Genomic DNA, 57671 nt, shown 5'->3' on the forward strand with positions numbered 1-57671 from the left:
CTGGAACTGAGCACCCGAAGATCCGGTTGCCGACAGCATACGGAAGATGTTGCCGTTCTGGATGCGGCCATAGTAGATGCCGTATCCACCATGCAGTATGGTCTTGTTCGTGCCGAACATATCCCACGCAAAGCCGATGCGAGGAGCGAAGTTGTCCTTATCGCTGGGCTTGTACGCTGTCTGCGCTGCCGCACTGGGGATCTTCGGGTTGGGAAGCTGCTCGAAGTCGTAACGCACGCCGAGGTTCAGGGTCAGGCGGGGAAAGATCTTCCAGTCATCCTGAGCGTAACCTGCGTATTCATTGGTGTGGTACACAAACTGCGCGCGACCGAATGCCTGCTGGATGGTAGTGAAGCAGGGCAGGCCGCCGCCAGCTGCCGAGTTGAAGCTGCTGTTACAGGTAGCAGCGGTGTTGCCGAGGTAGTGAGCGTAGTCGGTGAAGAAATCGGCAACGCGAGTGTAGTTGAACTGACCGTACTTGTAGTCAACGTCGATGATGTTGTCCTGTACGTAGTGGAAGTTCGCGCCCATGGTGAGCGTGTGCTGTCCCTTGGACCAGGTGACGTTGTCGGTGGCTTCGATGACGCGCTCGTCAGGATAGTTTGTACGCGGGATGTAATAGGGGGTGCCGATGACAAAGCCCGAGTTGCTGGAGATGCTTGCGCCGGGAGGCAGGCCGCCGTTGCCGATGGGCTCGACCGACAGCGCAGTGTTCTGGTTTTCGGTATCGTACTCACGACCGTAACCAACACGGATTTCGTTGGAGAGCTTCGGTGTGAGCATGGTCGTGACCTTGCCGATGACCGAGTCGACCTTGTCGTAGTCGTTGCCGAGCGAGGTGATGCCGCGGCGGACGACGGGATTGGTCTGGATGCCGTTGGGCGAGTCCCAACGCATACGGTCATAGGAGATCGACGCCTGGTTGTTGTCGTTGATCTTGTAGTCGAGCTTCAGGAAGTTGATGATCTGATTGCCCTGACGAGGAGCGATGCCCGACTGCGCAGCGAGGAAGTTCTCGGCAGCGGTGACCTGGGCAGCGGTTGCGCCACGGCTCTCGGCGCAGGTGACTGCGTCGACGGTACCGCCAGCAGCGGTAGCGCAGTTGTTGTAGCTGGCGTTAGTGTAGGCGGTGAACTGCGGCGTGGGCACGGCAACGATGGGGAAGTTACGCTTCTGCTGATCGAAGGCGAAGAGGAAGAAGAGCTTGTCCTTCTTGATCGGACCGCTGAAGCTGCCGCCGTACTGGTGGCGCTTGTCCTTCGGCTTCACGTACTGCACGGTCGGAATCGTCTGCAGAATGTTGAAGGGATTGGTTGCGCCGAAGTCGTTGTCGCGGTAGTACTCGAAGGCATCGCCGTGGAAGGTGTTTGAGCCCGAGCGGGTAACAGCGTTGACACCGCCGCCGAGTGCGCGGCCGTACTGCGCGGAGAAGTTCGAGGTAAGCACCTGGAACTCGAGGATGGCGTCTTCTGCGGTGGAGTAGCCGACGCGCGTGTAGCCGCGTTCCACCGACTGAAAGGCATCGTTATCGTCCACGCCGTCGACGAGGAAGTTGTTCTGCAGGTTGCTGGTGCCGCGGAAGCTGACGAGGCCGAAGGCGCTGTTGCCCAGCGTGACGCCGGGGCTCAGGAGCGCGAAGCTCGTCCAGTGGCGACCGTTGATCGGCAACGTGCTGAGCGCAGTGGGATTAAAGTCGCTCGTGTAGTCAGAGGACTCGGTGTTGATGACAGGGACTTCGCTGGAGACCTGTACGGTGGTCTGCGAAGCACCAAGCGTGAGCTTTGGCGTGACCTCAGTAAACTTACCGACCTGCACGGTTACGTGCTGCGCGATGAAGGAGGCAAAGCCTTCCGAGCTAATGGTTACGGTGTAGTCGCCGGGGGTGAGGCGCGTTGCGCGGAAGTAGCCTGCGCCGTCGGCCTTCATGGTGGACTCTGCGTTCGTAGCATTGCTGTGAACGAGAACTTTTGCGTTGGGGATCGCAGCGCCGGTGGTATCCACCACGGTGCCACCCACGGCACCGTCAACCGCGGTCTGAGCTCCAGCAAAACCAGAACCGAGAGCAAGGAATAAGAGGGTTGCACTGGCGGAAAACTTCTTCCGCTTGAAGAGAGAAAGCAACTGAGTCATGAACACATCCTCCAGAAAATGCAGCACGCCACGGGAAACATAGACACTGGAAGTACAAAAACTGATTTTGAAAAACACTCATCCGTCAGACCGTTGAATCCGGCCTGATGACAGAACAACCTAACCCTCGGATAAAACCACGACATCAAAGAATGCCTGGGAAGTTCGTGAGCAGTGTTGCGGTATCAAAAACTTCCGTCCGCATAGGTTTTCTTTTTGCTTTGTTGCAGGGTGGTAAGCCACAAGACTGACATAGGCTCTATGTCCTGTCAACGGGAGATGAAACGTTCCAAGAGAAAAATGCTGAGCAAGCTCATCCGGACCGGAACCAAGAGATGGAAGCGCAAGGCACAAAAAACGAAGCGGCTCAGCAGGATGCGGAGCCACTTCGTTTTCTATAGAGAGCTATGTGAAATGTTGGTGACTAGGAGTCTGACCAGGTGCGGAGCAGATTGTGATACACGCCAGTTAGAGTCACGATGCTGGGATTGCCTGCGGCCGTTTCATTGAGTTGCTGGATGGCGACGTCAAGGTCGAAGAGCAGAGAGCGTTGGTCTCCCTGACGGATAAAGCTCTGCAGCCAGAAGAAGGAGGAGACACGTGCGCCGCGCGTTACCGGCGTGACCTGATGCAGACTCGTCGAGGGATAAAGGATGAGATGGCCGGCGGGTAGCTTTACTTCCTTCGTGCCGTAGGTGTCGCGGACGATAAGCTCGCCACCGTCGTACTCGTCAGGCTCGCTGAGGAAGAGCGTAACGGAGAGGTCGGTGCGAACGTACTCCTTCGTCCCGGCGATGCGGCGGATGGAGCCGTCGATGTGGTCGCCGAAGGACTGGCCGCCTTCGTAGCGGTTGAAGAGCGGCGGATAGATCTTGAGTGGGAGCGCAGCGGAGACGAAGAGTGGGTGGCTTTCGACCGCCTGCACGATGCGATCACCGAGCGCACGACCGACAGGATGCGACTCGGGAAGCTGCATGTTGTTCTTCACGCGCGCACCCTGATGACCAGCCGTAGCCTTGCCGTCGACCCATTCGGTCTGGTCGAGAATGCGGCGGAACTCTTTGACCTCTTCTTTGGAAAGAACGTCCGGCACTTCGATCAACATAATGCGTCTCCTTGGTCTGTCGACTTACTGCGCTGTGAGCACCTGGGCCAGCGAGCGCATAGACTCACCGGGTGCGGAGAGGAAGAACTCCCGTGCCTTGGCGAGGAAGGCTGGCGTTGAGGTTTGGGGAACGAGTCGAAGCCATTCCACGGCAGCGTCGTACTCACCGGCCAAAGCGAGGCAGCGAGCGTAGTTGAATTGTCCACGGAAGTCGCCGAGTTCAGCAGACTTTTTGTAGAGCTCGATGGCTTTGCGGGTGTTCTGCTCCACGACCCAGCCGTCTTCATAAAAGCCCGCGAGCAGGGTGATGGACTTAGCGTGGTTCAGCTCTGCGGCTTTCTGCAACCAGATGTAGCCAGCTGTCTTATCTTCCTTGACGCCACGACCGAGGATAAGCGCGGTGGCGAGGTTATACATGCCCCAGTCCAGGCCAGCCTCCGCTGCGCGGCGAAACCATGGGTAGGCCATCGTCGGGCTTTGTGGAGCACCCCACCCCTGATCGAGGCAGCGTCCGACCATGTTCATCGCCATGATGTTGCCGCTTTTTGCGGCACGCTCGAACCAGTGCAGCGCCCACGTCGGGTTGCGCTCGAGGAGCTTTCCGTCGAGCAGTATCTGCCCAAACATGACCTGGGCCTGGTGCACGCCGCTCAAAGCAGCTTCGCGCACCAGGTCCAGGGATTGTTGATCAGTTGGAGTTTGCATACAGAGTTAGAACTTCACGTTGAGGCCAACCAGTACCGTGCGTCCTGCTGCAAGGATGGCGTAGTGGGTGGCGTAGGCCTGCTGGTAGTAGACCTTGTCGCCCACATTGAGGGCGCTGCCCTGAATGCTGAGGTGATGATTCACATCGTATGAGCTGAAAAGATCGACGCGCGTATAGCCGCGTACCCACTTATTCGTTGACTGGTTGCCCCAGACCATCGAGTTGGCATACACACCACCACCGACGCGGAGACGCGGCATGATCTTGTAGTTGCTCGTTGCGCTGAAGCTGCTCCACGGAGTATTCGGCATGAACTGACCGTTGGTAGCACCAAGACCAGCGGCAGCGGTATATGCGGTGTTCGTCAGACGAGCATCGATGAAGCTGTAGCCCCCGGTGAAGTCCCACTTGCGCGTGATGTTGCCGCTAACGCCAGCTTCCAGACCGATGGTGCGGTCAGATCCAGCGTTGGTGTAGGTGGTGGGGTCAATCTGGATGCGAACGTTCTGGATGTCTTCACGGTAAACCGCGAGATGAGCCAGAGCATGACCGTGGCCGAGTTCACGCTTTACACCGAACTCTTCCTGACGAATGGTTTCGGGCAGCAGCAGGTTATTGTTAATCGTGCTGAGTGCCGAAGTATCCGTTCCCTGTGCCAACGCATTGCCCGTCGGGATTGCTGCCGTGCTGATCGTGCCGTAGATGCTGGTCTTCGTATCGGGCTTGTAGGTCAGACCTGCGATGTACGTACCAATATTGTTTACGACGGTCTGAGGAGCAATGGCGGTAGCAGAAACTGCCGGGCGATAGGTGGACTCGAAGTGATCGTAACGGCCGCCGATGGTTGCCATGAAGTGCTTGCTCAGGGTGATGGTATCGAAGCCATAAGCTGACTTCGTTACTGCAACCGAGTGAGACGGATTATGGGCCTGGATAATGTTGTTGACCTGTCCAGCAGCGGTGGAGTAAGCCGACTGCTTTACGCCGTACCAAGGATCACGATCGTTCGGGGCAAAGAGCGAGGTGCAGTTATATGCCGATGCAGCGCCAGCACCCAGCGGGCAAGCTTCGGCAGTAGCTGCCGCAATCGTAGTGGTCGTCCCCGTCGGACTCATTTGAGCTGAGTTCTGCGAGGTGTTTGTGAACGTGTCGATGTTGCCGCGTTCCTTCGAGAACTCCATACCGGTCGCGTACGAATGCTTGATCGAACCAGTCTTGAACGAACCTGAAAGATCGGTCTGATTGTCCATTGCGAAGACGGAGTTCAGACGCTGGTTAATACGGCGGAAGAGCAGACCATAGTAGAGATTGCCCTGGCTGTCATCCGGCAGAGTCCAGAGATAGTCCTGGTTCGTGCGGTCATAACGAAAGCTGTTGCGCAGAAGCGACTTGCCGTGGAAAAGATCCTGCTCAACGCGGCCGGTTGCAATCTTGGCGTACTCGCGGTCCTTATCGCGGTTGATCAAACCGTAGTAGATGGTGCGGTAAGGCAGATTGATGGGAGTACCATCACCGGTCTGCAGAACTCGCGGAATGCCAGCAGCTGTCATCTTGAGGTACACGTTGCCCGTGGTCGACAGTGTCGGGTTGTTGTACGGGATGCCTGAGTCAGGAATGTTGTTTGTGACCAGGTGATAGTAGTCGAGGAAGAGACGGGTCGGATGCCCCAGGCCGACGGCGAGGCTCGGTGCAAAGCCCCAACGGTTGTTGTTGACACCGTCGCGACCAGCAACGCCTGCGTCGTACCACATCGCAGTGAGTCGACCGTACATGTAGTTGTTCAGCTTGCTGTTCGCGTCAATCGTTGCTCGTTTGTAGCTCGACGTGCCTGGCGTGAAGCTACCGGCGATAAACGTGTCCTTGCGAGCGATCTTGCTGTTCATGTTGATGCTGCCGCCACCGGTACCGCGGCCACCGTAAGCGCCACCGGGGCCTTCCTGCACTTCGATCGAGTCGATATCGAAGGTCTCACGGGACTGCGCCGCGATATCGCGAATGCCGTCGATGTACGTGCTGGACTGCGAGTCGAGGCCACGTATAAAGGGACGGTCACCAAGCGGGTTGCCGCCCTCGCCTGCGCCGAAGGTAATGCCCGGAACAGCGCGCAGTGCTTCCACCAGCGTCGTTGCTGCCATCTGCTGCATCGTCTGCTCGCCGATGACGTTGACCGTCTGCGGAAGATCGAGCAACGGTGCCGTGTACTTCAGGTTCGTCGGCTGATTGTCTGCCGTGACGACGACCGATTCGTTCGCCGAGCGAACGTCGATGAGGATCGAGTCTGCGGTGTCGAAGCGAGCGGCGAGGCCGGTGCTCTCAAGCGCCTTGGCAAGCGCGCCCTTCAGCGACAGGACGCCATGAACACCCTGCGAAGGGACGCTCGACATACTGTCGTTCTGAACAAACGCAATGCGCACGCCAGCCTGCTTGCGGATGGCAGCGATGACTTCGCCGAGCGTACCTGCAGGAATATCAAACTTGTGAACCTGGTGGTTTTCTTCGCCATGCTGCCCCGCGCCCGGAGTGGCCGCGTGGTTCGCGCCTGCATCTTCACCGAGGTCGTTGTTCTTGGCCGATGCAGCCGTCGTTGCCGCCACGGCGCTCGTCGTTGCCAGACCAGCAACCGTCAAAGCGAGCATTGCAGTCCACGACTTTTTGCGACCTGCCGTACGCTCGACTTCCGAAGCTGACGACGTTCCATAGAGCCCTACAGCAAGGCTCGTTTTCAAATGGATGTTCTTACTCAAGTTCTTTCTCCTGCCTCATGAATGTGGTGAATCTGCCCTGAAGGCCTGCCGATAACGAGCGAAGCGCTCTTTCGACAACGACCCTGGGGTGACGGAAGCACTTTCCTGCGCTTCTCGGCTCACCAATATCCGGCCAAAATAGTCGGATATTGCAGCACAGAACTCCCTCTATTCGTGAGACTTCGGGCGGTTCCAGCGCAGGAAATGTCCTGCTATTACTGGCGCCCTCGTTCCTACTACAGCTCTGGCTTGTTCTCAGACTAGAGTGGTCGCATATCTGCTGTCAAGGGTTTTGGCGCCAAGATGATGCGATAGTCGGTACGGGAAACCACCTACTCAGAGGCGTTCAAGCGGAGCAGGGCTCTTGCAGGATGGCCCTAAAAGCAAAGGCGGCCACCTTGGCCGCTATTGCTTCCTGGCAGCACCGTTGACGCCTTCCGGAGTCAGCAATGTGGCCGGAGCGCCAGGGGAGATGGCTACGGCGAAGTCGTTCGATACTTCAGCCAGCGCGTAGACGTCCGGCGTTGCAGCCATACTGCCGCTTGCTGCAACTGCATCGACTACCGGATACGCCATACCAGCCCACAAATTGTCTGCGCCATCGATTGCAGCGCCACGCGTGGCGAGTACACGCTGCCAGCGGTGCCGATGGAGAGTCCTAGACCGATGCCCAGCGATCCGCCGTAGCAGGCTGCGGGAGCACCGTTCGTTCCCATTTCCACGTCTATGTTCGCAACGACGGGCTCTAGGTAAGTGCCCGGTCGAGATGCGTGTAGCCGCCATCGACGATGAGATGCTGACCTGTCGTATGACCTGACTTGGTGTTGGAGAGCAGAAAGGCAACAGCAGCCGCGATCTCCGAGCCTTCCGTCATTCTGTGGCCCAACGGAATTTTGTCAGTGATCTTCTGCAGTGAGGCTGCGGGGTCTTCTGTGGAAGCGATCCAACGCGCGTAAAGCGGCGTCATCACCTCTGCCGGGAGCACACTGTTGACACGAATGCCGAACGGCAAAAGCTCCGCGGCCCACTCCCGTGTAAGAGCAAGCTGTGCGCCTTTGGCAGCAGCGTAAGCAGAGGTACCTCCCTGCCCGGTCAACGCAACTTTGGAGCTGATGTTCACGATTGAGCCGCAACTTTCCTTCAGAAGCGGAAGTGCGTGATGCGCCATCGCGTAGTAATGCACCAGATTCCGCTTCAGGCTGAGCAGAAAACGGTCGGCGTCACCTTCGCTAAGGCTGATGCCATCGTTCGCGCCCGCATTGTTGACCAGACCATCGAGCCTGCCGTAGCTCTCGCGGACGAAGCTGATGGCTTGCTCACATACGCTCGCCTCTTCGAGGTCGGCTTCGAAGAAGTCGCAGCTGGCATGAGAGGTCCTCTCGAGAAACGCCTGCACGTTTGCCGAACGGCGGCTGACCACCACCACCCTGGCGCCCTCCTGCAGGCACGCCAGAGAGATCGCTTCACCGATGCCTGCGCCACCGCCGGTAACGACGATCACTTTATCTTTGAGTCCAAGATCCACGATGTGCTCCTAGCGGAGATTGAAGAAGCCGCCGTCCAGAGGATAATCCGCACCGGTAAGGAACGAGCCGAGATCGGAGCAGAGAAACAATGCCAGCTCTGCTACCTCCTGCGGAGTGCCCATGCGGCCGATGGGTTGCGATGCTGCCAGCTCTTTCATCTTTTCGGCTTCGCGACCGGGGTAGTTGCGTGTGACGAAGCCGTCCACGAAGGGCGTATGAATTCTGGCGGGAGAGATGCAGTTCACCCGAATATTTTCTCCGAGGTAATCCTTTGCGGCCGAGAGCGTCATCGCAAGAACGGCGCCCTTGGTCATGGAGTAGGCAAAGCGGTCGCTGATGCCACGCGTGGCAGCGATCGAGGCGAGGTTCAGAATGACGCCGCCTCCGGCACGACGCATGAGCGGGAGCGAAGCCTTCATGCAGAGGAACGAGCCCAGTACATTGACCCGGAAGAGCCGCTCCATATCTGCGGCTTCCGTGCCCTCGAGATTGCCAACGTGAGCGATGCCTGCACAGTTGACCAGGATATCGAGTGGAGCGTTATGAGCCGCAAATGCCGCCGCGACGGACGACTCGCTGGCAACGTCGCAGCCCAGGCCGCGCGCGTTGGCGAAACCAGCGGCGGCCCCGCTTGCTTTCTCTGCGTCCAGATCAAGGAAGGTTACCGACGCGCCAGCCTCGCTGAAGAGCTTGGCAATAGCGAATCCGATGCCACTTGCAGCGCCAGTGACGAGAGCGTGTTTGTTACGGAGGTCGGGCAAAAGAAGCTCCTCTGGAAACAGGCTAGAGTTCTACGCGTGGAGAATTGCGTTTGTCAAATACGCAATTCAATTTTCTCTGGCGAAATACATACGGCACGGGTTGAACAATTATTTCCGCTTGCGCAATATAAATTTCATTGACGAAAATCTTTCAGGCTGCCTACAATTCCCGCTGAAAGGCACACAAGCAAAATAGTGTGCTACGGCCGCAAGCCTTCACGAGGAAAGATGAAGCCTGTAACCATTACCGACGTACGTGTCATCGACCTGCGCTTTCCTACGTCGCGTCACCACATCGGCTCTGATGCTGTGAACAAAGATCCCGACTACTCGGCTGCCTATTGCATTCTTGAGACCGATAGCGGAGTCGCGGGACACGGCCTCACCTTCACGCTGGGACGTGGCACGGAGCTTTGCGTTCATGCCCTCGAGTACCTTTCGCGGTTTGCGCGTGGGCGTCGTCTCGATGAAATTACGGACAACCTGAACGGCTTCTTTCTGCAGATCACAGGCGACACGCAGTTCCGCTGGCTTGGACCGGAGAAGGGCGTGATCCACCTGGCTTGCGCGGCGCTGATCAATGCGGTGTGGGACCTCTATGCCAAGGTCGAAGGCAAACCAGTGTGGAAGCTGCTGGCCGATATGTCCCCGGAACAGATTGTGCGCGCGATTGATTTTCGCTACATCGCCGACGCGATCACCCCGGAGGAAGCTCTCGAGTTGCTGCACAAGGGGAAGGCAGGACAGGCCGAACGCCTGCAGCTACTCGAAGAGCAGGGCTATCCGGCGTACACCACTTCGGCAGGATGGTTCGGCTTCAGCGATGAGAAGATCCGTCGCCTGTGTCGCGAAGGCCTTGCCGATGGGTGGACGCGGTTCAAGCTGAAGGTTGGCGGCGAAGCGGCCGATGATCTGCGCCGCGGACACATCGTGCGCGAAGAAATTGGCTGGGACAACAAGATGATGGTGGATGCCAACCAGCGCTGGGGTGTGGACGAAGCGATTGCACGTACGCGATCACTCAGCGAGTTGGAACCCTGGTGGATGGAAGAGCCGACGAGCCCCGATGACATTCTGGGACATGCGCGCATTCGCCGCGAGGCCGCGCCGGTGCGAATCGCGACCGGAGAGCATTGCCAGAACAGCGTGATGTTCAAGCAACTGCTGCAGGCTGGAGCGATTGATGTTTGCCAGATCGATAGCTGCCGCGTAGCCGGCGTGAATGAGAACCTGGCCATCCTGCTGATGGCGGCGAAGTTCGGCGTTCCGGTGTGTCCCCATGCGGGTGGAGTTGGGCTTTGTGAGTATGTGCAGCACCTGTCGATCTTCGATTACCTCAGCGTCTCCTGCTCGCTGGAAGACAAGGTGATCGAGTATGTCGACCACCTCCACGAACACTTTGTGGACCCTGTTCGCATTCGCCGTGGAAGCTATCTTGTTCCACAAAAACCCGGTTACAGTGCCGAGATTCATGCAGAGTCGCTTGAAGAGTATGCTTTTCCCCGCGGCGCCGCATGGTCCAACGAAACACACGAAACAGAGAAGGAAGCCGTTCGATGAAGCTTGTTCGATTTGTCCATGAAGATGGCCGCGTAGAAGCGGGAGTTGTAGAAGCAGCTCAGATTCGCGTGCTGCAGGATGCAGGCGACGATGGTGTGCTCGCACACATCAAGTCAGGCTCAGCACCGGTGTTTACAGATCGCACTGTAGCTCTTGATGCGGTGAAGATTCTCGCCCCGATGCAGCAACCACCGAACGTATTTGGCATTGGCCTGAACTATCGCGAGCATGCGGCAGAGTCAAAGATGGCAGTGCAGGCTGTGCCGACGGTGTTCCTCAAGCTGACGTCGTCGATCACCGGCCCGGACACCGATGTACTGTTGCCGCCAAATGCGACGCAGCCGGATTATGAAGCCGAGCTTGCCGTGGTCATCGGCAAGGGAGGACACAGGATCGCGGCTGAAGACTGGGAGCAGCACGTCTTTGGCTACACCATTTTGAACGATGTCAGCGCGCGTGGCGTTCAGCTAGCCACGTCGCAGTGGAACCTGGGCAAGAGCTTTCCTACCTTTACGCCGATGGGACCGTGGATCGTAACGGCGGACGAGATCGGCGATCCGCATGAGCTTGGCATCAAGCTCACCCTGAGCGGAGAGGTGATGCAGAAGGCCAATACGCGCGACCTGATCTTCCGCATACCGGAGCTCATCGCTTACCTTTCGAGCATTGTTCCGCTGCAGCCCGGAGACGTGATCAGCACGGGAACGCCTCCGGGCGTAGGCCTTGGACGCACTCCACAACGCTGGCTGAAGCCAGACGAAGAGATGGTCATCGAGATCGAGAAGATTGGCACGCTTCGCAATACGACGCGCGCCATCGCATAACGCAGGAGGAATTTTATGCTGCGTAGCGGAATCCTCAACCCTCAGATCAATTCGCTGATTAGTCGTGTTCGCCACACGAATACGCTCGTCATCGCCGACCGCGGCTTCCCTTTCTGGCCGGGCATCGAGACGGTCGACATCGCGCTGGTGGACGATCAACCAAGAGTCGAAGATGTGTTGCGTGCGCTGGTTGAGGTTTTCGTCGTGGGCAAGGCGTGGATGGCGAAGGAGTTTCCGCTGCACAACGAGGCGGCCGTAGTGGAGCGGTACAGGCAGCTTGTTCCTTCTGTCCACTTTGAACCGCATATCGAACTCAAGCGTCGCGTGCCTGCTGCTATCGGATTGATTCGTACAGCAGGAACTGCGCCTTACTCCAACATCGTTCTTGAATCGGCCTGATCAATGCCAACACCACGCATCGACGCACATCATCATCTCTGGCGATACAGCCAGAAGGAGTACCCGTGGATTGATGAGACGATGCAGGTTCTACGGCAGGACTTTACACCTGCACAGCTTGGCGAAGAGTTGTGCAGGCTCCAAATAGAGGGCGCGATTGCGGTGCAGGCTCGCGAGTCCATCGAAGAGACCGAGATGCTGCTGACTGCGGCCCACACATCTGCCTGGATCTATGGCGTGGTGGGTTGGCTGCCGCTGGGATCGTCAGAGTTTGACGCTGCACTCGAACGGTTTCGCGCAGACGAGCTTTTTGTTGGAGTTCGCGAGATGACACAGAGCAAGGCACAAGGATTTCTCGATCAGAGCAGTATCGATCATGGGATCGCGGCATTGACAGAGGCTTCGTTGAGCTTTGACCTGATTCTGCGAGCTGACCAGATGCAGGAAGCAGCACGTCTGGCAGATCGACATCCGCAACAGCGTTTCGTACTGGACCACGCAGGCAAGCCGAGGATACGCAGCGGAGAATTTGAACCGTGGGCTACAGATCTTCGCGAGCTTGCAAAGCGCAGCAACGTTGCCTGCAAGATCTCGGGACTTGCGACCGAGGCTCCGTGGACGAGCTGGACGGAGGATCAGTTGCGACCGTACCTCGACGTGTGCGTGGAAGCGTTCGGTCCGCAAAGATTGATCGCTGGCTCTGACTGGCCGGTGTGCCTGCTGGCCTCTTCATACGAGCGATGGTGGCAAACGCTAGAAAGCTACTTCTCAACTTTCAGCGCAGAGGAAAAATCCGTCATCTTTGGCAGAACCGCTATCGAGATCTATGGATTGTCTCAGGTGCTGAGCGGCAAGACCGAGGTGGTCGCGTGAATACTGCGATGTTGCCTCAAAAGGACCACAGACCAGCGGCCAGCGACGAAGCCATCTTCCCTCGGGGATATGCCGTAGCCTTCGGGCTGGTAATTCTTCTGTTCTTTCTGTGGGGCATGTCCAACAACCTGACCGATATTCTGGTGCAGCAGTTTCGCAAGGCGTTTGAACTTTCTCCCTTCGAAGCGCAGTTGGTGCAGACCTCGGTCTACCTCGGATACTTCTGTATGGCGCTGCCGATGGCGATCGCCATGCAGCGCTGGGGATATAAGCGCGGCATGCTGCTGGGGCTCGTGCTCTTCGGCGTTGGTACATTGCTTTTCTGGCCAGCGGCGATTGCGAGTCGCTATTCGCTGATGCTTACGGCGTTGTTCTTCGTCGGCTGCGGATCTGCGACGCTCGAAACAGCCTCCAACCCGTTTATCGCGGGAGCAGGACCTGCGTCTACAGCAGAACGCCGTTTGAACTTTGCGCAGGCGTTCAATCCAGCGGGCTCCATTACAGGCATTCTGCTGGGAACGTTTGTTATCTTCTCCGACATCAAGCTGAGTCCTGCTGCCGTAGTGGAGATGACGCACAGAGGCACGTACGCTGCGTATCTGCATACGGAGCTAATGCGCGTCGTGCCGGTGTACGCGACGCTCGGATGCGTTGTGCTGTTGCTGGCGGCGGTGCTTTGGAAGATACAGCTGCCAGCCTCTCGCGGCGATGAACAGAGCGCAGGGATGCAGAACATTCTGCCGATGCTGCTTGAACTGCTGCAACGCAAACAGATACGCTCCGCGATGGTGGCGCAGTTCTGCTACTGCGGCGCACAGATCGCCACGTGGTCAGCGTTCATCCCCTATGTAACGGAGTACACACGCCTGAGCGAGCGGCAAGCCGGGCTGCTGCTGACCGGCAATCTCATCGCGCTAACGCTGGGTCGATTCATCTCAACGGGCCTCATGCGCTGGATTGGCGCGACGTCGATGATGGGCGTTTATGCGTTGCTGAACACGCTGCTCGTACTGGTGGCGTGCATGATGCCAGGGCCAGTAGGGGTCGGGGCGCTTATTCTTACAAGCTTCTTCATGTCGATCATGTACCCAACGATCTTTTGCGACGGGGATACGCGGGCTGGGGGAGCAGACCAAGCTGGCCAGTTCCTTGCTCGTGATGTCCGTTGTCGGAGGAGCGATTGTGCCGCCGCTCTTCGGCTGGATTGCGCACCGGATGGGCCACTACGCCGCAGGCTATGCCGTGGTGTTTGCCTGCTATATCGCGATCGCCATTTACAGCTTCGGAGCTCTTCGCAAATCGAAGTCCATGGCTTTAGGAACAGAAAGAGAGTAGTGACTATGAAGGCTTTCGCCATCGCATTCACGTTGCTGGCTACGGCAGCGACAGCCCAGACAGGGAGCACCACGACGCCAGCACCTGTTGCTGCAAGCACTGTCGATCCTGCACCCACAGCACTGACACCGAAGCAGATCGAGCGCATGCAGGCCAAGCTGCAGGACTGGCCACAGCTCGGGCGGTATCGTGCGGAGAACGCGTCCCTACCCGCTGCTGCAGCGGGAGAAAAACGCGTGGTCTTCCTGGGTGATTCCATTACAGACGCCTGGGGACGACGGCATGGAAAGTTCTTTCCGGAGAAGCACTACATCAACCGCGGCATCAGCGGCCAGACCACCGGACAGATGCTCGTACGCTTCGAAGAAGACGTGCTGGCACTGCATCCTGCGGTCGTCGTTCTTCTCGCCGGGACGAATGATTTCGCGCAGAATAATGGCCCCGAGCTGCCCTCCGAAATGCAGGACAACTTTCGCGCGATCGTAGCTCTGGCAAAAGCCGCGCACGTTCGCGTGGTGCTGTGTTCCGTCCTGCCAGCGACACGCTTTGGCTGGCACCCAGGGATCAACGCTTCGGCGGACATCCGCACGTTCAATGTGTGGCTGAAGCAGTTTGCGAAAGACGAAGGCGCTGTTTATGTCGATTACTACTCACCGCTGGTAAACCCCGAGGGCGGCATGAAGGCGGAGCTGACGACCGATGGCGCCGTGCACCCGAACGATGCAGGCTACGCCGTGATGGAACCACTTGCCGAAGCAGGCATTGAAAAAGCGCTTACTCAGTAAGCACCGTTACAGAGATAAACAGCCAGATTCCCGAAGGGACAAATTCGTGCGTTCAACATCTATCGTTTCCATCGCTTTACTCGCCAGCGTTGCCTCTGCTGCAAGTGCTCAGATCTTCGTTGCACCCAACGGCAAAGACAGCGCCAGCGGAACACGCACGGCACCGTTAAAGACGCTCGATGCCGCGGTTCGGAAGTCTCGCCATGCAGGCAAGCATGAGGTACATCTACAACCCGGCACGTACAGGCTCACCCAGCCTGTAGTGCTTACAGCAGAGGATTCCGGGCTGAAGCTCATCGGCTCCGGCATGGCCGCGGTGACGATCAGTGGAGGCGTCCAGGTGACAGGATGGAAGGCCGATGCGGTTGCCGGTCGCTGGAGCGCGACGCTGCCCGCCGGTGTTGCTTTGCCCAGGCAGATCTACGTGAACGGTGTTCGCGCCACGCGCACTCGCGGCCGCCTCCCAGTTACGCTGACGATGACCGCCACAGGATACGAAGCGTCCTCAGACGTACTCTCGACGTGGCATAATCCCTCCGCGCTGGAGATGGTGTATACCGGCGGCAATGCGGTGTGGGGAGAGTCCAGCGTTGGACTGGGAGCATGGACGGAGCCGCGCTGCCCGGTCGCCAGCATTGAAGGCAAGAAAATCACCATGGCAGAGCCGTGCTGGACGAACTCCACCAAGCGCGTGATGCTGCCCAACGGAAAGCGCTCCGCCAATCTTGTAGGGCCAGCCAGCGTAGGCAAGCATCCCGTGACGATCGAGAATGCGTACGAGCTGCTGGGCCGTCCCGGAGAGTTTTATGCCGATCCCTCGAGCCGGAAGATTTACTACACGCCGCGAAAGGGCGAAGAGCTTGCCCATGCTGACGTAGAGGTTCCTGCTCTCGACACACTGCTGAGTCTTGATGGAACCGCTGCTGCACCGGTCGAGAACGTTACGGTTCGCGGCATCACGTTTGCCTATGCAAACTGGCAGAGCCCCAACACACCAGAGGGCTTCTCGGAGATTCAGGCAAACTTCCGCGTTACGGGCGCTGACGGAGCCGCCAAACAAGCTCTTTGCACACTTGTCCCCGGCGGCACGTGCCCGTTTGCCGCGTGGACGCCAGAGCCCGCCAACGTGCGTGCCACCTACGCTCACGCCGTTCACTTTGAGCGCGACAGCTTTACGCACCTGGGTGCAGCCGGACTTTCGCTGATGCGCGGATCCCATGACAACCTGGTCGAAGGCTGTCGCTTTACCGATATCTCCGGCAACGGCGTCGCGCTGGGAGATGTCGACACACCCGAAGCTACGGATGCAGAGTTCGCGATTCGCAACCGTATCGAGAACAACCTGTTCACGAACGTCGGCGCTGAGTTCCGCGGCGGTATACCGATCGTTGTAGGCTATGCCCGCTACACGCGCATTGCGCACAACCATATCGAACGCGTCCCCTACGCCGCCATCTCAATCGGTTGGGGAGGATGGGGAGACAAGATCGAGCTGCCAGGAGTGGCTAACCGCTCCACCGGAAATGTAATCGAGTACAACCGCATCTCGCAGCTAATGATGCAGTTGGCGGATGGCGGTGGCATTTACACGCAGGGACGCACGGGCGAAACGCTGGCCGATGGCGAGCGCGTGACCGGTAACGTGATCGACGAGCAGGTGTCGACCGGGCATGCCATGTACTCCGATAATGGCTCCGCGATGATTACCTACAGCGGCAACGTGGTCTTTCATACGAACTTCGATAACTGGGGCTCGCGACACAAGGATTATTACGATGGGCAAAAGGGTGAGATGTTTGACCCCATCGCGGTGCTCGATAACTGGTGGGAGCAGGGCGACCACGACAACGATACGAAGAACGTTGTTGAACGCGGCAATCACCTGATCACTTCGCTCACACAGGTGCCTGCTGCTGTGTTGGCGAAGGCAGGGCTTGAGGCTCCGTTTCGTGATCTGTTGAAGTCGCCCATGCCGCTGCGGCCAGCAGTACCACCGTCGTCGGTGACAGGATTTATTGCAGGCGACACCGCCTATGTAAGCTGGCGGCCGCCGGTGGATGATGGCGGAAGCCGCATCCTGAGCTATCGCGTGAGTGCGGATGACGGCAGCTCGACAGAGCTGACGGCAAGAGAGTTCACGACACTGGCTTATGCGAAACTTCCTTTGCACACACCAGGGGCACCGCACACCTTCACCGTCACGGCGATCAACGCTGCCGGAGCGAGCGTTCCCTCGTTGCCTTCAAGGCGGATTGAGCGGGCTGCCAAGGCATCTGCTCTCCCGGGGCCGATGCAGCATCTGCGCGTACTGACCGAAGGCAGCCGTGCGAGCATACATTTTGGAATGCCGACCGAGAATGGCGAAGAGCTACTTGGCGTCGTAGTCGCAGTGGATGACGCCGAGCACAAGCATGTCCTTACCGGCCATAGAATCGTCTCGCTCGAAGGCCGCCACGTCACCTTCATGACGCTGGACAACATTCCCGCAGGCAAGCATCGTTTTGGCATCGCCGCCCTGACGGCTTACGGCGAAGGCAAGATGCAGTGGGTCGAGGCCAATGAGCCAGAAGAAAAAGAGAAGTAGCCCGTACTAAGCAGGGTCCAGACGTCCACCCATAGCGGCCGTGATCTCTCCGGCCGCTTTTCGCAGGCGTTCGATTATCTGGGGAAGCTCCATGGGCGACTCGCTGTGTTGGATGTACGGAACAGTCAGTGCACCGAGCGCGACGCCACGATCGTCGAGAACGGGGTAGCTGATGTTGATGATGCCCTTCACGGTGTAACTGGCACGCTTCTCATAACCCGCCTTCCGAATGCGGTCGAGGTGGCTGTTCAGGTCTGCAGGGGCGCGTTTGCCTGAACGCTGCGTCCACTCCTCGATCATGCTGGCGCGCACTTCGGGGCTTTGGCGAGCAAGGATGACATAGCCGCTGGCCGCTTCCATCATGTCCACCTGCGAACCGAGCTTCACATAGAAGCCCGTGTTCGTTGGCGCGTTGGTCTGCGCCACAATGACGACCTGGCCACCTTCCAGCACGCCGAGATGGCAGCTCTGCCGTGTGTCGATCGCCAACCGGTTCATGATCGGCAGCGCATCAACAATCAGACGCTCGGTAGGAGGATGCTGCTGCACCAGCTTGAAGAGCTTGAGGGTAAGGGTGTACCGCTCCTCATCGACCGCCGCGATGTACCCGCGTCGCTCCAGGCATACGAGCATACGAAAGATCTCAGAGACCGTGCGGTTCAGTTCGCGCGCAAGCTGGCTCTTGGTAAGCCCCTCTGATTGACGTGCCAGAAGCTCCAGCACATCAAGCCCTTTTTCAAGGGCAGGAACGGCGTAGTTCTGCTCGGGCTTGGTCTTGCTCGCCACGCGCGCGACAGTTTTTCGGGAACCGGAACGAACAGCACTCATAAGACCAACAGAGTACAGCACGGGCTGAGATAGATTCCAAATCGCGGCACAAATTCATTGCCAAAACAAGTTTTTCTCATGTAAAAGTATCTGCCCGCGATTCTTTTGCGGCGCAGAACACGAGGTAGAACTATGCCATTTCCCGTCAGCCGTCGCGGCTTTTGCTCGGGTCTGGGTGCGCTTTCGACGTTGATGCTTACCGGTGGGCTCGAAGCCGCCGTAGGTACAGGACGCAAGCCGAACATCCTCTACATCCTCACCGACGATCTTGGGTGGGGAGACATTGACGTCTATAACGAACACTCCGCCATCCCGACACCGAACCTGAACCGCCTGGCGACGCAGGGCATGCGCTTTACCGATATGCACGCCTCTTCAGCGGTCTGCACGCCGAGCCGTTACAGCATTTTGACCGGGCGTTACTGCTGGCGCTCGCGACTAAAGAAGGGCGTCCTGAACGGCGACTCCCCCATGCTGATTGAGGACGGCCGCATGACCGTACCTTCGATGCTGAAGGACTCCGGCTACTACACCATGGGTGTCGGGAAGTGGCATCTGGGGCTGGGCAATGAAGCCAAGACCGATTACAGCAAACCGCTTACTCCAGGGCCTTCGACCTGCGGCTTCGACTACTACTTCGGCATCCCCGCATCACTCGACATGGCGCCTTATGTCTACTTCGAGAACGATCACGTCGTCGAGCCTGCAACCGTTGCAGAGCCAGGCAGCCGCGAGCCGCGCGGAGCGTTCTGGCGCGCCGGTATGCGGGCCGAACACTTTGAGATTCCGCAGGTGCTGCCGACGCTGACCGCCAAGGCCTGCACGCTGGTCGAGCAGCGGGCAAAGCAGCCTGAGCCGTTCTTTTTGTACTTCGCACTACCGTCGCCGCATACTCCATGGGTTCCTCTGCCGGAGTACAAGGGCAAGAGCCGCGCGGGCGACTATGGCGACTATGTAGTGGAGGTCGACGCCATGATCGGCAAGCTGCTAAAGACGCTCGACGATGCCGGATTGACGGAGAACACGCTCGTCATGATGACCAGCGATAACGGAGCCGACTGGAAGCCAGCCGACATCGACCGCTACCCGCACCGAGCAAACGGCGAATGGCGAGGCGAGAAGGCGGACATCTGGGAGGCCGGGCATCGCATCCCGTTTCTTGCACGCTGGCCCCAGCACATCCCTGCAAATACTGTCTGCAACGAAACGGGATCGCTCACCGACTTGATGGGCACGCTGGCGGCGCTGCTGCAGAAGAAGCTGCCTGAGAACGCGGGCGAAGACAGCTTCAACCTGATGCCGGCGTTACTGCACAAGCCGCACGCCACCATACGGAGAACGATCGTCGACCACTCGATCTCCGGCATGTTCACTATCCGTGAAGGCGACTGGAAGCTGGAGCTTGGGCTTGGCAGTGGTGGCTTCACCGAGCCTCGCCTGGTGGAGCCCGTCGTAGGTGGAGTGCAGGGGCAGCTCTATAACCTGCGGACCGACCCACGCGAGCAGTGGAACGTGTGGGACAAACATCCGGAGATCGTGGCCCACCTGACTGCGTTACTCAAGACATATCAGGACTCCGGACGTACTCGTCCTTAGACTGTCCGGCAATAAAAAGCTACAGATAAAAAACGGAGGCAGTGCACCGCTGCACTGCCTCCAGTCAGACCAGATGAAAACGCTGTGTTAGAAGAACAACCGGCCACCAACCTGGATCACTCGCATCGCAGAAGCCGAGTTGATGACACCAACCGTGGGCGAGTTGAGCGTGGCAGTGGGGTTGCTGAGGTTGACGAAGTTGAAGACGTTCGTGGCATCGCCGCGCAGTTGGAACTTGAGCGTGCGATAGACCGGGAAGTCACGGATGATTGCCATGTCGACATTCTTCGATCCCGGGCCCCAGAAACCGTTACGCTGCACCGTACCGTCAGACCCACTGGGGCCTACGCCAGGGCAGGCCGTCGGGGTGGTGGTACTGTAGCTGCAGAACGCGGCACTGTTGAAGTACTTGATAGTTCCCGTGTGGCTTCCGCTCAGGGTTGTTGGGTCGTAGGGCAGGCCGATCAGGTTCGGACGATCCGTTGTGACGCCGTCCTGATTGTTGTCGAGGCCCGTCGTGATGGTGAAGGGTGTTCCGCTGGCGAGCTTGATGATCGGGGAGACGGTCCAGCCGTTGAAGACAAGCCGTGCGATCTTATTCCCGGTCACGTAGTTCGGCTTCCAGATAACAGCGGCGACGAAGACACTGCGCTGGTCGTTGGAAGATGGCCCCTTCTCGAGTGACATGAAGTTGGGGTCCTGAACGGAGATGGTGCTGTTGTCCAGGTTTGCGCTGGCCATCGTCTTCGACCAGGTGTAGTAGCCGTTGACGCTGATGCCCGCCTTCATGCGCTGCGAGAAAGAGATCTGCATGCCGTTGTAGTTGGAGGTGGCCCTCATTGGCTGATTGTTCACGGCACCGCCCATCTCGTTGATCACGCCGAGGCCCGCGATGGGGCGCCGAGTATTCACGTTCGCTGTCGTATTTGCCGTCGGAGTTGCCGTGTTGAAGATGGGATAGTTCATGTCCGTCCCATACGAGAGTGCGCGGTTCAGCGAGCCGATGTAAGCAATGGTGATCGCCGTCGTGTTGCTCAACTGCTGCTGAACGGAGGCGGTGAGTTGGTACGTAAACGGCCAGCGGAAGTTAGTGGCAATACCCTGCAGACTCGTTCCGGCAGGTGCCGCCGAGATCTGCCCAGGCGTGTAGCTGAAGGGGAACGGCGAGGGTGTGTTGAGGTAAGGGTTCGTCAACGTGCCGGGGACACCGAAGGTATAGCGGAGCGTGTAGGGATAGTAGTTCGAGGTTGCGTTCCACTGGTTGCCGGAAACGCCTCCCCAGAAGAGACCGCCAGCCGCGCGAATAGCGGTTTTGCCGTTGCCAAAGGGGTCCCAGGCAAGGCCGAGGCGCGGAGAAAAGTGCTGGAAAGCAATGGGCACGATGCCGCGCGTGATGCCTGGGTCACCGGGGAACAGCAAGCCTTTCGGCGCGACAGGGTTGACCACAGACTGCGGGCCACCGGAGATGTATGTGGTTTCCTTGTTCTGCGGATCGGTAGGCGGAGTCTGTACGTCCCAGCGCAGGCCTGCGTTGATGGTTAGACGACGCGTGGCACGCCAGTCATCCTGAAGGAAGAGAGCATAGTAGAACGAGTTATCGATCGCGGTAACAGGGGCGTCCTGAGTTTGCGCGTTCGCTCGACCGAGTAAAAAGTCAGCCATCGCATTACCCGTACGCGCCGAAGTGCTGGAGGTGAACGTGAACGTGCCGTAATTGTTCAGGTCCGTCTGTTGCACGTCCTTATTCAGAGACGCCTCACCACCAATAGAGAGCGAGTGCGAACCCTTATTCCAGATGAACAGGTTCCGCAGCGAGTAAAAATTTGTACCGGCTGTAGGCCCGTCGATTGCGTTCGTCAGCGTGAAGTAGCCGGTGACGCCGATGTTGGGCAGGCTGGGACGTCCCTGAATGGCGAAGGACGATCCGAAAGAGCTAAGGTCCTTGGACGGATTGTTGATACGGCCGCCGATGCTGCGCGTGTACGAGACCCAGGTCTGATCGACCTTGTTCGACGAGAGCGTGTAGGTGTGGCTCAGGTTGATGACATGTACCGTGTAGTCCTGCGCCTGCGTCGACCACGGAATCGAGCCGGAGCCAGCCTGAATGTTATTCAAACCCTTGAGGTAGAACCACGAACCGCGGATGGTCTGCTTGTCCGTAAGCCGATGGTCGATCTTCCCCATGTACTCGTTGTAGTGCGAAGCGTAGCTCTGGCTGCCGACATAGCGAGGAGCCAGCGGGTCGGCCAGATTGGTAGCTGCCGGAAGTGCCGCCACGATGTTCTTTGCCACCTGATCGAGTGGATCCGTAATCCGGTTGTTCGCGTAGGGCAGGCGCGTTGTCGGATTGCAGAGGATGAACTTGCCCGCAGCCTTGTCCGCAGCAGAGACAGTCTGGGCGCACGAGGTGATCGTCCCAGTAGGCAAATATGCACTGAAGTCGCCCCCTAATTGAGCTGCGGTAGGAAGAATGCCGCTGCTGAAGTTTGTCGGTGAGACGCTCCGCAAACCTGAGTAGTCAAAGAAGAAGAACGTACGGTTGCGAATGACAGGGCCGCCCAGCACACCGCCGAAGATGTTGCGATGCAGTGGGCTGCGCGTCGTGCTGCGCCATGGGTTGGCTGCAAAGTTAGTCTCGCGATGGAACTCGTAGACCGAACCATGAAATACGTTTGTTCCAGACTTCGTCACAGCGTTCACAACGCCGCTCGACATACGGCCGTATGACGCACTGTAGTTGCTGGTCTCAACGTTGACCTCGGCCAGCGCTTCCATGTTCGGCAGAGGGTTGCCCGTCATGCGCAGCGAGGTCATATTCAGGCCGCCGTCTAGGTAGTAGCTGACGTTGCCCGTATTGTTCTGAATGGTGCTTCCGTTGATCTGGACCACTTGCTGCGGAAAGCCGAGCGTATTGCCAAAGGTGTTGCTCTGAACGCCTGGAACCAGCGTCAACAGGCTGTAGCCGCTTCGATCCACGACAGGGAGAGATTCAATTTCCGTGGTCCCTATGGTCCTGCTCACAGTCGCATTCTCAAGCGTGATCTGCGGCGGAGAATCCGTCACCGTAACCATCTCGGAGTTCGATCCGGGCTTTAGAGAAACATCGAGTGTCGCCTGCTGATTCACCGATACGGACAGGTTCTTCTGCTCATACTTCTGAAATCCCTGCGCCTCAAAGTGAACCGTATAGTTGCCAATCTGCAACAGTTCGACGCGATACTCACCACCTGCGCTGGACTGAACGACACGCGCGATACCTGTGTCCTGATTCGTCACGGTCACGTTGGCATTGGGGATCACAGCGCCGGTCGTATCCGTCACCGTCCCAATGAGCGTTCCAGTAATTCGCTGCGCCCATGCAGAACCGCAGGTGAGGAACAGAACGAAGAGGAGAGCAAGGGGGAAAGCCGTAAAGCGAGCAGTCACTTTATTTTTAACTGTGAACATATTGGTTGACCTGTGAAATACAGTTTTTATCGCGAGCGGAACTGTATATGCGCGTCGCAACAGGCGTCAACCCAAATTGGGAATATTTTTCTGCTCGGAGAAAGAAGCAGGAAAACTCGTGATCCGAGCTGACAGCCACGAGCTATCTTCCGCTCGCTCAGAATCTCCACCTTGACCGGCCGCCGCGTCTCCGGGCTCGCAGATTCATTGGCCTCAAATAAAAACCCGCAGCGCTCCATCGTGATGACGGAGCGCTGCGGGTTTTTACTTCGGTTGTTGTTACTGGATAGTGAGCGTGAGTGTTGTCGATGCCGTGTTGCTCGCAGTCGTCGTATCTACGCCATTTACCGTTAGGGTGTAGGTTCCTGCAATGGACTTCGTACCTGAGCCGGAGTCCGAGCAGCCGGTGATGGAAGCCAAGCCTGCGAGCAGCATCAGCGCGCATGCCAGACCAGCCAGGTTGCGATTACGGCGGAACATCAAACCCGCAGCGCAGACCGCTAACAGCGTGAGGACGATGCCCACTCCGCTATGTGTTGTGCCGAAGCCTGCGACCCGAATGCTCTTCGCGTTGGTGTGCGAAGTGCAGCTCGTACCGGTGTAGATGTTGACCGTAGCCGTTGCCGAAGAAGCTGCAGAGACCGAAGGATTGCTGCCGATGGCATAGCAAACTCCGCTCGGCACCGAGCCCGTGACCGTCAACCCAACCGTTCCGGCGTAGGTGCTTACAGAGGTAACGTTGACCGTCGAAGCCGCTTGCGTGTTGGAGCCCAGCGTGACGTTGGTCGCGCTAAGGGTGAAGGCAGACGCTGTGGAAACGACGTTCGTGCTGATGGAGGAGCTGGACGAGCCGAAGGCTGCGTCTCCCGAATAGGTGGCCATAATGGTGTGTGTTCCTGCGGTGAGAGTGCTGAGGGATGCAGCAGCCGATCCGTTCACAACAGCCGCAGCAGCGCCTACAGCGGTGCCATCGACAGAGAACTGAACCGTGCCGGTTGCCGTAGCGGCGAGAACTGCCGTCGCGGTGACCTTGCTGGCAGTAGTCGGGGCGGTGGGATTGATGCTGAGCGCAATCGTGCTTGCGCTGCCGTCCGATACCGTAAAGGCAAGGTATCCGCTGGAGGCTGCGAGCGAGGTATTGCCAGCGAACGTGCTGAGGATAATGTGCTTGCCTGCAGCGAGCTGCCCGAGCGCAACCGTCGCTACACCGTTGGTGATGGTGGTGGGAGTGCTGAGGGCCGTGCCGTCTACGGTGAACTGCACCGTGCCGCTGACTGCGCTCGCCGTTGTTGCGTTAACGGTCGCGCTGACCGAAACGTTGGTTGTGGTGTTCGGGTTCGCAGAGAGCAGCGTGACGATGGTGTTGCTCGCCGCCGGTGCCTGCACCGTGATTGCCGCCGCGCCAGTGGAGGCCGCGATGCCGGTCGTGCCGCTGTAGACGGCGGTGACGTTATGAACACCAGCGACCAGGGTGAGTCCCGCCGAGGTTGCCGTGCCGTTGGCGATGGTGACCGGCGTTCCGCTCACAGTTCCATCGACGTAGAACTGCACCGTACCCGCAATAGCCGTGGAGGTCGAGGCCACGGTTGCAGTGAAGGTGACGCTCTGCGTCGGGTACGGGCTGGCGATGGACGCAGTGATCGTCGTGGTGGAGATGACGGGCTGGCTACCTGTGCCGTACTTCGGCAAAGCGGTTGCCAGCACGTAGGCATCGATGGAACCGAGGCCAGTGGCGAGGTCATAGCCTGTGGTGGCGCTATAGCCAATGCTCGTGGTGCCTGCCGGGCAATTGGTGCTACCGGAAGTGCAGGGGCTGTTGTTGTTGCCTACCGTGATGTCGTGGAAGGCCGAAGGCGTCGTGCCGTACAGCGGGTACAGCGTGGTGTTGAAGTTGCCCTGGCCTGCCGCACCGGTGGCCTGGTTATAAATGGTGAGGATGCCTGCAAAGATCGGCGCTGCAAACGAAGTGCCGCCTGCATAGTATGTGGAACCCGCAGCGCAGGAAGTCGACGCGCTGTACGCGCTGGTGCAGTAGAAGTACGGATCATGCGCGCTGGCCGAGTCCAGCGAGATGTCCGGTGTGTCGCGCTTGCCATCGGCAGGAACACCTGTCGCCACCTGCCATGAGGGCTTGGTGTAGACGGTGCTTGCACCACCGCCACCAGCGGCGAGCCCGCCGGAGGCCACGGTATCGTTCCACACCATTTCGGGGATGTACGAGAGTGCTGAACCGTAGGCCGAGTTATTGGTGCTGTTCCAGTAGGTTGCAGAGCCTTCATTGAACTCCGTTCCACCAATGGCGGTTACGTAGGACGAAGCGCCCGGGAACTGGAGCTCCAGACCTTTCGTAGCTGATGTGTTCGAGGAGGCATCGCAGCCCGTTGCGCCGGAGTCTCCGGAGGCAACAACGATCGTCTGTCCCTGTGCATTGGCCTGCTGGTACAGCGTGTCGTAGCTGGCGCGCGTTGTGGTGGAAAGGCTGGTCTCGCAGGTGCCATAGCTCACACTGATGACCGGTGCGAGGTCGTTGACGATGGCATACTGGATCGCCGTGAAGACGTTCGAACTCGTGCCGGTGTATACGAAGTTAATCGTTGCGTCCTTCGCGATGGCGCCTGAGTATTCGATGTCTAGATCAGACTCGCCTTCATCACCCGAGATGAAGGTAGCGGTACCTGTGCTCGGCACGAGCGTCAACTGCAGATTCGTATTGCCGCCGAAGAGCTTGCGGAAGTCGCTGATATCGCTGGCGACGACCTCGCTCTGGCCGACGACCACGATGGTTTGCCCTGCACCGGTGTAGCCAGCGGTGTAGAGCGGAGCGACGTTATAGATGGTGCGAACATCGTCCGGCGTCATGTAGTGATTGCCCGAACCAGCAGTGTAGTTGGGCGACATCTGCGTGCTTTTCGGTGTCGTCGAGCCACCATACTTGATGTGATTGCCGTGCGGACGCAGCGAGTTCAGACCGTTGACATCGCTGACCACACCGTTCAACGCTGCAGGCAGCGAGATCTCGGTGGAGTTTGCGAAGTAGGTGGTGTCGGCGGTGGTGTACTGGTGCAGCTGGGTGTTAAAGGCCGCTTCCACCTGCGACGACGTGCCGGAGAACTGCACGCGCATCGGACTTGCCTCTACGATCGAGAAGCCCTGCGACTGCAGCCACGCCGTGACACGTGCGAGGTCCGCATCGGAGATGCCGAAGCGTTCGTTGAACTGCGTAGGCGTCAACCACTGGTGGTACTGAGCTGACTTCGGATCATGCTGGCTGAGGAGCAGTTGATCGAGATCAGCCTGCTGCGTGGAGGAGAGCGAGAACTGCAGCATGAGCGAGGTAAGTTGCGTGCTGCCGGGCAGGCGTCCTGCGTCGGCTGCGCCCGCGAGCATGCGCGCGGTGCTGCCGCTCAGGGGCAATTTCGTGGTGCTATTGATGGCTGCGACACGCGAGGGGCGGGCCGTTTGCGCCTGGCTGCCAGCCACGGCGCTGAAGAAGATCAGCGCGCTGGCGGCGGTCGTCCGAAGCAGGCGACGTACGTTGTATGGAGTCGACATAGAGGTCCTCATCAAGCGTTAGGCAGTGCCTGCACCGCAGGCACTGGCATGAAGATCGGTACGCGGTTTACTGCACCGTCATCGTGATCGTGGTCGTCGCTGTTTGTGTGCCAGCGGTGGCCGTCACCGTTACGGTGCTGGAGCCAGTAGGCGTTCCATAGGTTGTGGTCTTCGCGGGGGAGTCCGAGCATCCGCTGAGTCCGAAGCCCATACCGAGCAGCAGCACCGCCAGAGCAGAGCTACGTACGAGCATTGAGCGGCGACGGAACGCCAGCAGGATTGCAAGCGTTCCCGGGAAGGCGAAGGCCAGCATCAGACCGTTGCTCTGCGTTTTCACGAGAGCGAGGCTGCGTTGCGTTGTGATCGACAGCGGAAGCGTGTTCGAACCAACACTGCCGGCGACCGTTCCCGGTGTGCAGACCGACCCTGCAGGCAAGCCTGCGCAGGTGATGGTGAACGCGCTGCTGGTGAAGTTCGACAGCGCCAGCATCGCGTTGGCCGACTGACCTGCAGTCAGCGTGAACGAGGAAGGCGTGCCCACGACCGTCGGAGTAGCTGCGGTGACCGTCAGCGTGAGCGGGAAGCTGAACGTTGCAGGCGATGTTTCGCTGTCTCCGACAGTCACCGTGAAGCTATAGGTTCCAGCGAGCGTAGGTGTGCCGGAGATCGCGCCGTTGGAGGAGTTCACCGTGAGGCCCGGAGGCAGAGCACCCGCCGAAACCGACCAGGTGAGCGGGCTCAGGCCATTGCTGGTGGTGAACGATGCGCTATAGGCCGAGCCTACGGTAGCGTTCGACAGCGTGGGTGCGGTTGCGGTCATTGCAGGGACAGTCAGCGTAGCGAAGCCGGACTCTGTACCGCCGCAGGTGAGCGCGTAGGTGAAGGTGCCGGACTGCGTCGGAACGATCGTCGACTGGCCCTGCCACAGCGTGCCGGCAACGACGCCCGTCTGCACACCGGTCCAGGTACCACCACCGACGGCGTTGTTCTGCACGAATGCGGCGCACATACGCATGGTGTCGGAGAAGGCGTTCGTCACCGTCCAGTTGAGGGTCGCCGAGCCGCCGAGCGTTACGGTGCTTGCCGAAAGAGCAAGCTGAACAGGCGCTGCAACCGAAGGCGTCAGCACCGCCTTATAAATCAGGCCCACGCCGTTGGCGCCACCGCCGGCGACACCGTAGAGGTTGCCGTCTGCACCGAAGATCGGAGCAGCGAGCGGGTCCGTTCCATCGGTTGCCGAGGTCGTCATCGTTTTCAGGATCGTCTTGGTTCCGGTCGGCGTGATCTGGTAGACCGTCGAGGGCGATTCCGTCGTTGTGCCGTAGAAGTTGCCGTCCGTGCCCAGCGTCAACTGACCTTCCGGGCGTCCGCTATCGCCGTTTGCGCCGGTGAAGAGATGCAGCACAGTCAGCGTGCCGTCCTTGGCCACCTTGTAGACACTGCCCTGGCCCGTTTCGTCGTCGCCATTCAGAAAGAGGCCGTAGTTGTGGTTCGCACCATAGAAGCTGCCATCCGGTCCTTCGACGAGCGCACCATCGGATCCGCCACCATCTACCGTCAGAAAGTGGTGGAGGGTTGTGAAGGTCTGACCGTCGGCCGTCATGGAGAAGACAGAACCGTTGAAGTAGTTCGTGTCGCCGGTTTCGTTCGTGTTGGTGGTGCCATAGAAAAGGCCGTCATCACCTTGAATCATGCCGACATACGGATTGCTTTCGTCAGCGTTCATGCCGGTAAAGGTGTGCAGCGTGGTGAAGTTGCCGTCCTTTGTCATCTTGAAGACGGTGCCAAAGCTCAGGCTGCCGCCGCCGGAGGCCGTGCCATAGAGAGCGCCGTCGGTTCCTTCCACCAGCGTGGCAAAGACGCCCGAGCCGTCGGTCGCCTTGGTGAAGCTATGCAACACGGTGTAGACGCCGCTTGGGGTCAGCTTGAAGATCACGCCGCCCGCAGGATTGCCACCGAGATAAGTTGTGCCGTAGAAGTTGCCGTCCGTACCCTGGATCAGACTGTCTTCCGGGTAGTAGCCGCTCGCGCCATTCGAGAACGAATAGACAGGAGTGAACACGCCGGCCGTAGTGATCTTGAAGATCACGCCATACCCGCCGGTGCCAGCCCGCCAGGACATACCCCAGAGATTGCCGTCGGCTGCCTGGATCAGGTGGCCGTAAAGGCTTTGGCCGTCGGTGGCCGAGTTCAGGCTGTAGAGCGCTGAGTATTGGGCCGTGGTCTGCCCGAAGGCAAGGCTGGCTGACAGGGTGGTCAGCACAAACAGAGCGATGAAGCGGTAGAGGCGTCTCAAGAGCTGTCTCCTCAAAGCAGGAAGATGGGGCCAAGACATCTGGCAGGTACACGGGATCCGTCGCCTGCGAAGCAGCAAATCGTTCGCAGCGGAGCCAGTTGGAAAGAAAGACCCTCCGCGAAGCTCGACCTGGTGCGGAGGGTTTTGGAGGCAGTGGATCGTGATATCGCTGACTATGAAAGCTCTTGAGCGCCGTAGCAAGACTCATTTTTGAATGATCTTTTTACCTGGATGCCTCAGGCTATCTCTTTTCATATGAATGAAATATATGACGGGGCGATGAACGGCATCATCCGCGTCAACCTGTCATGCCGATTGTCTCGCTCGCCACAAATTGCGAGAATGCGGCATGGAGACATCTCAGCGAACGGTTTTCACCTTCGCCACCTTCGTATTCGATCCGGTTACCGGAGAGCTTACGAACCGTGGCCGACGTGTGCCGATCAATCAGCAGATCGCCGACTTGCTGACTCTCCTGCTGGAGAACGCCGGGACGCTGGTAACGCGTGAGCAGATCAAACACGCACTCTGGCCCGACCAGAACTATCTGAACCACGACAAGATTCTGACCAACGCGGTCAGCCGTCTTCGCTACCTCATGGGCGACCGCTCCACCGAACAGCCGTATATCGTCAACATCCCCAAGCGCGGGTATCGCTTTGAGGCGAAAGTTCAACGGGTAGCCCCTGTAGGGAGCACAAACGTTGCCCCTCTGCCCGCCGCCCCGACAGAACTCAGCGCCTTTGCCGCACCCGAGCGCCGCGATCTCCCAGCCGAGAAGCTCACTCCGCCAGCGGAAATTGTTCTGGGATCTGCCGAAAAATCGTTGCCTGGTCGGAGCCTTTGGTATGGGCTGACGGCGTGCCTGGTGCTCGTCGTAGCGTCAGCGGGATGGTACTTCGTCAGCGTACATCGCCAGGTGACGCCACAGATATACGTCACTACCGTCGGCATCCCGCCATTTCAAACCCCCAATGACCCGGCCTCGAAGGAGCTTGCTGAAAGCTTTCGGCTCGATCTGACCGATTCGCTCTCCGACCGCTCGCATGTCGCCGTCCGGGCGGCGCACTCGCTGGAAGCCTTCGATATCGGCTCGCAGGACTTCCGCCAGCGAGCGATCGCTCTGGGGCTGGATGTGCTGGTGCTGGGACACTTCCAGCTACAGCAGGACCGCTGCCAACTGGACCTGGAACTCGTGCACGGCAGCGACCTTTCGCACATCATCACGTTGCAGTACAGCGTTCCGCGCGAGCAGATTGCCCGCCTTCGGGATCAGGTGCAACATGAACTGCCGCAGCAACTTACAGGCGGCCGCAGTACGGAGGCGGCGAGCGGCGTGAGTAATGACGCCGCATATGACGCCTACCTGCGTGCGGGCTATCATCTCTCGCAGCCCTCGCCCGACTCCATGCAGCAGGCCCTGCAGGAGTATAAGCAGGCCATTCGCCTTGATCCGGGATTTGCAAAAGCCTACTCCGGGCAAGCGCGAGCCTACTTCTTTCTTCAGCAGGCCGGAGCCATGCCTGCCGAAGAAAGCCTGAAGCTTGCCCAGGAGTCGGCCCGGAAAGCTCTTGAGTTGGACCCACACTCGGCAGAGCCACACGCCATCCTCGGCCTCATTGCTGCTTTCCACGAGTTCCATCTGGCCGAGGGCGAGAAGGAACTGGCACAAGCGATCTCCATCGATCCGAACCTTCCGTTCTACCGGCAAGGCATGGCGCTGCTCTACTGCGAAGAAGGCCAGTTCACTCGCGCGCTGGCACAACTCGATATTGCTCATGCGAACGATCCGTTCTGGGTTTCGGCCTACATCACGGACGCTCATATCTCGGGGATCGCCGGAAACGCCGCCCGGCTGCAGCAGGACATCGCGAAGCTGCGTCAACTCGCTCCAAACGCAGCGCGCGCGGCAGACTCCATCGCCAACGCAGAGTGGAATATGGGGCAGTACACCGACGCCATTCAGGAGTGGCATGAGATGGCGCTGAAGGAAGGCGACCATGACCGCGCCGTGCTGGAGGAGCAAGGACTTGAAGCCTTTCGCCGTGGCGGCGTCTCGGCCTATGCGCGCGTACGTATTCAGGCAATCCACGACGGCAAAGGAATCGAGTCTCATCCGAACGACTTCGTCCTGGCGGAGTGGTATCCGGTAGCTGGAGAGCGTCAACTCGCGCTCCAGTCCATCCATGAAGCGATCGACCGGCACGACACCTCGATGCTGAGCTTGGCCGTGTTGCCGAACTACAGCAGCCTACGAAACTTGCCGGAGTTCACAGCGCTGGTGAAACAAGCTGGGCTAACGCTGGTGACGACGCCGGTAGCTGCCCACTAAGCTTTGCCAGGAGCAAACGCCCTTCGAGGAGAGCTTGCCTGACGGCATAAGGTGCACACAAACACGAAACCCGCGCCTGCCCTACTCAAGGGAGAAACGCGGGTGAAAGTTTTCGAGTATTTCATCAAGGTGAAGGGATGAAATGGTAGGCACGAATGGGCTCGAACCATCAACCTCTACCTTGTCAAGGGCCACGCACACAGAACGAATAAGCCCGTGAAAGCCGTCTAGCGACCATGCCAGTCGCAAACTGTAAAGTCAGCTCCTCGCTGAGGTGGTGAGGAATCCGAAACGAATGCTCTGGGGCAGTCCTTCCAAGAGTGATTTGTGAGGGTGTGATCGCTAAAACGCACGCAGATGTAGATCCATACTACTGTGCTCCTTACGATGGAATCGTGTATTAGCTGACCGCATCCACGATGTATGACTAAAGATAGATTGCCATATCTGAATATCATTTCTAGGATTCAGCTCACATAAAATACTAGCGATTTTAGTGAAACCTATGACTCATGAAATCTGTTCGCAGATGAGATCGCGTTTCCGCCGCAAGCTTACAGCCGTCCGCTTTGCGTTGACGCACCAACTCGCATTCAGGAGAAGTTTAATGCTGTCCAGGCGGACCCTATTCATATCCATGTTCTGTGTTAGCTGTTGCATCGGCGACCGATTAGTCGGACAGCAGGACGGCACGGGCATCCCTGTTGGAGCCTACCCCTTGGGTGTCCAGGTATCTCATACCGAGTGGGCACACACTCCAACAAGATTGATTGGACATGGAACGGGAACGCTACAGCAAGGCGGCAATTCGCAAGTCATTACTTTCACGCATCATTGCGACGATCCGTTGCTGGGGAATGATCCAAGTAAGGTCTTCCCAGCTCGTTGGATAGTCCAGGGAAGCACGCTTCGCGTGATGTTACACCAACGATCTGCTCGCAAGTTCTCGGAGTGCGAACTCACGATTGATAAGTAACTAAGGGGCGGCTAATGAATGGTTTTCTAAACTACAGAGTAAGGCGTAGTGCCTTGCGGTTGCTTCTATCGCTGGCGTTAGGCTTATCGTTTAGTTCTGCATCTTTCGCGCAATACACCCAGATCGGCGGGAACACGCAGACCCCCACTCCCGGATCAGGCGCGAGTTACTTGCAGATGCTGAATGATGTAGTGAGCCCATCGAATGGTTCGCTGAGTATTCGTATGGCCGCTCCGGTACCAAAGGAGCGAGGAAATAGCCTTCCTTCGTTCATCTACATGTATGACTCATCTCCTCAATTCGTTTTTGTTCCGCAGTGGGATACCGTGAGCGATGGAAATCGTCTAAGCTCTTTCATGCTGGATGGAGATCCACCTCACGGCGGTCCATCACTGAGCACAGAAAACCTCATAAGTTCATCACTCACAACTTACGCCACATCTGGATTTACTGACGGATCGACCGTACTATTCCGCGCAAATAGCTATGCATCAGGAGAATATTCATTACTGTCCCCCGCTTCCCTCTTGTACCCATTAATAAACTGTGGATACTACTCGAACTATTTGTATAACGACCCCAACGGAGGGCGGCATAATTTAAGTCTCACATATATCGTCGACCAAAGTAACGATGGCGGAGAAGGGTGCGGTACATTCGGGGTTGGCGCATCATGGGTTGCGGGCGACCCAAATTATAGCGCTTCCATCGGATCCTCCGATGGAAGCATTAACTCCGGTGGACAAGTTGTGATCGCTGATCTCCACGGAAATGCCATGATCGTTGGCTTGGGGCCAGCACAGCTATCGTCAGGACAAGGAACAACAAATTGGCTTTCTGAGGATACAAACGGCAATGGCATGTATGGAAGTGGTCGGACGGCACCGGTCCTGTCCACCTCAGGCTCAACGAGAACCCTTACTGTTCCAGGAATTTCCGGGCAGTTTCAACTCAGCAGCGTCGCAGATGGATCTTCTTATGCGAATCCTGGCTACACGATCCACCTTAACGGTGGTTCTAATTCCCTGTGCCCAGCACAGACCGCCACCCAAGCTCCGTCCTCTAGCCAAACAGGTGTCCGCTCACATCTATCACTACCGAATGGACAACAATATATTTTTGAGTGGAACTCGCCTTTTGGAATGTCCAAGATAACCTACCCAACCGGAGCCACTGTCAGCTATACGTGGAGTGTAATTCCCCAGATTCTTTCGGAGTTTTACTCGGACGGGAATGACGGAGGTTGCACGTATCTAGAAGACGCTCCCGCGATCACAAAACGAGTCACGAGCTACGATGGCGTCAATCCGGCCAAAGAGGAGGACTTCGCTTATGCAGCATCAACGGCTCAGGGAGGAGATCGTACTACCACCACTACAGTCACAACGATTGACCTAACACAATCTAGCTCTACGTCAACTCAGGTCGTCTATACATATGATACTGACTGGCCTTCGGCTCCTCATGGCGAAATTTCGATTGTTTATAAGAATGCTGATGGTAGCGTCGCGAAAACCGTCACTAAAGCCTACAACCAATTTGGTCCAGAAGCAGCAGAGTGTACGACGTTGGCAAGTGGTCTAACATCTGGCGTCTTCTATCAGTATGTAAACGGTGGAAGGCTCAATCTTAAAACGGATGTTGCTGAATATGACTACGGAACTGTCTCTAGCTCATGCACACAGCCAAGCACTACTCCTGCTCGCGAAACGGTGACCACCTACCAAAGCTTCGCCACTACAGCGATCTACATCACTGCGCCATCGATCCTCGATCAACCTGCGAGTGTGAAAGTCTATGGCTACGGAACGCTCATTGCGGAAACTGATTATGGATACGATGAGTATGCAGTCACACCTGTATCTGGAGCTCTCGCTCATGACGAAGCAAACTATAGCACTAGTTCAACCTCTCCACGCGGCAATGTGACGACTATTTCGAAGAGGTGCTTACAGCAATGTGCCGACTCGGTAGTCCATCTGACCTACGATGAGACCGGACAGGTGACTTCGAAAACGGATGCGAAGGGTAACCAAACTTCATACTCATATGTCGACAATTTCACGACAGATGACGGTACAGCTCCCGGAAACACAAATACATATCTGACCCACGTAACATACCCCACAACAAACGGCGTGGCGCACACGGAGTCGTTCCAGTATGACTACAACAAGGGTGTCCTCCGAGCAACAACAGACGAAAATGGCCAAACGACACGCTATTACTACAATGACGCTTGGAATCGTTTGACTGAGACAGACTACCCAGATAGTGGAAAAGCGACCACTGCTTACAACGATAGCGGCCCGAATCCGACTGTGACCACGACAGTTCTGTTGAACGCCAGTGGCGCATCCAAGACCACGGTTGCAGTAATGAATGGTGTCGGACAGGTAATCCAAACGAAGCTGGTGTCAGATCCGTCTGGAAATGATTATGCTGATAGCGTCTATGACGGTTTGGGCAGGCCTATCAGGACGTCCAATCCTTATCGAAGCACGGCAGATTCAAGCTATGGAGTGACATCGCTAACCTATGATGCGTTGAATCGAAAGGCCGTTCAGACTCAACAAGACGGATCTCATCTCTCATGGTGCTATGACGACATTGGTACGGCAGCCCAGGCAAATTGCAAGCCAAATGTCAGTGGGCTGTCGAATGTTTCATGGGTAGACCAAGCGGATGAATTAGGCAATGATCGTCAACTGATCAATGATGCCTTTGGCCGGTTGATCGCGGTGGTTGAACCTAATGGTGCGGTCACGAAGTACACCTACGATGCCTTGAACAACCTGCTCTCCGTAAACCAGCTGGGCGTCGCAGGAGATACACCTCGTGTGCGTCAGTTCGCCTATGATTCTCTCTCGAGGTTGACGAAAGCATGTAATTCTGAGGCCCTCGCCGCAGGTACATCTTGTGACGGCTCCCATTGGAGCACCATCTATACCTACGATCCGAACGGCAACGTTCTCTCCAAGACCGATTCTCGCGGGGTAACAGTCAGCTATACGTACGATGCCCTGAACCGTGTAGCAACGAAAACCTATGCAGGATCTTCAAGTGCTGCCACTGCCATCGCCACAAGCACGCCCCCTGTCACATACAACTACGACGTCGTCTCTGGCAGCACCATCCCAAATGCGGTAGGACACCTGGTGTCAGAATTTACGGGCACATCAGCATCGCCCATTTCTCAGCGCTTCATCCTCAGCTACGATGCGATGGGGCGTATCGTACAGGATCAGCAGTGCCCCTACGCTAGTGCCTGTACTGGAAACACTCCCTTCGTCTTCAACTACACCTACGACTATGCGGGCAATGTTACCAGTTCCAATAACGGTGTGCCCTATATGGGTATAGGCCTAACCTATCAATATGACAGCGCAGCTCGACTCCAGTCTGTCCTGAGCACCTGGGATGATGCGACGCATCCGGCGACATTATTTGCGGCCCCTGCTTCGGCCGATCAGCAGTACAGCGCAGTTGGTCTAAACAACTCGTGGATTGGTATTCCAGCATCCAGCCAACAACCGACAATCACGCAGCAGAGGACATATAACAATCGTTTACAACTAGCTACGGAGGGATATACCAGCACAATCGGCGCCGAGTCGTCGGTAGCCGTCGGAAGCACAGGGACGCTAAAGTTATTGAGCAGCAGCGTTGTTGGGACGGGAAACATTACAATCGCTGGAGGCACCGGTGGTTATACGGGATCGCTATCCAATGCTAACAACTCCATGACTCTATGTTTTGCGCAGATCACGTGTGAGAACCCGATTCCTGATACTGGCGACATCACCGTTCGGCTATGGAATGATACGGACAATTACAATACGACCATACATTACAGCGGCCAAGATGCGAGTACGCTCGCGACGAGCCTTTCAAATGCATTGAATACAGCATCACAGGGACACGCTCCCGTAGTTATCTCTACCCTGTCACAGGGCAGTATATTGAGTCTTTCAGCCCTGACTCCAGGGAGCAGCAGCAACTACGGGGTTGAGATGACCGTTGTAGATGGCAGTGGTAACAGCACGGAATATTATTCCGTCCTTGAAGGGGGGGCTGACGCCGGACAGGTATCAACAGCCAGTACAGATAGTGGTTATTTCCTGATATCTATGCAAGGAATAACAGTAACTGTGCCCTGGGGACCAGGATTCGGGCTCGATGACTTGCTTGCTCGTTTGGCAGGGCCCTGGTCAAACATTATTGCCTATGAACCTACAGGCGACACTCTCGAACTCGTTGCAGATTCAGACGGCGGGGCGTCGACGAATTGGCAACTCACTTGCGCGGTAGTTGACACCGCCAACCAAACACCAAGTCTGGGAATTTCTTGCAATGGTATGTCAGGAGGTGCGGACTCGGGCTATGCAGGAACTCCGTTTAGCTACTCCTATGCGGCGAGCTACACTCAAAATGGAAATCTATTGAACGTAGGTGATAGCGTCATGGGCAGTTGGAGCTACCAATACGATAACCTTAACCGCCTGGTGCAAGGAAACGCCGGCAGCAATTCCCAAGGCAATGCATCATTTGGCTCTGCACAGCTGAACTGGAGCTACGACTCTTTTGGTAATTTCAAAGGACAAGCCCTATCGGGTAGCACCCTGATCGCGGTCACCCAGGCGACATACGGGTATTCGCAGAACAATAACCGAATCGACTCTTATAGCTACGATGCAGCTGGAAACATCCTGACAAGCGGAATCAACAACTATACGTATGACGCTGAAGGACGCCTCCTCACCGCAAACAACGAGCATTATGTGTACGACGCAGAGGGACGTCGTGTGGCAAAACTTGCAGGTTCAGCTGTCGATCGACTGTACTTGCTAGGGTTGGACGGAGAGCAGGTATCGGAGATCAGCGGAAACTACAGCGGCTGGCTTCACACAAATGCGTACGCCGGAGGCAAGCTCCTAGCAACGTATGACGGATACGGCCTACACTTCCAGCTATCCGATTGGTTAGGAAGTCGGAGAGCTCAAGTCTCAGGAACGGGGCAGGTAGAAGAAACTTGCACCAGCCTACCTTTCGGCGACAGCCTTAATTGCTCAGGATCCGGGAATGATGCGACCGAACAGCACTTTACCGGCAAAGAACGTGACGCGGAGAGCGGCTTAGATTACTTCGGCGCTCGCTACAACAGCAGCTCAATGGGAAGGTTCATGAGTCCCGATCCGCTGGGCGGCGATCTGACAAACCCTCAGTCCTTGAATCGCTACTCCTACGTTCTCAACAACCCGCTGACGAACACCGATCCAACGGGAATGTATACCTGCACGGACAGCAAAGACTGCTCCTCCAAAAAGGATCAAGCTCTTGAGAAATCGCTAGCTGGTCTGCGTAATTCGAAGGATGCGGATGTGGCTCGTGCGGCTAACGCTTACGGTGCGCAGAACAAGGACAACGGGGTCTCTGTCGGCTTCGCCGATCTCTCCAAATCCGGTGAGGGTGGGAATACCGTTTCAACAATCGGAGTTGCCGCAGACGGAAGCCTAAGAGCAAACTCGGCCATCACGCTTAGCTCAAAGGATGGTGGTACGGACTTCACTGCGGATGTTGGGCATGAAGGAAGCCATGCTGCTGATGCTCAGGACGTGGTGAAGAGCGGCCTCACTGAGGACGGTCAAGCGATCCACGCCGGTATGAACATCACGCCGTATCAATCAGAACAGCGAGCCTATGGCGTCACGAATTCGATCCTGAACTCCGGAAATGAATCCCGCAATTACGTCTGCGGTTCTGGAGGATGCTTGCTAGGCAGAGGTGCGAGCGACATCCCGGGGACGGTGGATCGACTCGTTGGCGGCAATGCAATTTACAACCAGGGCGGCAAGCCGATGTCTTCGACCAATCAAGGCCCTTCGGTCGTGAATGGGGTGACTCCAAAGGCAACGGTTCCATCGGTTCCTCACTAGGCAACGGAGGTAAACACTATGCGCAATGAACTCCGTATCGCCGGTCTCTGGGCTGCGATCTTGCTGACGGTCTCCGCTTCCGGGCAGACTGCTCCGAACACGCCAGCATCGGCGGTGCCGATCCTTCAGGGAGCGGCGCTGCCGATGTACCCTCCCATCGCTAAAGCCACCCATGTAACCGGCAAGGTGGCCGTGCGGGTGACCGTCAAAGACGGGTTGATCGTTCAAACCGAGGTGCTCTCCAAACCCGCCGTAGCATCCGGGGGCAGGTTGCTAGAGTCGCCGACGCTGGAGAACCTGAAGACGTGGCACTTCGCCGCCGACGTGACCGGCGCGTTCACGGTGACCTACACGTATGAAATCTCCGGCACGGAGACCGAAGAGCCGACGAATGCCAAAGTCGAAATGCTCCCCTCTCTGGATGTGAAGGTCACGGCGCGACCTGTGAAGCCGACCGTCATGTACCAGAAGCAAAGCAGTCCAGCCACCGATACTTCTCCTCACGAGAGCGGTCATGCTCAGGGCACGCCAACTCCCTAGAAGCCCGTACAGGCCGCCGCGAGGCGGCCTGTGGTGCGTCTGGGGTTAGGGTGAATGCGGTGCGAGGAGGCTGGGGCCTACTTGCGGCGGATGAGGATGGCGAGGCCGATTACGGCGACGGCGAGCTGGCCGATGTTGACCAGCAGGTTGGCTAGAACCATGTGCGACGGCCTCCTTGTCCCGTCGCATAGGGTCAGGAAGTCGGGAAACTTGAAATCACTGGCGGGAATAAAACCCACGCTGCTTCGCATCGGGTTGAGGCATGACACTCCACCCCTGCGAGGGAACTGTGGGGAAACCTCTGGGTGCACCTGGGTAAACGTCCTTGCATCGAAGGAGTTAGCGAAAATGAGGGGTTCCGTGGGGAAACCTTGAATCCATCTGCATCCGCGCTCTGTTGAGGAGGGTTCCGGGCATGGCGATGTTGAACGAGTCGAACCTGCTGGCGATGAAGGCACGAGCGGCGAAGTTCCGCACCAATCACGTCGGCACGAAGCTCAACGAGGCCGAGTTGCACGAGTTCGAAGCGCTCGCGGAGAAGCGGAAGCAGACGCCATCGGAGCTGATACGCGGGCTGGTGCTGGGCGAGATCGAGCGCGACAAACATCCACCACGCGCGAGTGTGGAGCTGGAGGAGATCGCGTCCTTGCGGCTGCTGCTGCTGAACATCCTGCCGGTGTTGGCACGCGGCGAGCGGATGACCAACGAGACCTACAAGCAGATCGAAGCCGAGGTGAAGAAGCGGAAGCCGAGCCGTGTGCTGGAGCTGTTCGAGGACTGGCAGAAGCGCGGCCAGCCCTGAGCCGCGGTGGCCGAAGTACCCTCCGCTCCGACGCCGGTCAAGGCGCTTCGCCCGCTGCGCGGCGACCTTCGGTCGGCCCTGACAGCCGTCTCCGCTGCGGGTGTTGGCCCGGTATGAGGAGCATGTCTGCTCCTCTGTTCTTGAAAGAACCGAGTGCTGATGGGTAGACACCATCCCTAAGCCTGTCGGCTTACGAGCGGCCAGCAGCAGCCGCAAACTCGAATGAAAAACGAACAAGGCCGGACGATGTCCGGCCCTGTCTGAGCTTCGTTCGAGGTCACTTGGCGGGCTTCTTCTTGGCCGCTCTCTGCCTTCGTTCCACTTCCTGAATGATCTGGTCGGCGGTGCGATCCCGGCGTATGCGGTCGGCTTCGAGGAGAACGTCGTTGGGGTCTTCCCATGTGGCGTCATAGGCTCGGCTGAGCTTCTCCCAGCGGCCAATCTCCTTCTCTTCGCGCTCGACCTGGACCTCCAGAAACTCGGAGTTGGTCCAGCATCGCAGCTCCTCGAGCTTGGCGATGATGGCGTCTATCGGTTCGCGTCTGAACTTATGATCGCGGAGCTGGCCGAGGCGTTCGATGGCGAACTCCAGATCGCGGTTGAGCGAGGCGACGGTGAAGTAGATGGTGGACTTCGGAAGGGTCTGTGACTCGGTGCGGTGGGCGAAGAAACAAACAAGCTCGTCGGCTATCTGGGCGCGGTGTCGAGGCATCTTGAAAAGCCGCTGGCCGTGATCGTGCAATCGTCGTCGGCAGCGGGCAAAAACTCGCTGATGGATGCGGTGCTGGCCTTCGTGCCGGAAGAGCAACGTGTGCAGTACTCAGCCATGACGGGCCAATTGCTGTTCTACATGGGCGACACCGATCTCCAAAACAAAGTGCTTGCCATCGTGGAGGAGGGCGGAGCGCAGCGCGCCTCCTACGCTCTTAAGCTGTTGCAGTCGGAAGGTGAGGGGAGCATCGCATCGACAGGCAAAGACCCGGTGAGCGGTCGCCACGTCACGCATGAGTATCGCGTCAAAGGCCCGGTGATGCTCTTCCTCACGACGACGGCGATCGACATCGACGAAGAGCTGCTGAATCGCTGCCTCGTGCTGACGGTGAATGAAGATCGAGCGCAAACACAGGCGATCCAGCGCATACAGCGCAAGTCACAGACCATCGAAGGGCTGCTGCGACGCAGAGATCGAGAGGAGCTGTTGCGCTTGCCAGGAATTGCTGCTGGTATTCGAGGACGGGTGAAAATCGGAGATGTAATTGTCGGAGATCCTTGTTGGGATTGGGGGAGCGGTAAGTGGAAGACTATCGATGGAGGCGGATCCGAGCTCGCCGTTGCACCACACCAATTACCCCTACACTCTGCACTGAAATTCAAATTCGAAAGAATGGCAGGCGATAGAGGCTTTGTGGATCGTATCCGAAATGACTGGCCCGCCCAGAAGCCAAGTGAAGCAGCAGATATTGTCATTGGCCCGGTGGCCTCGGGGGCAGCCGTGCTCAGGGACGCTAGACAGTTAGATAATGTGGAGAAGCAGCATCGAAAGGTCTGTGGTGTCGATATGGAGGCCTATGGAGTTTATGGAGCCTGTATGGACGCTCGGCTGCCGCAACCCAGGGCGGTAGCGATCAAGTCAGTATGCGATTTTGCTGATTCCTCTAAAAATGATGATTATCAGAGCTACGCTGCTTACATGAGCGCCCAAATTCTACGTGCATTTCTAGAGAGCGCATAGGAGAGCAATCCCTGATCCCCCGCAATCACGGGTGCAGAATCAGGGTGCAAAGCGGGTGCAGGGGAATGCACCACAGCATCCGCGCTCGGCATGGACGATCAAACCTGACATGGCGGCCCGCGAAGCGAGCGTCCCCGAGACGGGAGCCGCAGGAAGCTCTTGATGGGTATGCCTCATCGAGCCGCGCACAGCACTAGAGCGAAGAACGACGTCTAAGCACGCAAAAACAAAACCCTCGTTCCCCTAATCAAGGGTGGAACGAGGGTTTGAGCTTTTCGCTATATTTGATCTAAGTGATTGGATAAAATGGTAGGCACGAATGGGCTCGAACCATCGACCTCTACCTTGTCAAGGTAGCGCTCTAACCAACTGAGCTACGCGCCTACAAGCGTTCCCCTAGTATACCCCAGATGCAACCTGCGGGCAACGAAAGCGGCAGGATTGCTCGTAGAGCGGAGATCTCCGTTCTATCGTTACAGGCAGCGGAGCCGGATAGGCTTTACGGTCATCCTCGCCGCGTGGTAACGTTTCCATCATTCTCGGCTGCACGTTTCGCACGAGCTTCTTCTCATGAGCCCCCTCAATCGCCGCGACTTCCTTTCTCTCTCTCTTCTTACCGCGCTCGACGCGGCCGCAGTACGTCCCCTGCTCGCAAACTCGCTACCGCAGGGCGCTTCTGTCGGCTCAGTCGCGAAACGATGGGCTGCTTTTGAAGAGCTTCCTTCTCATGCGATTCAGCCTCATGGCTGGCTGCAGCTCTATCTGAAACGCCAGGCCAGCACTCTTGCTTATGCTCTGGCCGACACCTCCTGGCCTTTCGACACACCCTACTGGCAGGGAGAAGAGCAGGCACCCTCCTGGTGGCCATGGGAGCAGGTCGCTTATTGGGTCGATGGCGCAACGCGCTGTGCCTTGACCACTGGCGACCAGAAGCTGATGGACCGCGCACTCGAGCGCATTCGCTACACGCTCTCGCACGCCAACGGCAGCTACCTCGGCCCGAAGTACATGCGCAACGGTGGGCTGGATTACAACCGCTGGCCGCACGCGATCTTCTTCCGTGCGCTCACGGCACTCTCGGACAACGGTTCGCTCGCCAACATTCCCGAGATACTCTCTTCCTTCTATCTCTCCTATCAGGACGGCTACGACATAGCCGCGCGCAACACCGTCAACGTGGAGACGATGCTCTGGTGCTACGCTCGCACCGGCAACCCCGCGTTGCTCGCGATGGCGGAGCACGCATGGCATGGCTATGTAACCGGCCAACCGCATGATGCCGCCGACCTCAACGACAAAGCCGTCTTCGGTGGTGGTCCCATCACAGCGCACGGTGTCACATACGCCGAGATGGCGAAGCTGCCAGCGATCCTCTACGCCTACACCGGCAAGCCCGAGTACCTGCGCTTCGCTCTCGCAGCGCAGCAGCGCATCTTCGACCATCACATGCTCGTCGACGGCATCCCCTCCACGACCGAGCACTTCGGCACCACGACCGCGCTGGATTCGCATGAGACCTGCGACATCACCGATCACACCTGGACGTGGGGCTATCTGCTCTCCACCACCGGAGACGGCGTCTGGGCCGACCGCATCGAACGCGCCTGCTTCAACGCCGGCATGGGCGCAATCCGCAAAGACTGGAAAGGGCTGCAGTACTTCTCCTGCCCCAACCAGGTCGTTGCCAGCGAGAGCTCGAACCACAACAAACTGAAGCACGGCAACTACTGGATGGCGTACCAGCCAAACCCCGGCCGCGGCACCGCCTGCTGCGGAGGCAACGTACATCGCCTCTTCCCCAACTACGCCATGCGTATGTGGATGACCACCAGCGACGGGGGGCTCGTCGCTGCCATGTATGGCGCAAGCAGCGTAAGCGCCAACGTCGGCCACAGCAAAACTCTCGTCACCTTAGAGCAGCGTACGGAGTATCCGTTCGCCGACACCATCCACTTCACCCTCCACGCGGCGCACGCGGTCACGTTTCCGTTCAAACTCCGCATCCCAGGTTGGTGTGCGAAGCCAGAACTGAGCATCGACGGCCAGCATGTGCCGATGCCCACGGTGGAGCACGGCTTCATCACGCTCGACCGACGTTTCAAGCCCGGCACCGTCGTCCGCCTGCGACTGCCGATGGAAGTGAAGGCCATTCACACCGTCGATAACGGCATCGCTTATGAGTGCGGTCCGCTGGTCTACACACAGGCACTTGACGCTGCGTGGACGAGCGATGTCGTGCCGAAGTGGACGACCGCCGAGTACCCTGCATGGAACGCGCACACCGCACAGGCATGGAACTATGGCATCGCAGACCAGCCATTGCCTTCGCTTGAGCGCAACACCAGCGAAGCAAATGACCCGTGGGCAAACCCACCCTGCTCATTGACCGTGGAAGCCACCACGCTTCCTGCATGGACCACCACCGCGCCAGCCGAGCCAAATGGCGATCGTCTGACGCCTGCTCTTCCCACCGATCGCCCCGCAAACGGAACAAAGGCGAAGCTGCGGCTGGTTCCGCTGGGAACGACCGAGCTTCGCCTTACTATCTTTCCAAAGATCTAAAGACGGCAGCAGCAGGGCTTACGCCTTGCTGACTGCCGCCATGTTCCAGTAGTACTTCCGCAGCAGATACGCAGGGCCACAACTCCACGCGTGGCAAAAGCTATTGATGTGGACATCGCCATACGGAGACGCCTTCGAGTTCTTCGGATCGAAGACCTCCCAAAACGTGTCCGCCCCGGCATGCACCATGCCACCCCAATAGCTCTCCATCATCGCCAGAGCTTCGTCCTTCTTGCCTGCCAGAATCATCGCCTCTGTCACGTAGTGATACAGGTACGGCGCCGCTGGAGGGATTGCCTCCGACGACTGCGTTGCCGTGAGCAGCGCATGAGCGCCATCCTCCTTCGACACAACCTCTGCCAGCACCAGCCACGCCTGGCTGGCCCAGGAAACCTGCTTGTTCGGACCCGAGACAAAGACCCCACGGTCCTTGTCCCAGAAGTTCGCTACAGCCGCAGCCGACATCCGCTTTATCTGAGCCTCATAGAGCGCAACATCTTCCTTATGCCCGGTCAGCTTCGCCAGCTCAATCGCCTTGCGGTAACTGTAGATCAGCACACCCTGCACCGACGCCGTACGCTCAAGGTCCTTGCGCCAGTCGATGAAGATCCAGATATTCTTCGGGTCGACAAACAGGCCGTCGGCATTGACGTCCTTGCTCAACAACTCGAGTTGCAACTTCGCAATCGGGTACAGATCTTTCCCTGTCGCCATGTCGCCGGAAGCCTGCACATACTCCAGCAGCGTGGGAATGAAGAGCGCAGCGTAATCAAGAATCGTGTTGTTCGAGCGATGCGGCTCCGGTTTCTCGAAGACACACGCACGCAGCAGGCCGCTGTCCTCTGGAAACGCTGCCAGCAGATAGATCGACCGCTTCACCAGCTCATAATTCTGAAACGATACGTAGTTCACCAGAGCCTGCACACGAAGATCACCCAGCCACAGACGCTGATCGCGGCGCGGCCCGTCTTCAAAGACCGTCTGCATGCAATCCCGCAACGTCGCAAGGCTGGCCTCATCAATGCGTCGCAGCATCTCCGGCGCAGCCGCCGGTGCAGGCGGCGGTGTCTTCTTCGCGGCCGTCACCGCACGGGCGCGGAAGTTCTTCAGCCGCACCTTATAGGCATTGGAGTTCGACACAACCTTGATCGACACCCAGCGGAACGCATGTCGGCGCTCGATGCGATGCGTTTGTGGCAGGTTCTCAATGTCCACCGAATCGATCGGCAGCCACGACTCAGACAGCGATCCGTGGTACGGATAAAACGGCTCAGCAATATCACCCGGAACCTCGCCAAAGCGCAGCTCCAGCCGCGCCGGAGAATCGATGTTCAACCCGACACCTTCGATGTCGAAGCTGAAGTAGCCCGTCATGTGGCGGCCGAAGTCCAGCGTGATGGAGTCACCCTTCTGCAGCAGCTTCGCCTCTGCCTCGGCGACTGTACCGATGACTGGCATACGCCAACGTTGATACTCTTTCTCGTCCGCAACAGGCCCCACCATCGCGACGGGAGTGAGAATGGTTTCATTCAACCGAGGAATCAGCGCCTGCGCCTTGGCCAGGAACTCAGCATGCCGGGCATCCAGCGCCGGCTTGGCCGCAGCCTGCGCGGCAGGCAGAGTGACTGCAAGAGCCTTCGTTTTCAGTCCGCCAACAACGAGGCTGCTTGCGGCCCCGCGCAGAACATCACGTCGATTCATCCGGTTCACCATTTCTCTTCATTTCGCCGCTTCAAATCGCAGGCAATGGAAACGATACTATAAAGCGATAACACCAGTCCTCACTCCACACCAGGCAGCCCCAACCTCGGCCTTTTCGTCGATCGGCAAAAGACTGCTTGTCGCAGTACCTTGCAGCAAAATCAGCATCTTGCTGCGAGATCACGGTAGACACAAACACACTTTTTTACGACTCTCCCGTTGCCAAGACGGCAAAGGCTGCTATAGAGTGATCGCCGCGCTAAGGAAACGTTTCCATACGCTACCAGAGAAACGCTCTACCTAGCTAGATTCCAGCCTCAAGAGAGGCTCCCGAAGCCCTGCTTCGACCAGGAGGATCCTCCATGTTGTTCGCCTCACCTCTGATGCGTCGCACCTCGCGCTGCCTGCGGGCCGTATGCGCTCTCTTCTGCCTAACGCTTCTATTCAGCACGACCGTGTACGCACAGACCAGCCAGGGTTCCATCACCGGCGAAGTCAAGGATGCCACAGGCGCTCTGGTACCCAACGCTTTCGTGACGGCGACCAATACGGACACTCACGTCAAGCTGCATGTAAAGAGCAACGAGAGCGGTCTCTTCATCTTCACGTCGCTCGTACCCGGCCCCTATGAGGTCGAAACCACGGCCAACGGCTTCTCCCGTTCTGTGGTCACCAACATCACCGTTAGCGCCGCGCAAACGGTGACGACGAACGTTCAACTTGCGACAGGCAGCGAGACGTACCAGGTGACGGTTGAGTCCAGCGATTCGCTGCTCTCCAAAGACACCTCCGACGTCAGCACCACGGTCGACCACTCGCTTATCGAAGAGCTTCCCTACCCCGAACGCTCCGCGCTGGAAGCCGCCTTGCTCGTACCTGGCGTAACTGGCGATCCGACGAACCCCGGCGGTATTGCGACTGAGAACCCCTCGGCGTTCACCGGCTATGTGCTTCCTGGTGCGAACATCACGGTCGGCGGCTCGCAACCCGGCCAAACAGCGCTGCTGATCGACGGCTCCGACGTGATGCAGGCAAGCTATCCGCGCTCGGGCCTGAACCTCTCCGGTCGCAACGTGGGCGAAATGACGGTACTGACCAGCGGTATGTCCGCAAAATATGGCCGTACCTCTTCTGGCGCCGTCGTCATGTCTTCGGCTGCAGGTACCAGCAAATACCACGGAGCCATTACGTGGCGTCACACCGATCCGTGGTTCAACGCATATCCCCTCGGCGGCACGCTGAAGAACAACATTCACGAAAACTACTACGGCTTCTACCTCAACGGCCCGGTCTATATCCCGAGGTTTTACCCGCACAAAGACAAGACATTCTTCGAGTTCAGCTATGAGCCTGCTCGCCTGCGTAACCGCACCGGCGCACGCGCGACCTTCTTTACACCAGCCGAACTACAGGGCAAATTCAACGACTCCCTCGTCATGGTCGATCAGAGCGTACTCAAGGCACAGGGCTGGAACGCTGCCCTGGCTGCAGCTCGCATCAATGGCCTCTACAACCGCGCACTCGCCCTGGATCCCAACGGCTTCCCTGCGGGGCCGCCGACCAACACCTACACCCCCGTCCCGGGCGGACCGATTACCGATTGCGGCGACATCTGGCGAGGCGCAAACCCAACCGCTACCACATGCCCTAACGACTTTGCGAATCTGCTTGCCCACAACTCGTTTGCGCAGTACGTCGTCAGCAACCTGCCAACGCCTGCAAACCCCGGACCGAACGCCACCTTTGACAACGCCAGCGGCGGCTACCAGACCGACGGCACCAACGGCAGCTACGCACGCGGTGTCTACAACATCGACAACCGCTGGAACGTTCGCATCGACCATATCTTCAACAACTCCAACCAGATCTATGTTCGCTTCACCAGCATCCCTGTCTCTGCACTGCGTTACTTCGCGGTGGACGTGAACAATCCGCTCAACCAGACTCCGACGGACGCAGCGCACACCTACGACGTCGCCTTTGGCTACACGCGCGTGCTCACGAATACGCTGGTCAATAACTTCCACTACTCCTGGCTGCGTGTGAACCAGCCGCGCAAGGCCCCACCGAGCTCCACCAACGCCGACTACGCGGCAAAGTACGGTCTGACGCCTGCGATCGCCGGTTACGGCTTCCCGTTTCTCGGCAACTTCGCGCAGAACAACATCAGCTATCTGCCGCAACTCGGCGTCAGCAACGCGCAAACCAACATCGACCAGAACTTCATCGTCGGCGACGACCTCACGCTCACCTGGCATCGTCACCAGTTTCAGTTCGGCGGCGACGTCCGTTGGTACCAGTCCAACCAGTACGACCTCAGCGGCCTGACCGGTGGCAAGTACACCTTCGCTTCCGGCGACACCGGCAACGGCCCCACCACCAGCGGCAGCACTCTGGCCAGCTTCGTCCAGGGCACAATCAACGGCTACACCAACACTCCCGTCTCTGTTCCCGGCTACTACCGCTGGCGCTACTACGCGGCTTACTTCCAGGATGACTGGCGCGTTCTGCCCAAACTCACAATCAACATCGGCGCTCGCTACGAAGTGGAAACGCCGCGCATGGAGAAGTTCAACAACCAGGCGTTCATGAACTCCACCTACACCAGCTCTCTGAACGGCTCGCCCATCCAGGGAGCATTCTGCTTCTCCGGCGCCTGCGGTCTGGGCAAAACGATGTGGCCGACGAACTATTGGGGCATCGAACCTCGCGTCGGCATCTCCTACGCCCTGACGCACAAATCCACGCTGCGCGCATCCTACACCATCTCTCGCACGCCTCTCACCGGGCAGGAAAACATCCCCGACCCCAACCTCAACGTCGGTGCTTCCGGCGTAGGCGGTGTGAACGGCGGCACAACGCCCGGCTGGATCGTCAACTACATCACCAATCCGATCCCCGCCAGCGCATTGCAATCGGCATACACAACGCTCAAAGGCCAGCGTGGCCCCTTCAATTTCTCTACGGGTCTGAACCCTGTATTCGTCGACCAGACAAGCTCTGTTCCTTACGTTCAAACATGGGGCCTCACATACCAGTACCAGCCCCTTGCTCGTACGCTGATTCAAGCCACCTACCAGGGTGCGAAGGGAACACATCTCTACGGTGGCTTTAACTACCCGCGCAACACACCGGCTCTCGGGGTACTGACTGCGGCCGTGCAGGCGAACAAGTATCTCGGAGCGCTAAGCAACAACACATACAACATCCGCAACAACAATAACGACCCCAGCGCTGCCATCCTGCAGGAGACCGCGCTGGCCAAGCTCTATCCGTATCAAGGCTTCTTCACCCAGACGCTGCCTGAGATCTACCCGCGCCGCGGCACCTTGCACTACAACGCGCTCTACTTGAGCGTGAACCAGCGCCTCACCAAGGACCTCTCCTTCCTCGCGAACTGGACATGGTCAAAGAGCATTGATAACGTCGCCGCCAACGCAGGCTTTGCTGGTGGGTTCGGTACCGCTCCTCCGCAGAACCCCTTCGACACCCGCGCCGAGCTTTCGCTTTCGTCGTTTGACCAGCCCAGCCGCTTCCGCGCTGGCTATAACTACAGCCTGCCTTTCGGCTTCAACCGTCGCTTCCGCACCGGCAGCCGCATCCTCGATCAAATCATCGGCGGCATCTCTACCTCGGGCATCGCCTCCATCATGTCCGGTTTCCCGAACTATGTATCGCTCGGATCACCGGGCTACTTCCAGTCCGTCACTCCCAACGGAGTCGACTCCTGCGCGACCAAGGACTACTGCGTTTACACAGCTCTTCCGGGTGGCTACACGCTTCGCCCCAACCGTGTTCCGGGTCAACCTCTGATCAACCCTGCATGGAAGAAGAACCCCTTCAACTCCCTGCTTGGCGTCACCCCGTACCTCAACCCCAAGGCCTTCACCATTCCCGGATCACCTGGACACCCGGCGCTGGGTAACGTTCCTCGCACCATGGGCGACGCCCGCTCTCCGCGCGAGTTTTTCCTCGACATGCGCATGGCAAAGGACTTCAAGATCCACGGCAAGTACCGCGCCCAGTTGAACGTCAACTTCTCGAACGTCTTCAACCATCCCGCCTACTTCGGCGTGAACGGGCGCAATCTGCTCAGCACATTCACCGTTCCCTCCACCACGACAAGCGCAACCTCCATTGGCGGCAAGTTCCCCACCGTGGACCCGTCCGACATCACCAAGACCGCCGGGTATAACGCCAACTTCGGCTATCTCGCTGCGGTCAACACGCAAGGCCTATCCCGCGTGATCCGCTTCGGTGCCGAGTTCAACTTCTAACTCTTTCTTCCACTTCGCAGGCCGGATGTGCATCCGGCCTGCGAAGTCTTTTCGGCCTCCACTCTTAGCCGGAGCTTTCTCTTGACTCTTACGCGCCGCACTTTCCTGCAAACTGCCACACTCGCCGCCACGCACCTCAGCACAGCCCACAGCTTCGGCCTTTACGCTCTGAATGAAAGCGCCGCCGTCAGCTTCGATGCTCGCTCGCTGATCCTGCACGGCCGCCGCGAACTTCTCCTCTGCGGGGAACTGCACTACTCACGCTCTACACCCGAGATGTGGCCCGCTCTGCTCGACCGCTGCGTCGAACTCGGCCTCAACGCCATCTCCACCTACTGCTTCTGGAACGTGCATGAGCCCTCGTCCGGCAGCTTCCACTTCACCGGCGACGCCAACCTCCGCCACTTCCTTCAGCTCTGCGCCGAACGCAAGCTGTACGTCTTCCTGCGCGTCGGCCCTTACTGTTGTGCAGAGTGGAACTTCGGTGGCTTCCCCGCCTGGCTTCGCGATGTGCCCGGCATCACCTTCCGCACGCTCAACGAGCCGTATCAGAAGCATGTCACCAGCTATCTCACTCGACTCACCGAAGAAGTGAAGCCGTTCCTCGCCACCAACGGTGGTCCTATCGTGCTCGTGCAGATTGAAAACGAGTACAGCCACATCGCCAGGCGTTACGGAGAAGAAGGCCAGCAGTACCTCCGCTGGATCGTCGAACTCGCCAATCGTATCGGCCTCGGCAAAGTACCGCTCACGCAGTGCGAAGGCAGTGCGCAAGGCGCTCTCGCCACCGCAAACAGCGATACCGTAACGCCCGAGCACGTAGCTGAAATGCACGCCGCCGCACCAAACGCTCCCGCCATCTGGTCAGAGCTTTACCCGAGCTGGTACGCGCTCTGGGGTCAGCCGCATCCGACACCACGCAAGGCACAAACACTCACCACCGCGATCCTCAACTTCCTCTCTGCCGGTGGCGCAGGCTTCAACTATTACATCTGGCACGGCGGCACCAACTTTGGTCGCACCGCCATGTACCTGCAAACAACCAGCTACGACTTCGACGCGCCGTTAGACGAGTTCGGAGACCCCAGCCCACTCGGCGTTGAACTTGGCCGTCTGCACAAGGCGCTGCATACGCACAGCCATCTACTGCTCGAAGGCGAGCGTAAGCGAACAGCCCTCTCGAAGGCAGCAGCGCAAGCTACGTGGACACTCGGCAACGAAACCCTCACTCTCACGCTGAACACCAGCAACGACGGCCATGCGGAGCTTCGTTATAACGACAAGCTGGTCTACGCCACCGCACCTGTAGAAGCACGCACGCAAAACTGGGCCACCCTCGCCACCAACTTCTCCTGGCGAAGCGCCATCGAACCCCTGCCTACGGCCAGCAACCGCGACGTCCATAGCGACGAGCCTCTCGAGCAGCTCAAGCTCACGCACGACACCACCGACTACTGCTGGTACTCCACAAGCCTGCACGGTCCACTCGCCGCAGGCTCGGAGCTCGTCATCCCCTACGGTGGCGACCTCTTCTACCTCTTCCTTGACGGCAAACTCGTCGAGCGCAACCTTGGTCCACTCTACGAAAACCGTGGCCCCATCGTTCCGCACTCGGATCGCTATCCCTTCATCGTTGCCAATCGTCACGACGACGAGCACAGTGATGGCTATCGCTACACCTTCAAGCTTCCTGCGCTTGCCGCAGGCGAGCACCGCATCCATCTGCTCGCCGTAGCCATCGGCCTCATCAAAGGCGACTGGCAGATCGGTTACCCGATGAATATGGAGCGCAAAGGCATCTGGCAAGGCGTCGAGATCAACGGCAAACCGCTGCGTGGCTGGACGATGACACCCGGACTCTCGCACTCGCCAGCACACAGCAGCGCGGCAACACTTACACCACAGCCAGCGGCCAACGGCCTCACCTGGTACACCACGAACTTTGCGCTCGAACCCGACCACACCGGGGACGTCTATCGTCTCGACTGCACAGGCCTCAGTAAAGGCTCGCTGGAGATCAACGGCCACGCCCTCGGCCGTCACTGGCTCATCACGCCTGCGGGGTCTGACGTGCCCTCGCAGCGCTACTACCATGTGCCACGCGCCTTCCTTGCCCGCAACAACACGCTGCGAATCTTCGACGAGCAAGGCGGCACCCCCGCGCGCATGTCTCTGCAGCGTCGCCATACCCCACCCAAGGCGACAGCATGAGGCAACACGTCCTCTTCGCCGCTGTTCTTCTCGGCCTGACGATGACTGCGCGTACGCAGACGGCACTCACCAACGCCCAGACCGAACGCCGCATCCACGACCTGCTGCAGCGCATGACGCTCGCGGAAAAACTTGGACAGCTCACGCAGAGCAGCCTCCATCGCTCCGCTACAACCACCACCGGCCCCATCACCGGTCCAGACTCCAAAGACAGCGAAGACTCCTTCCGTCTCGCTGCCGCAGGGCGCCTGGGATCTATGCTGAACACCACAGGCGCAGCCACCACCAACGCCCTGCAACACGAAGCCGTCGAACACTCCAGGCTGCACATCCCTGTCCTCTTCGGCTCGGACGTCATCCACGGCTATCGCACCATTTACCCCATCCCACTGGCCATCGCCGCAACCTTCGACCCCACGCTCGCCTCCGCGCTCACCCACATGGCCGGCGAAGAAGCCGCCTCAGCGGGCATCCGCTGGGTCTACTCCCCCATGGCCGATCTCAGTCGAGACCCGCGCTGGGGACGCGTCATGGAAAGCTCCGGCGAAGACACCTTCCTCGACTCCGCCATGACTCGCGCCGCCGTTCTCGGCTACCAGGGCGAACATCTCAACGATCCCACCAGCGTTGCCGCCTGCGTCAAACACTTCGCCGCCTACGGAGCTCCCGAAGCCGGCCGCGAGTACGCCTCCGTCGACCTCTCTCTCCTCCGGATCCGACAGGATTACCTCCCGCCCTACCGTGCGGCAATCGACGCAGGAGCAGCCTCGGTGATGGCCGCGTTCAACACCCTCAACGGCGTCCCTTCCACCTCGAACAGCTTCCTGCTGACCGACACCCTGCGCCGCGACTGGGGCTTTCAAGGCATCACCATCACCGACTTCGGAGCCATCCCCGAGCTCAAGAACCACGGCGTCGCCGAGACCGACGCTGACGCTGCAGAGGCGGCGCTGAACGCGGGCATCGACGTCGAGATGATGTCGCACACGTTCGAGCAGAACCTGCCTGTGCTGCTGCAACACGGACGCGTCTCCATGGCAGAGATCGACCGCGCGGTAAGAAATGTCCTCCGCATCAAATTCGCGCTCGGGCTCTTCGATCACCCATACGTCAACGAGCAGGACGAAGTAACCGCAGCAGCCGCATCACACCGTCCACTCGCAAGACGCGCAGCAGAAGAGTCCTTCGTGCTGCTCAAGAATAACGGCACGCTTCCCTTGCATCTCTCAAAAGGTCGCACCGTCGCCCTCATCGGCAAGACCGCAGACAGCCCCGAGCAGATGCTTGGTGCGTGGTCCATCGCCGGACGCAACAGCGACGTGGTTACGCCGCGCATGGCTTTCGAGGAACGAATCAAGGAAAACGGCGGCAAGCTCCTCTACACCGATGGTTCTTCGCCAAGTGAAACCGCAGCCATCGCACGCTCGGCGGATGACATCCTCGTGGTTGTTGGCGAACCCCGCCAGCAGCAGGGCGAAGCCACCTCCCGTGTCGAACTCGACCTCCCTGCGGATCAAAGGAAGATGCTTGAATCTGTTACGACCCTCGGCAAACCCTTTACGGTCGTCGTCTTCTCCAGCCGCCCTCTCGTGCTGACGTCGATAGCCAAACAAGCTGCCGCGCTGCTTGAAGCCTGGGCTCCGGGCGTCGAAGCAGGCCCCGCACTCGCCGACATCCTGCTCGGCAATGTCTCACCATCCGGCCACCTGCCCATGAGCTTCCCCCGCTCCGTCGGCCAAGTGCCGCTCTACTACGCCGAGCTGCCCACCGGCCGCCCCGCCGGTGATGCCAACTTCAACGAGCCGCCCACCCAGGCCACGAAGTATCTCTCACGCTACATCGACTCGCCAAATTCGCCGCTTTTCCCCTTCGGCTACGGGCTTACCTATACGCACTTCACCTACTCCGACCTGCGCATCCATCCAAGCTCGGACGCTCTGCCAAAGAACGCTGCGTCGAACAACAACACAGCGGTCACCCTCGATGTCGATATTCGCAACGATGGCACGCACACAGGCGTTGCGGTCCCACAGCTTTATCTCCGCAACACGGGCGTGCCGGTCTCGCAGCCGCTGCGGCTTCTCAAAGGCTTCCAGCGCATCGAACTCGCACCCGGCGCGCACGCCACCGTACACTTCGCGCTCCGCTATCAGGATCTTTCGTTCTACGATGCGAACGCGCAACCTGTAGTCGTCCCGTCTAAATTCAGCGTCTGGGTAGGGGAGGACTCTGGAGCCACACTCTCCGGCAGCTTCGCCCTACGCAACTAACCTCCCGCGCTTCTTCCAGTTAGAAGCCATTCATGTAGCATTGCTCAGGAGAAATCGTGTCCAGCCGAAACAAATCCACGAACCCCGCGCCCACCCTTGTTGATGTGGCCCGCCTCGCTGGCGTCGGCCTTGGGACAGCGTCACGCGCGCTCTCGGGTCAGGGGCTTGTCAGCGAAGAGACACGCCAGCGCGTGGGGCTTGCCGCGCAGCGCCTTGGCTACCAACGCAACGAGCTCGCACGTGGTTTGCGAGTCAAACGCTCCGGCGCGATCGGCATCGTGGTTCCAGACATCGGCGGCCCGTTCATGGCGCAGTGCGTTCGCGCCGCGCAGAAGGTCCTGCGCCAGGCGCATTACACCTCCATCATCGCCTTCACCGATGGCGACGTCCGCATCGAGAACGAAGAGATCGACTATCTCATTCGCCACCAGATCGACGGCATTCTCATCGTGCCCTCCGAAGGCGAAGACTCGATGCTTCGCTCTGAGCGCATGGAGAAATTTCCGGTCGTCGCCTTCGACCAACCCATCTCCGGCACGCCCTTCGACGCCGTCATGGTGAAGAACAAACAGGGCGCTCGCTCCGCGGTGCAGCACCTTGTCGGCCACGGACACAAGCGCATCGCCTGCATCGGCATCAACCGGCATCTCTACTCCATCCAGCAGCGCATTGAAGGCTACCGCGCGGCGATGAAAGAGGCGGGCCTGCCAGCCATGCTCGAAATCGTTGATCCCCACGACGGTAGCATCGCCCGCCAGATCGACATCTGGCGCTCAATGAAGCAACCGCCGACAGCCATTTTCAGCATCAACGAGCTCACCACCCTGCACATCATCGAGGCCATCTCCAGCCGTGGCATCAAGGTTCCCGACGAACTTGCGCTCGTTGCCTTTGATGATGTCCAGCTTGGCCCCTTCCTTCGTCCGCCGCTCACCGCCATGGTGCAGCCCTCCGCGCAGATCGGCGAAGAAGCCGCCACGCAGCTCCTTGCACGCATCAACGGCAACGAAGCCGCGCCGCAGAAGCGCACGCTGCTTGACGTAGAGTTCGTCATTCGCGGCTCCTGCGGCTGCTAGCTACTTCTCCGCGCCAAACTCCAGTTCGTTCGACCAGTGCGTCTGCCACGAGTCGTGGAACGTCGGAGGATTGTCCTTCGACACCGAACGCTCGGCCGCCAACTCGCGTGCGCGGCCCTTGTTGTCGTTCACGCGACAGGTAAATTTCACCGTTTTGCCCGCCAAAATGCGCTCGTGCACGGCAGGCATCTCCGCCCACGGAATCGACGCTTCCACGATCCGCAAATTGCCTTCGCGTCGTATGACCAGTTGCGCTCCGCTCACCGGCCCCTGGTCCACAGCTGCCTTGGGCTGCCGGGGGAAGTACGACTTCGCCGGAACACCCGGAGCCAGTAGACGCCACAGCTCCGTGCCTCCGCCATACTGCTTCGCCACAGGATTCAGCGCGTACTCATAATCCGTGTCCCAGTAGGAGATGAAGTGCGGCATCGTGCCCGCCGGATACGGCAGCCACGGCTTCTTCTCCAGCACATTGAACGCCAGCAACACGTTGTCGTGCGAGCCCGAACCACTCGGAATATCAAAGTGTTTGCGGTAGGAGTACCGCCGCACCTTCTGCGGCCACGACACCAGGTTGCCGTCTGCCGTCTTCGCCAACTCAGGGTAGAAGTAGCTGTCGTCATCCCGCGACGCAAAGCGCACCATGCCCTCATCCAGCGTCGTGTCCACAATGCGCGCAGCAAAGTAGAAGTTCTGATCGTCGTACGCCATCCACACCGTCGGCGCGGCGTCTTTCGTGTTCGCATCATCCGTCGCCGGCAGAAAAGGCAGGTACGCCTTCTCTGTCAGATTCGCACCCAGCCCCTCGCTGGCCAATACCTGCGGCAGCACACCATCCCAGTCCTTCAGATCGCCGTCGACGTGCACGGTACGCCGTGCAATCCAGTCCACATGCAGCATCTCATCATGTTCAGCAGCACCATCGGCTCCGGCATCAAAGCGCGCGTGCATCGCATAGGCGTTGCTCGGCACCGGCGTTCCATGCACCGGCAGCGAAACCGTCTTCGTCTCATTCGCCGCAAGATCGACGCCGACCGACGCCACGCCCATCTGCTCCCCGGCAACCGTTGCGCTCAACGTCCCGTGCACCGGCCGGTTCAGCACATTGGTCAACTCGATCCGCAACCCGGGCGTCTTCTCCATCGGCGCGGTGAAGTCATGCACCTTGAACTCTACCGGCTCCACACCGCGCATGGCCCCCTTGCGCACGGCCTCCACCACGCGCGCAAACGACCCCGGCGAACCGTCTCCACGCAGGAAGAAGCCATGCCCATCGAGCGGAATCGTGTAGCCACCGTCGCTTGCCTTTACGTCATTGCCGTAGAAGTCATAGAGCTTTGTGCTCGCATCCGCCTTCAGCCGTAACGACGCATCGTCACTCAGCTTCACGCTGCGAAACAGCACGCGATCGCGCGGATAAATCTTTGTCAGATCGCCCACCACAACCAGCGTGCCGTCATCGTCCTTGCCATCGCGACCACCGAAGACAAAGACCCACGGCAGTCCATTGCGAAAGAGAATCTCGCGAAACGGCCGTTGCCCGATGAACTTCTGCGCCGCCGCAATCGCTGCGGCCGTCGGGTACGCCTGCACTACCGGGAACGTCTCGCCCCCCACCTTCACATTGCGGCTTTCATACACATTGCCCGCATAAACACCCGCCGTCCGGCTCTGGCCCTGCGCGCGCATCGACGCCAGCACGCCGGCCACGCGGTCCTCCGAGTTCGCAATCCAGCTCTCTGTGTCCCACACCCGCACCGGCCCCGTCGCGCCCTTGCGATGAATCCACTCCGGAATCAAACTCGGGTCCGCCGCCAGCCCTTGGTAGTGAATGCTCACAAAATCAAAGACCGGCAGAAACGTGTTTTTGCCGTCCGGAAAGAGCTTCTCCCGCGCGTTCGGCGACGACGACGTGCCGCCGATCAGCACCTGCGCTCCCTCCTTCTTCCGCGCATCCAACACACCCTCGGCCATGTGGGCATACATCTCGCGATAGCGCGGAATGTCCGCTCCCCAGCCGGAGATCGAGATGCTCTCCCACGGCTCATTCCACAACTCCACCGCGTTCAGATTGCCCTTTGGCCAGCCGTACTGCGTCGCCAGGTCTTCCGTCCACTTCTGAAACGCGCCATCGAACTGCGGCATCCACGCAATGTCAGCCTTCGTCTTCTGCATCACCCCTTCTGGCGACAGCCAGGGACGCGG

Annotated in this window: 33 protein-coding genes and 1 tRNA gene (2 of these 34 cut by a window edge); 17 read left to right on the top strand and 17 right to left on the bottom strand. The window is 58.6% G+C overall.

Going from position 1 to position 57671, the window contains the following annotated elements; genetic code table 11:
• From PW792_15610 to PW792_15645, 8 genes are all read right to left on the bottom strand, one after another.
• Positions 1 to 2130 carry the 5' portion of a TonB-dependent receptor gene (locus PW792_15610; GenBank protein ID MDE1163350.1) on the bottom strand. It extends 1125 nt beyond the left edge of the window, so the window shows 2130 of its 3255 coding nt (coding positions 1-2130); the start codon lies at positions 2128 to 2130; its stop codon lies beyond the left edge, outside the window.
• Positions 2131 to 2554: 424 nt separating this feature from the next.
• Complete coding sequence (locus PW792_15615) at positions 2555 to 3235, bottom strand: Fe2+-dependent dioxygenase (protein MDE1163351.1); 681 nt, start codon at positions 3233 to 3235, stop codon at positions 2555 to 2557.
• A 24-nt stretch (positions 3236 to 3259) separates the two neighbouring features.
• Entirely contained in the window at positions 3260 to 3940 is a 681-nt protein-coding gene (locus tag PW792_15620; GenBank protein ID MDE1163352.1) for a tetratricopeptide repeat protein, read from the bottom strand.
• Between the two features lie 6 nt (positions 3941 to 3946).
• Positions 3947 to 6685, bottom strand: a complete 2739-nt coding sequence (locus tag PW792_15625) for a TonB-dependent receptor (GenBank protein MDE1163353.1) — start codon at positions 6683 to 6685, stop codon at positions 3947 to 3949.
• Between the two features lie 405 nt (positions 6686 to 7090).
• Positions 7091 to 7261 carry a hypothetical protein gene (locus tag PW792_15630; GenBank protein MDE1163354.1) on the bottom strand — a complete coding sequence of 57 codons (171 nt, stop codon included), beginning with the start codon at positions 7259 to 7261 and terminating at the stop codon, positions 7091 to 7093.
• Positions 7246 to 7401, bottom strand: coding sequence for a hypothetical protein (locus tag PW792_15635; protein ID MDE1163355.1), 156 nt, complete (start codon positions 7399 to 7401; stop codon positions 7246 to 7248). Before PW792_15635 ends, PW792_15630 begins: the two co-directional genes overlap by 16 nt.
• A 29-nt stretch (positions 7402 to 7430) precedes the next feature.
• Complete coding sequence (locus PW792_15640) at positions 7431 to 8210, bottom strand: SDR family oxidoreductase (protein ID MDE1163356.1); 780 nt, start codon at positions 8208 to 8210, stop codon at positions 7431 to 7433.
• Positions 8211 to 8219: 9 nt separating this feature from the next.
• The gene (locus tag PW792_15645) at positions 8220 to 8972 is read right to left on the bottom strand and encodes an SDR family NAD(P)-dependent oxidoreductase (GenBank protein ID MDE1163357.1); all 753 of its coding nucleotides are present in this window, start codon (positions 8970 to 8972) and stop codon (positions 8220 to 8222) included.
• 228 nt (positions 8973 to 9200) lie between these two features.
• Here PW792_15645 and PW792_15650 point away from each other — a divergent pair, with 228 nt between their 5' ends.
• From PW792_15650 to PW792_15675, 6 genes are read left to right on the top strand one after another with little or no spacing between them, the layout of a single operon-like run.
• Positions 9201 to 10532: an enolase C-terminal domain-like protein gene (locus PW792_15650; protein ID MDE1163358.1), complete on the top strand. Its 1332-nt coding sequence runs from the start codon at positions 9201 to 9203 to the stop codon at positions 10530 to 10532.
• Entirely contained in the window at positions 10529 to 11356 is an 828-nt protein-coding gene (locus PW792_15655) for a fumarylacetoacetate hydrolase family protein (protein ID MDE1163359.1), read from the top strand. Before PW792_15650 ends, PW792_15655 begins: the two co-directional genes overlap by 4 nt.
• Positions 11357 to 11371: 15 nt before the next feature.
• Complete coding sequence (locus tag PW792_15660) at positions 11372 to 11755, top strand: RbsD/FucU family protein (GenBank protein MDE1163360.1); 384 nt, start codon at positions 11372 to 11374, stop codon at positions 11753 to 11755.
• Positions 11756 to 11758: 3 nt separating this feature from the next.
• Entirely contained in the window at positions 11759 to 12628 is an 870-nt protein-coding gene (locus PW792_15665; GenBank protein MDE1163361.1) for an amidohydrolase family protein, read from the top strand.
• A gap of 8 nt (positions 12629 to 12636) precedes the next feature.
• A complete protein-coding gene (gene fucP, locus PW792_15670; GenBank protein MDE1163362.1) occupies positions 12637 to 14748 on the top strand; it encodes an L-fucose:H+ symporter permease in 2112 nt (703 codons plus the stop codon).
• Positions 14749 to 14794: 46 nt separating this feature from the next.
• Complete coding sequence (locus tag PW792_15675) at positions 14795 to 17332, top strand: right-handed parallel beta-helix repeat-containing protein (GenBank protein MDE1163363.1); 2538 nt, start codon at positions 14795 to 14797, stop codon at positions 17330 to 17332.
• Between the two features lie 6 nt (positions 17333 to 17338).
• Here PW792_15675 and PW792_15680 read toward each other — a convergent pair whose 3' ends face one another.
• Positions 17339 to 18118: an IclR family transcriptional regulator gene (locus PW792_15680; GenBank protein ID MDE1163364.1), complete on the bottom strand. Its 780-nt coding sequence runs from the start codon at positions 18116 to 18118 to the stop codon at positions 17339 to 17341.
• 174 nt (positions 18119 to 18292) lie between these two features.
• Between PW792_15680 and PW792_15685 the strand changes: the two genes are divergently transcribed.
• A complete protein-coding gene (locus PW792_15685; GenBank protein MDE1163365.1) occupies positions 18293 to 19756 on the top strand; it encodes an arylsulfatase in 1464 nt (487 codons plus the stop codon).
• A gap of 87 nt (positions 19757 to 19843) precedes the next feature.
• Here the strand turns inward: PW792_15685 and PW792_15690 are convergent, their stop codons facing one another.
• The 3 genes from PW792_15690 to PW792_15700 form a co-directional block, all read right to left on the bottom strand.
• A complete protein-coding gene (locus tag PW792_15690; GenBank protein MDE1163366.1) occupies positions 19844 to 23203 on the bottom strand; it encodes a carboxypeptidase regulatory-like domain-containing protein in 3360 nt (1119 codons plus the stop codon).
• Between the two features lie 279 nt (positions 23204 to 23482).
• Positions 23483 to 26755, bottom strand: a complete 3273-nt coding sequence (locus PW792_15695; GenBank protein ID MDE1163367.1) for an Ig-like domain repeat protein — start codon at positions 26753 to 26755, stop codon at positions 23483 to 23485.
• 67 nt (positions 26756 to 26822) lie between these two features.
• Positions 26823 to 29051 (bottom strand): putative Ig domain-containing protein, encoded by a 2229-nt coding sequence (locus tag PW792_15700; protein ID MDE1163368.1) that lies wholly within the window; start codon positions 29049 to 29051, stop codon positions 26823 to 26825.
• 349 nt (positions 29052 to 29400) lie between these two features.
• Here PW792_15700 and PW792_15705 point away from each other — a divergent pair, with 349 nt between their 5' ends.
• The 3 genes from PW792_15705 to PW792_15715 all read left to right on the top strand — a co-directional run bounded on the left by PW792_15705 (position 29401) and on the right by PW792_15715 (position 38835).
• Entirely contained in the window at positions 29401 to 31383 is a 1983-nt protein-coding gene (locus tag PW792_15705; protein ID MDE1163369.1) for a winged helix-turn-helix domain-containing protein, read from the top strand.
• Between the two features lie 1725 nt (positions 31384 to 33108).
• A complete protein-coding gene (locus tag PW792_15710; protein ID MDE1163370.1) occupies positions 33109 to 38295 on the top strand; it encodes a hypothetical protein in 5187 nt (1728 codons plus the stop codon).
• An 18-nt stretch (positions 38296 to 38313) separates the two neighbouring features.
• The gene (locus PW792_15715) at positions 38314 to 38835 is read left to right on the top strand and encodes an energy transducer TonB (GenBank protein MDE1163371.1); all 522 of its coding nucleotides are present in this window, start codon (positions 38314 to 38316) and stop codon (positions 38833 to 38835) included.
• Between the two features lie 77 nt (positions 38836 to 38912).
• Here the strand turns inward: PW792_15715 and PW792_15720 are convergent, their stop codons facing one another.
• Positions 38913 to 39074, bottom strand: a complete 162-nt coding sequence (locus PW792_15720) for a hypothetical protein (protein MDE1163372.1) — start codon at positions 39072 to 39074, stop codon at positions 38913 to 38915.
• Positions 39075 to 39250: 176 nt separating this feature from the next.
• On the opposite strand from PW792_15720, the gene PW792_15725 reads away from it, so the two are divergent.
• Positions 39251 to 39637: a hypothetical protein gene (locus tag PW792_15725; GenBank protein ID MDE1163373.1), complete on the top strand. Its 387-nt coding sequence runs from the start codon at positions 39251 to 39253 to the stop codon at positions 39635 to 39637.
• 277 nt (positions 39638 to 39914) lie between these two features.
• Here the strand turns inward: PW792_15725 and PW792_15730 are convergent, their stop codons facing one another.
• Complete coding sequence (locus PW792_15730) at positions 39915 to 40349, bottom strand: hypothetical protein (GenBank protein MDE1163374.1); 435 nt, start codon at positions 40347 to 40349, stop codon at positions 39915 to 39917.
• Here PW792_15730 and PW792_15735 point away from each other — a divergent pair.
• Positions 40296 to 41369: a hypothetical protein gene (locus PW792_15735; GenBank protein ID MDE1163375.1), complete on the top strand. Its 1074-nt coding sequence runs from the start codon at positions 40296 to 40298 to the stop codon at positions 41367 to 41369. The genes PW792_15730 and PW792_15735 overlap by 54 nt on opposite strands.
• A 307-nt stretch (positions 41370 to 41676) precedes the next feature.
• Here PW792_15735 and PW792_15740 read toward each other — a convergent pair.
• A tRNA-Val gene (locus tag PW792_15740) sits at positions 41677 to 41753 on the bottom strand.
• A 186-nt stretch (positions 41754 to 41939) separates the two neighbouring features.
• Here PW792_15740 and PW792_15745 point away from each other — a divergent pair.
• Positions 41940 to 43931, top strand: coding sequence for a glycoside hydrolase family 127 protein (locus PW792_15745; GenBank protein MDE1163376.1), 1992 nt, complete (start codon positions 41940 to 41942; stop codon positions 43929 to 43931).
• A gap of 18 nt (positions 43932 to 43949) precedes the next feature.
• Here PW792_15745 and PW792_15750 read toward each other — a convergent pair whose 3' ends face one another.
• Entirely contained in the window at positions 43950 to 45632 is a 1683-nt protein-coding gene (locus tag PW792_15750; GenBank protein MDE1163377.1) for a hypothetical protein, read from the bottom strand.
• Between the two features lie 362 nt (positions 45633 to 45994).
• Between PW792_15750 and PW792_15755 the strand changes: the two genes are divergently transcribed.
• The 4 genes from PW792_15755 (at position 45995) to PW792_15770 (ending at position 55466) form a co-directional block, all read left to right on the top strand.
• Entirely contained in the window at positions 45995 to 49909 is a 3915-nt protein-coding gene (locus tag PW792_15755) for a carboxypeptidase regulatory-like domain-containing protein (GenBank protein ID MDE1163378.1), read from the top strand.
• Positions 49910 to 49990: 81 nt separating this feature from the next.
• Complete coding sequence (locus PW792_15760; GenBank protein MDE1163379.1) at positions 49991 to 52120, top strand: beta-galactosidase; 2130 nt, start codon at positions 49991 to 49993, stop codon at positions 52118 to 52120.
• Positions 52117 to 54390 carry a glycoside hydrolase family 3 N-terminal domain-containing protein gene (locus PW792_15765; GenBank protein MDE1163380.1) on the top strand — a complete coding sequence of 758 codons (2274 nt, stop codon included), beginning with the start codon at positions 52117 to 52119 and terminating at the stop codon, positions 54388 to 54390. Before PW792_15760 ends, PW792_15765 begins: the two co-directional genes overlap by 4 nt.
• Positions 54391 to 54446: 56 nt before the next feature.
• Positions 54447 to 55466, top strand: a complete 1020-nt coding sequence (locus PW792_15770; protein MDE1163381.1) for a LacI family DNA-binding transcriptional regulator — start codon at positions 54447 to 54449, stop codon at positions 55464 to 55466.
• On the opposite strand, the gene PW792_15775 is transcribed toward PW792_15770, so the two are convergent.
• Positions 55467 to 57671: the 3' portion of a hypothetical protein gene (locus PW792_15775; protein MDE1163382.1), read on the bottom strand. 756 nt of this gene lie beyond the right edge of the window; only the last 2205 of its 2961 coding nucleotides appear in the window; its start codon lies off the right edge, out of view — the gene reads right to left on this strand; it ends in the stop codon at positions 55467 to 55469.

The organism is Acidobacteriaceae bacterium, from assembly GCA_028283655.1.
GTDB lineage: Bacteria > Acidobacteriota > Terriglobia > Terriglobales > Acidobacteriaceae > Granulicella.

Bases quoted from the DNA above. Each gene is read 5' to 3' on its own strand.
- PW792_15695 (MDE1163367.1), bottom strand. From the start codon at position 26,755: ATGTCGACTCCATACAACGTACGTCGCCTGCTTCGGACGACCGCCGCC.
- PW792_15650 (MDE1163358.1), top strand. From the start codon at position 9,201: ATGAAGCCTGTAACCATTACCGACGTACGTGTCATCGACCTGCGCTTT.
- PW792_15660 (MDE1163360.1), top strand. From the start codon at position 11,372: ATGCTGCGTAGCGGAATCCTCAACCCTCAGATCAATTCGCTGATTAGT.
- PW792_15765 (MDE1163380.1), top strand. From the start codon at position 52,117: ATGAGGCAACACGTCCTCTTCGCCGCTGTTCTTCTCGGCCTGACGATG.
- PW792_15755 (MDE1163378.1), top strand. From the start codon at position 45,995: ATGTTGTTCGCCTCACCTCTGATGCGTCGCACCTCGCGCTGCCTGCGG.
- PW792_15750 (MDE1163377.1), bottom strand. From the start codon at position 45,632: ATGAATCGACGTGATGTTCTGCGCGGGGCCGCAAGCAGCCTCGTTGTT.
- PW792_15715 (MDE1163371.1), top strand. From the start codon at position 38,314: ATGCGCAATGAACTCCGTATCGCCGGTCTCTGGGCTGCGATCTTGCTG.
- PW792_15725 (MDE1163373.1), top strand. From the start codon at position 39,251: ATGGCGATGTTGAACGAGTCGAACCTGCTGGCGATGAAGGCACGAGCG.
- PW792_15615 (MDE1163351.1), bottom strand. From the start codon at position 3,235: ATGTTGATCGAAGTGCCGGACGTTCTTTCCAAAGAAGAGGTCAAAGAG.
- PW792_15705 (MDE1163369.1), top strand. From the start codon at position 29,401: ATGGAGACATCTCAGCGAACGGTTTTCACCTTCGCCACCTTCGTATTC.
- PW792_15620 (MDE1163352.1), bottom strand. From the start codon at position 3,940: ATGCAAACTCCAACTGATCAACAATCCCTGGACCTGGTGCGCGAAGCT.
- PW792_15685 (MDE1163365.1), top strand. From the start codon at position 18,293: ATGCCATTTCCCGTCAGCCGTCGCGGCTTTTGCTCGGGTCTGGGTGCG.
- PW792_15630 (MDE1163354.1), bottom strand. From the start codon at position 7,261: ATGGCGTATCCGGTAGTCGATGCAGTTGCAGCAAGCGGCAGTATGGCT.
- PW792_15635 (MDE1163355.1), bottom strand. From the start codon at position 7,401: ATGGGAACGAACGGTGCTCCCGCAGCCTGCTACGGCGGATCGCTGGGC.
- PW792_15690 (MDE1163366.1), bottom strand. From the start codon at position 23,203: ATGTTCACAGTTAAAAATAAAGTGACTGCTCGCTTTACGGCTTTCCCC.
- PW792_15730 (MDE1163374.1), bottom strand. From the start codon at position 40,349: ATGCCTCGACACCGCGCCCAGATAGCCGACGAGCTTGTTTGTTTCTTC.
- fucP (MDE1163362.1), top strand. From the start codon at position 12,637: ATGTTGCCTCAAAAGGACCACAGACCAGCGGCCAGCGACGAAGCCATC.
- PW792_15665 (MDE1163361.1), top strand. From the start codon at position 11,759: ATGCCAACACCACGCATCGACGCACATCATCATCTCTGGCGATACAGC.
- PW792_15745 (MDE1163376.1), top strand. From the start codon at position 41,940: ATGAGCCCCCTCAATCGCCGCGACTTCCTTTCTCTCTCTCTTCTTACC.
- PW792_15655 (MDE1163359.1), top strand. From the start codon at position 10,529: ATGAAGCTTGTTCGATTTGTCCATGAAGATGGCCGCGTAGAAGCGGGA.